Source organism: Lysinibacillus sp. FSL P2-0066, from assembly GCF_037969495.1.
Taxonomy (GTDB): Bacteria; Bacillota; Bacilli; order Bacillales_A; family Planococcaceae; genus Lysinibacillus; species Lysinibacillus boronitolerans.
Window position 1 is genome coordinate 1,794,974 of sequence record NZ_CP150202.1, and the last position, 56,270, is coordinate 1,851,243.

General features: G+C 40.2%; 66 protein-coding genes (1 of these 66 cut by a window edge). 53 read left to right on the plus strand and 13 right to left on the minus strand.

Translation table 11 applies throughout. The annotated features are described in order from the left end of the window. The 5 genes in view from nagA to ptsP are tightly spaced (at most 59 nt apart) and all read left to right on the plus strand, a layout consistent with a single transcriptional unit that may run on beyond the window. A protein-coding gene (gene nagA / locus MKZ14_RS08630; protein WP_333004453.1) for an N-acetylglucosamine-6-phosphate deacetylase crosses the window boundary here: on the plus strand, positions 1 to 105 show its end. It extends 1,062 nt beyond the left edge of the window; only the last 105 of its 1,167 coding nucleotides appear in the window; its start codon lies off the left edge, out of view; it ends in the stop codon at positions 103 to 105. Positions 106 to 164: 59 nt separating this feature from the next. Next, a complete protein-coding gene (locus tag MKZ14_RS08635) occupies positions 165 to 875 on the plus strand; it encodes an SIS domain-containing protein (RefSeq protein ID WP_036081376.1) in 711 nt (236 codons plus the stop codon). A 20-nt stretch (positions 876 to 895) separates the two neighbouring features. Continuing rightward, positions 896 to 1,600: a glucosamine-6-phosphate deaminase gene (locus tag MKZ14_RS08640; protein ID WP_081977536.1), complete on the plus strand. Its 705-nt coding sequence runs from the start codon at positions 896 to 898 to the stop codon at positions 1,598 to 1,600. Beyond that, the gene (locus MKZ14_RS08645; protein WP_333004455.1) at positions 1,597 to 1,863 is read left to right on the plus strand and encodes an HPr family phosphocarrier protein; all 267 of its coding nucleotides are present in this window, start codon (positions 1,597 to 1,599) and stop codon (positions 1,861 to 1,863) included. Before MKZ14_RS08640 ends, MKZ14_RS08645 begins: the two co-directional genes overlap by 4 nt. Then, entirely contained in the window at positions 1,860 to 3,572 is a 1,713-nt protein-coding gene (gene ptsP / locus MKZ14_RS08650) for a phosphoenolpyruvate--protein phosphotransferase (RefSeq protein WP_036081373.1), read from the plus strand. The genes MKZ14_RS08645 and ptsP overlap by 4 nt, the downstream gene beginning before the upstream one ends. A gap of 44 nt (positions 3,573 to 3,616) precedes the next feature. On the opposite strand, the gene MKZ14_RS08655 is transcribed toward ptsP, so the two are convergent. Then, positions 3,617 to 4,282, minus strand: a complete 666-nt coding sequence (locus MKZ14_RS08655) for an HAD family hydrolase (RefSeq protein ID WP_036081370.1) — start codon at positions 4,280 to 4,282, stop codon at positions 3,617 to 3,619. A gap of 71 nt (positions 4,283 to 4,353) precedes the next feature. Further along, positions 4,354 to 5,121, minus strand: coding sequence for a sporulation protein (locus MKZ14_RS08660; RefSeq protein WP_312124851.1), 768 nt, complete (start codon positions 5,119 to 5,121; stop codon positions 4,354 to 4,356). Positions 5,122 to 5,232: 111 nt separating this feature from the next. On the opposite strand from MKZ14_RS08660, the gene MKZ14_RS08665 reads away from it, so the two are divergent. The 3 genes from MKZ14_RS08665 to MKZ14_RS08675 all read left to right on the plus strand — a co-directional run bounded on the left by MKZ14_RS08665 (position 5,233) and on the right by MKZ14_RS08675 (position 7,260). Continuing rightward, positions 5,233 to 6,087, plus strand: a complete 855-nt coding sequence (locus MKZ14_RS08665) for a LysR family transcriptional regulator (RefSeq protein ID WP_312124853.1) — start codon at positions 5,233 to 5,235, stop codon at positions 6,085 to 6,087. 76 nt (positions 6,088 to 6,163) lie between these two features. Beyond that, a complete protein-coding gene (locus tag MKZ14_RS08670) occupies positions 6,164 to 6,898 on the plus strand; it encodes a sulfite exporter TauE/SafE family protein (protein ID WP_339280804.1) in 735 nt (244 codons plus the stop codon). A 41-nt stretch (positions 6,899 to 6,939) separates the two neighbouring features. Further along, positions 6,940 to 7,260 (plus strand): YnfA family protein, encoded by a 321-nt coding sequence (locus MKZ14_RS08675; RefSeq protein WP_281114643.1) that lies wholly within the window; start codon positions 6,940 to 6,942, stop codon positions 7,258 to 7,260. Positions 7,261 to 7,304: 44 nt separating this feature from the next. Here the strand turns inward: MKZ14_RS08675 and MKZ14_RS08680 are convergent, their stop codons facing one another. The 3 genes from MKZ14_RS08680 to MKZ14_RS08690 form a co-directional block, all read right to left on the minus strand. After that, positions 7,305 to 8,069, minus strand: a complete 765-nt coding sequence (locus MKZ14_RS08680) for a methyltransferase domain-containing protein (RefSeq protein ID WP_339280805.1) — start codon at positions 8,067 to 8,069, stop codon at positions 7,305 to 7,307. 208 nt (positions 8,070 to 8,277) lie between these two features. Then, positions 8,278 to 9,654 carry a Na+/H+ antiporter NhaC gene (nhaC, locus tag MKZ14_RS08685; RefSeq protein WP_339280806.1) on the minus strand — a complete coding sequence of 459 codons (1,377 nt, stop codon included), beginning with the start codon at positions 9,652 to 9,654 and terminating at the stop codon, positions 8,278 to 8,280. Positions 9,655 to 10,209: 555 nt separating this feature from the next. Beyond that, complete coding sequence (locus tag MKZ14_RS08690) at positions 10,210 to 10,407, minus strand: hypothetical protein (RefSeq protein WP_238542977.1); 198 nt, start codon at positions 10,405 to 10,407, stop codon at positions 10,210 to 10,212. Between the two features lie 334 nt (positions 10,408 to 10,741). On the opposite strand from MKZ14_RS08690, the gene MKZ14_RS08695 reads away from it, so the two are divergent. The 6 genes from MKZ14_RS08695 to MKZ14_RS08720 all read left to right on the plus strand — a co-directional run bounded on the left by MKZ14_RS08695 (position 10,742) and on the right by MKZ14_RS08720 (position 16,529). Then, positions 10,742 to 11,362: a DUF47 family protein gene (locus tag MKZ14_RS08695; protein ID WP_036081351.1), complete on the plus strand. Its 621-nt coding sequence runs from the start codon at positions 10,742 to 10,744 to the stop codon at positions 11,360 to 11,362. Positions 11,363 to 11,377: 15 nt separating this feature from the next. Continuing rightward, positions 11,378 to 12,394, plus strand: a complete 1,017-nt coding sequence (locus MKZ14_RS08700) for an inorganic phosphate transporter (RefSeq protein ID WP_016994628.1) — start codon at positions 11,378 to 11,380, stop codon at positions 12,392 to 12,394. Between the two features lie 690 nt (positions 12,395 to 13,084). Further along, on the plus strand, positions 13,085 to 13,783 hold the full coding sequence (locus tag MKZ14_RS08705) for a response regulator transcription factor (RefSeq protein ID WP_016994627.1): 699 nt from the start codon (positions 13,085 to 13,087) through the stop codon (positions 13,781 to 13,783). After that, positions 13,780 to 15,228: a HAMP domain-containing sensor histidine kinase gene (locus MKZ14_RS08710; RefSeq protein ID WP_339280807.1), complete on the plus strand. Its 1,449-nt coding sequence runs from the start codon at positions 13,780 to 13,782 to the stop codon at positions 15,226 to 15,228. The genes MKZ14_RS08705 and MKZ14_RS08710 overlap by 4 nt, the downstream gene beginning before the upstream one ends. Continuing rightward, the gene (locus MKZ14_RS08715; RefSeq protein WP_339280808.1) at positions 15,228 to 16,298 is read left to right on the plus strand and encodes a sigma-E factor regulatory protein RseB domain-containing protein; all 1,071 of its coding nucleotides are present in this window, start codon (positions 15,228 to 15,230) and stop codon (positions 16,296 to 16,298) included. Before MKZ14_RS08710 ends, MKZ14_RS08715 begins: the two co-directional genes overlap by 1 nt. 9 nt (positions 16,299 to 16,307) lie before the next feature. Next, complete coding sequence (locus tag MKZ14_RS08720; protein WP_016994620.1) at positions 16,308 to 16,529, plus strand: hypothetical protein; 222 nt, start codon at positions 16,308 to 16,310, stop codon at positions 16,527 to 16,529. A gap of 270 nt (positions 16,530 to 16,799) precedes the next feature. On the opposite strand, the gene MKZ14_RS08725 is transcribed toward MKZ14_RS08720, so the two are convergent. Next, a complete protein-coding gene (locus tag MKZ14_RS08725; RefSeq protein ID WP_312124874.1) occupies positions 16,800 to 17,153 on the minus strand; it encodes a DUF4260 domain-containing protein in 354 nt (117 codons plus the stop codon). Continuing rightward, a complete protein-coding gene (locus MKZ14_RS08730) occupies positions 17,154 to 17,579 on the minus strand; it encodes a MerR family transcriptional regulator (protein WP_312124876.1) in 426 nt (141 codons plus the stop codon). A gap of 122 nt (positions 17,580 to 17,701) precedes the next feature. Between MKZ14_RS08730 and MKZ14_RS08735 the strand changes: the two genes are divergently transcribed. The 3 genes from MKZ14_RS08735 (at position 17,702) to MKZ14_RS08745 (ending at position 21,061) form a co-directional block, all read left to right on the plus strand. Continuing rightward, complete coding sequence (locus MKZ14_RS08735) at positions 17,702 to 18,208, plus strand: sigma-70 family RNA polymerase sigma factor (protein WP_016994614.1); 507 nt, start codon at positions 17,702 to 17,704, stop codon at positions 18,206 to 18,208. Continuing rightward, positions 18,201 to 19,391, plus strand: a complete 1,191-nt coding sequence (locus MKZ14_RS08740) for a hypothetical protein (RefSeq protein ID WP_339280809.1) — start codon at positions 18,201 to 18,203, stop codon at positions 19,389 to 19,391. The genes MKZ14_RS08735 and MKZ14_RS08740 overlap by 8 nt, the downstream gene beginning before the upstream one ends. 221 nt (positions 19,392 to 19,612) lie before the next feature. Further along, complete coding sequence (locus MKZ14_RS08745) at positions 19,613 to 21,061, plus strand: tetratricopeptide repeat-containing diguanylate cyclase (protein WP_036081333.1); 1,449 nt, start codon at positions 19,613 to 19,615, stop codon at positions 21,059 to 21,061. 51 nt (positions 21,062 to 21,112) lie between these two features. On the opposite strand, the gene MKZ14_RS08750 is transcribed toward MKZ14_RS08745, so the two are convergent. Further along, complete coding sequence (locus MKZ14_RS08750) at positions 21,113 to 21,661, minus strand: GNAT family N-acetyltransferase (protein ID WP_333004478.1); 549 nt, start codon at positions 21,659 to 21,661, stop codon at positions 21,113 to 21,115. Between the two features lie 165 nt (positions 21,662 to 21,826). Here MKZ14_RS08750 and MKZ14_RS08755 point away from each other — a divergent pair, with 165 nt between their 5' ends. The 9 genes from MKZ14_RS08755 to MKZ14_RS08795 all read left to right on the plus strand — a co-directional run bounded on the left by MKZ14_RS08755 (position 21,827) and on the right by MKZ14_RS08795 (position 29,983). Next, positions 21,827 to 22,297, plus strand: coding sequence for a DUF2975 domain-containing protein (locus MKZ14_RS08755; RefSeq protein WP_339280810.1), 471 nt, complete (start codon positions 21,827 to 21,829; stop codon positions 22,295 to 22,297). Between the two features lie 10 nt (positions 22,298 to 22,307). Then, entirely contained in the window at positions 22,308 to 22,529 is a 222-nt protein-coding gene (locus MKZ14_RS08760; RefSeq protein ID WP_004229042.1) for a helix-turn-helix transcriptional regulator, read from the plus strand. 118 nt (positions 22,530 to 22,647) lie between these two features. Continuing rightward, entirely contained in the window at positions 22,648 to 23,298 is a 651-nt protein-coding gene (locus MKZ14_RS08765; protein ID WP_103117875.1) for a TetR/AcrR family transcriptional regulator, read from the plus strand. A gap of 56 nt (positions 23,299 to 23,354) precedes the next feature. Next, the gene (locus MKZ14_RS08770; protein ID WP_339280811.1) at positions 23,355 to 25,673 is read left to right on the plus strand and encodes an ABC transporter permease; all 2,319 of its coding nucleotides are present in this window, start codon (positions 23,355 to 23,357) and stop codon (positions 25,671 to 25,673) included. A gap of 5 nt (positions 25,674 to 25,678) precedes the next feature. Continuing rightward, on the plus strand, positions 25,679 to 26,434 hold the full coding sequence (locus MKZ14_RS08775) for an ABC transporter ATP-binding protein (protein ID WP_333004485.1): 756 nt from the start codon (positions 25,679 to 25,681) through the stop codon (positions 26,432 to 26,434). Between the two features lie 104 nt (positions 26,435 to 26,538). After that, positions 26,539 to 27,057, plus strand: a complete 519-nt coding sequence (locus MKZ14_RS08780; RefSeq protein WP_339280812.1) for a sigma-70 family RNA polymerase sigma factor — start codon at positions 26,539 to 26,541, stop codon at positions 27,055 to 27,057. Beyond that, on the plus strand, positions 27,044 to 27,706 hold the full coding sequence (locus tag MKZ14_RS08785; RefSeq protein ID WP_339280813.1) for a TIGR04104 family putative zinc finger protein: 663 nt from the start codon (positions 27,044 to 27,046) through the stop codon (positions 27,704 to 27,706). The genes MKZ14_RS08780 and MKZ14_RS08785 overlap by 14 nt, the downstream gene beginning before the upstream one ends. A gap of 141 nt (positions 27,707 to 27,847) precedes the next feature. After that, entirely contained in the window at positions 27,848 to 28,399 is a 552-nt protein-coding gene (locus MKZ14_RS08790) for a biotin transporter BioY (protein ID WP_016994603.1), read from the plus strand. Between the two features lie 18 nt (positions 28,400 to 28,417). Then, positions 28,418 to 29,983 carry an amidohydrolase gene (locus tag MKZ14_RS08795; RefSeq protein ID WP_339280814.1) on the plus strand — a complete coding sequence of 522 codons (1,566 nt, stop codon included), beginning with the start codon at positions 28,418 to 28,420 and terminating at the stop codon, positions 29,981 to 29,983. A 34-nt stretch (positions 29,984 to 30,017) separates the two neighbouring features. Here the strand turns inward: MKZ14_RS08795 and MKZ14_RS08800 are convergent, their stop codons facing one another. Continuing rightward, positions 30,018 to 30,227 (minus strand): hypothetical protein, encoded by a 210-nt coding sequence (locus MKZ14_RS08800; protein ID WP_016994601.1) that lies wholly within the window; start codon positions 30,225 to 30,227, stop codon positions 30,018 to 30,020. A gap of 47 nt (positions 30,228 to 30,274) precedes the next feature. Here MKZ14_RS08800 and MKZ14_RS08805 point away from each other — a divergent pair, with 47 nt between their 5' ends. From MKZ14_RS08805 to MKZ14_RS08920, 24 genes are all read left to right on the plus strand, one after another. Then, the gene (locus MKZ14_RS08805) at positions 30,275 to 30,418 is read left to right on the plus strand and encodes a hypothetical protein (RefSeq protein ID WP_016994600.1); all 144 of its coding nucleotides are present in this window, start codon (positions 30,275 to 30,277) and stop codon (positions 30,416 to 30,418) included. 21 nt (positions 30,419 to 30,439) lie between these two features. After that, on the plus strand, positions 30,440 to 32,209 hold the full coding sequence (locus tag MKZ14_RS08810) for a glycerophosphodiester phosphodiesterase (RefSeq protein WP_115673991.1): 1,770 nt from the start codon (positions 30,440 to 30,442) through the stop codon (positions 32,207 to 32,209). 216 nt (positions 32,210 to 32,425) lie between these two features. Continuing rightward, positions 32,426 to 33,376 carry a stalk domain-containing protein gene (locus tag MKZ14_RS08815; RefSeq protein ID WP_036081307.1) on the plus strand — a complete coding sequence of 317 codons (951 nt, stop codon included), beginning with the start codon at positions 32,426 to 32,428 and terminating at the stop codon, positions 33,374 to 33,376. A gap of 319 nt (positions 33,377 to 33,695) precedes the next feature. Continuing rightward, a complete protein-coding gene (locus MKZ14_RS08820) occupies positions 33,696 to 34,487 on the plus strand; it encodes a DeoR/GlpR family DNA-binding transcription regulator (RefSeq protein ID WP_339280815.1) in 792 nt (263 codons plus the stop codon). A 13-nt stretch (positions 34,488 to 34,500) separates the two neighbouring features. Beyond that, positions 34,501 to 35,766: an aminotransferase class III-fold pyridoxal phosphate-dependent enzyme gene (locus MKZ14_RS08825; protein WP_339280816.1), complete on the plus strand. Its 1,266-nt coding sequence runs from the start codon at positions 34,501 to 34,503 to the stop codon at positions 35,764 to 35,766. Between the two features lie 43 nt (positions 35,767 to 35,809). Continuing rightward, positions 35,810 to 36,829, plus strand: coding sequence for a phosphotransferase (locus MKZ14_RS08830; RefSeq protein ID WP_339280817.1), 1,020 nt, complete (start codon positions 35,810 to 35,812; stop codon positions 36,827 to 36,829). A 25-nt stretch (positions 36,830 to 36,854) separates the two neighbouring features. Further along, positions 36,855 to 38,264: an ethanolamine permease gene (gene eat, locus MKZ14_RS08835; protein WP_036081296.1), complete on the plus strand. Its 1,410-nt coding sequence runs from the start codon at positions 36,855 to 36,857 to the stop codon at positions 38,262 to 38,264. A 20-nt stretch (positions 38,265 to 38,284) separates the two neighbouring features. Continuing rightward, positions 38,285 to 39,028: an HAD-IA family hydrolase gene (locus MKZ14_RS08840; protein ID WP_339280818.1), complete on the plus strand. Its 744-nt coding sequence runs from the start codon at positions 38,285 to 38,287 to the stop codon at positions 39,026 to 39,028. Positions 39,029 to 39,032: 4 nt separating this feature from the next. Further along, complete coding sequence (locus tag MKZ14_RS08845; protein WP_258859287.1) at positions 39,033 to 39,323, plus strand: hypothetical protein; 291 nt, start codon at positions 39,033 to 39,035, stop codon at positions 39,321 to 39,323. A 15-nt stretch (positions 39,324 to 39,338) separates the two neighbouring features. Next, positions 39,339 to 40,820, plus strand: a complete 1,482-nt coding sequence (locus MKZ14_RS08850) for an aldehyde dehydrogenase family protein (RefSeq protein ID WP_339280819.1) — start codon at positions 39,339 to 39,341, stop codon at positions 40,818 to 40,820. A 14-nt stretch (positions 40,821 to 40,834) separates the two neighbouring features. Continuing rightward, complete coding sequence (locus MKZ14_RS08855) at positions 40,835 to 41,116, plus strand: BMC domain-containing protein (RefSeq protein WP_004229005.1); 282 nt, start codon at positions 40,835 to 40,837, stop codon at positions 41,114 to 41,116. Positions 41,117 to 41,132: 16 nt separating this feature from the next. Next, complete coding sequence (gene pduL / locus MKZ14_RS08860) at positions 41,133 to 41,747, plus strand: phosphate propanoyltransferase (RefSeq protein ID WP_339280820.1); 615 nt, start codon at positions 41,133 to 41,135, stop codon at positions 41,745 to 41,747. A gap of 5 nt (positions 41,748 to 41,752) precedes the next feature. Then, entirely contained in the window at positions 41,753 to 42,373 is a 621-nt protein-coding gene (locus MKZ14_RS08865; protein WP_339280821.1) for a hypothetical protein, read from the plus strand. Positions 42,374 to 42,388: 15 nt separating this feature from the next. Further along, entirely contained in the window at positions 42,389 to 42,679 is a 291-nt protein-coding gene (locus MKZ14_RS08870; protein WP_339280822.1) for a BMC domain-containing protein, read from the plus strand. A gap of 30 nt (positions 42,680 to 42,709) precedes the next feature. After that, entirely contained in the window at positions 42,710 to 43,480 is a 771-nt protein-coding gene (gene fabG, locus MKZ14_RS08875; RefSeq protein ID WP_036081287.1) for a 3-oxoacyl-ACP reductase FabG, read from the plus strand. Positions 43,481 to 43,498: 18 nt separating this feature from the next. Then, complete coding sequence (locus MKZ14_RS08880; protein ID WP_326141473.1) at positions 43,499 to 43,774, plus strand: BMC domain-containing protein; 276 nt, start codon at positions 43,499 to 43,501, stop codon at positions 43,772 to 43,774. A gap of 16 nt (positions 43,775 to 43,790) precedes the next feature. Beyond that, on the plus strand, positions 43,791 to 44,633 hold the full coding sequence (locus MKZ14_RS08885) for a phosphate propanoyltransferase (protein ID WP_339280823.1): 843 nt from the start codon (positions 43,791 to 43,793) through the stop codon (positions 44,631 to 44,633). Between the two features lie 6 nt (positions 44,634 to 44,639). Beyond that, a complete protein-coding gene (locus MKZ14_RS08890; RefSeq protein ID WP_036081281.1) occupies positions 44,640 to 44,909 on the plus strand; it encodes a EutN/CcmL family microcompartment protein in 270 nt (89 codons plus the stop codon). After that, complete coding sequence (locus MKZ14_RS08895; RefSeq protein ID WP_339281012.1) at positions 44,899 to 45,291, plus strand: BMC domain-containing protein; 393 nt, start codon at positions 44,899 to 44,901, stop codon at positions 45,289 to 45,291. The genes MKZ14_RS08890 and MKZ14_RS08895 overlap by 11 nt, the downstream gene beginning before the upstream one ends. A gap of 47 nt (positions 45,292 to 45,338) precedes the next feature. Continuing rightward, a complete protein-coding gene (mdh, locus tag MKZ14_RS08900; RefSeq protein WP_036081278.1) occupies positions 45,339 to 46,277 on the plus strand; it encodes a malate dehydrogenase in 939 nt (312 codons plus the stop codon). 171 nt (positions 46,278 to 46,448) lie between these two features. Then, positions 46,449 to 46,982 (plus strand): cysteine hydrolase family protein, encoded by a 534-nt coding sequence (locus tag MKZ14_RS08905; RefSeq protein WP_339280824.1) that lies wholly within the window; start codon positions 46,449 to 46,451, stop codon positions 46,980 to 46,982. Further along, on the plus strand, positions 46,972 to 47,517 hold the full coding sequence (locus MKZ14_RS08910; RefSeq protein ID WP_339280825.1) for a GNAT family N-acetyltransferase: 546 nt from the start codon (positions 46,972 to 46,974) through the stop codon (positions 47,515 to 47,517). Before MKZ14_RS08905 ends, MKZ14_RS08910 begins: the two co-directional genes overlap by 11 nt. A gap of 25 nt (positions 47,518 to 47,542) precedes the next feature. Beyond that, a complete protein-coding gene (locus MKZ14_RS08915; RefSeq protein ID WP_333004520.1) occupies positions 47,543 to 48,412 on the plus strand; it encodes a DMT family transporter in 870 nt (289 codons plus the stop codon). A 638-nt stretch (positions 48,413 to 49,050) separates the two neighbouring features. Then, the gene (locus MKZ14_RS08920) at positions 49,051 to 49,473 is read left to right on the plus strand and encodes a hypothetical protein (RefSeq protein WP_333004522.1); all 423 of its coding nucleotides are present in this window, start codon (positions 49,051 to 49,053) and stop codon (positions 49,471 to 49,473) included. 36 nt (positions 49,474 to 49,509) lie between these two features. On the opposite strand, the gene MKZ14_RS08925 is transcribed toward MKZ14_RS08920, so the two are convergent. Together MKZ14_RS08925 and MKZ14_RS08930 are read right to left on the minus strand one after the other, a co-directional pair. Then, a complete protein-coding gene (locus MKZ14_RS08925; RefSeq protein ID WP_333004524.1) occupies positions 49,510 to 50,583 on the minus strand; it encodes a hypothetical protein in 1,074 nt (357 codons plus the stop codon). Further along, positions 50,576 to 51,130 (minus strand): sigma-70 family RNA polymerase sigma factor, encoded by a 555-nt coding sequence (locus tag MKZ14_RS08930; protein ID WP_333004526.1) that lies wholly within the window; start codon positions 51,128 to 51,130, stop codon positions 50,576 to 50,578. Before MKZ14_RS08930 ends, MKZ14_RS08925 begins: the two co-directional genes overlap by 8 nt. Positions 51,131 to 51,293: 163 nt before the next feature. On the opposite strand from MKZ14_RS08930, the gene MKZ14_RS08935 reads away from it, so the two are divergent. The 3 genes from MKZ14_RS08935 (at position 51,294) to MKZ14_RS08945 (ending at position 53,642) form a co-directional block, all read left to right on the plus strand. Continuing rightward, positions 51,294 to 51,851, plus strand: coding sequence for a GNAT family protein (locus MKZ14_RS08935; protein ID WP_016995133.1), 558 nt, complete (start codon positions 51,294 to 51,296; stop codon positions 51,849 to 51,851). A 176-nt stretch (positions 51,852 to 52,027) separates the two neighbouring features. Next, positions 52,028 to 52,627: a hypothetical protein gene (locus MKZ14_RS08940; RefSeq protein WP_333004530.1), complete on the plus strand. Its 600-nt coding sequence runs from the start codon at positions 52,028 to 52,030 to the stop codon at positions 52,625 to 52,627. 31 nt (positions 52,628 to 52,658) lie between these two features. Next, on the plus strand, positions 52,659 to 53,642 hold the full coding sequence (locus MKZ14_RS08945; protein ID WP_333004533.1) for a hypothetical protein: 984 nt from the start codon (positions 52,659 to 52,661) through the stop codon (positions 53,640 to 53,642). Positions 53,643 to 53,795: 153 nt separating this feature from the next. On the opposite strand, the gene fumC is transcribed toward MKZ14_RS08945, so the two are convergent. Next, positions 53,796 to 55,187 (minus strand): class II fumarate hydratase, encoded by a 1,392-nt coding sequence (gene fumC, locus MKZ14_RS08950; RefSeq protein WP_333004535.1) that lies wholly within the window; start codon positions 55,185 to 55,187, stop codon positions 53,796 to 53,798. A gap of 280 nt (positions 55,188 to 55,467) precedes the next feature. Next, positions 55,468 to 55,683 carry a hypothetical protein gene (locus MKZ14_RS08955; RefSeq protein ID WP_312130176.1) on the minus strand — a complete coding sequence of 72 codons (216 nt, stop codon included), beginning with the start codon at positions 55,681 to 55,683 and terminating at the stop codon, positions 55,468 to 55,470. Between the last annotated feature and the right edge of the window lie 587 nt (positions 55,684 to 56,270).

A 56,270-nucleotide genomic window follows, 5' to 3' on the forward strand; every position in this document is an offset into this window, starting at 1 on the left:
TATGATGCGGACGCGGTAATTTTAGATGAACATTTAAAGCTCCATCAAACGATTAAGGCGGGCAAGGTCCTATATGATGCAATGCAAGCTGACAATTGTCACTAATATGCAGAAGGTATACAAACATCTAGCATGAAACGATGGAAATGAAAAGGTGATAGAACATGAATACCTATTTTCAACAAGTAAATCGATATTTAACAATGGTGGCACAGCAGGAAAGCAATCAACTTATGCATATTGCCAAGCAAATTGTTAAACGTCTCACAAAGGGAGGCATTATCCAGCTCTTTGGCTCTGGTCATTCCATGCTATTAGCACAGGAATGTTACTACCGGGCAGGTGGCTTAGTGCCTGTTAAACCGATACACATAGAATCGTTAATGCTACATCAGGGTGCACGGCAATCCTCACAAAATGAAAAAAAACAGGCTTTTTTAGCCTCCTATAAGGATCAGCTGCAATTTGATGACCAAGATGTTTGTATCATCATTTCAACCTCTGCCAATAATCCAGCCCCCATTGATATGGCTATCTATGCAAAGGAAGCGGGCGCTTTGACCATATCACTGCAGTCGCTGGAATATCAGCACCAGCCATCGCGCCATCCGTCAGGCAAGCGTTTAGAGCAAGTAGTAGATGAAGTAATGAATACGCATGTGCCATTAGGCGATGGTGTGCTAACCGTTGACCAATTGCAATATGCCCCTGTATCAACGGTGCTAGGTGCGACTTTATTAAATGCTTTGTTCGCTCAAATCATTGAGCTGATGCATGCACAGGGTGCTAGTGTACCAGTGTTTGGTAGCAGTAATTTAGGGGAAAATAATAACGATGCGCTCATTAATCAATATGGTCAGCGTATTCATTTCTAGGGTACAAAGGAGGATGCGTGGTGAAAGTAAAAAGATTTTCCGCAATGGATGATTTATATACACATGCAGTAGCGACCATCTTGGAAGCCAAAAATAATGGCGCCACAACGTTTGGATTAGCTACTGGTGGAACAATGGAACCGCTATATGCTAAAATCTGTCAAACAGATGTTGATTTTTCACATTGTATTAGCTTTAATTTGGATGAGTATGTTGGTCTTGAGGCAACTCATAAACAAAGCTATGCCTATTATATGAATAAACATTTATTTAACCAAAAGCCATTTCTAGCATCGTATTTACCAGATGGATTAGCAGTAGATCCTCTAGTGGAAACAGCTCGCTATGAAGGATTATTGCAACAATATCCCTTAGATTTCCAGCTGCTAGGTATCGGTCAAAATGGTCATATCGGCTTCAATGAGCCTGGTACGCCATTTGCTTCTTTAACACATCTCGTGACACTTGAAGAATCTACTCGTCAAGCTAACGCGCGTTTCTTTTCTTCCATCGACGAAGTGCCAACACAGGCATACACGATGGGTATTCAATCGATTATGCGTGCAAAATGCATTTTGTTACTTGCAGTGGGAGAAGCTAAGCGTGAGGTGTTAGAGCGCTTGCTGTCTTCTGATTATACAGAAGATGTACCAGCAACTGCTTTATCCAAACATCCAAATGTGATTGTTTTAACAGACTTACAAGAAGAGGAGAATAAATTATGAAAACACAACAATTTACAGTAGTCGATCCTTTAGGTATTCATGCAAGACCTGCGAGCCAGCTTGTGGCAAAAGCAACACCGTTTGCTTCATCTATTGAAATACGTACAGAAGAAAAAGCAGCTAATTTGAAATCCATCTTAGGTGTGATGGGCTTAGCCTTAAAGCAAGGTTCCCAATTTACACTTGTAGTAGAGGGGGAAGACGAAGAGCAAGCATTAGTAGCATTAACGACACTCATCACAGAAATGGGGCTTGCACAATGATACAACTCACTGGTATTGCCGCTTCAGACGGCATTGCCATTGCGAAAGCATATCGTTTCGTCCAACCAGATTTAACATTCGCTAAAACTACTGTTCATGATATCGAGGCAGAGCAGCAGCGTTTAGCAGCCGCTCTTGCCAAAGCAGAGCAAGAGCTGGTTGTCATTCGACAGCAAACATTAGAAAAATTTAGTGCAGAAGAAGCCGCGATTTTTGAGGCACATTTATTAGTGGTTCATGATCCCGAATTAATTGGGCCCATCAATCAAAAAATTGCAGACGAAGCGGTAAATGCGGAGTATGCCTTGCATGAAGTATCCTCTATGTTTGTGGCATTATTTGAAGGTATGGATGACGAATACATGAGTGCCCGTGCATCAGATATTAAAGATGTGACAAATCGCATATTAGCACATTTACTCGGTGTACATATTCCAAATCCAAGCAATATCAACGAACAGGTAATTATCGTAGCGAATGATTTGACACCTTCAGAGACAGCCCAATTAGATCGCAACTATGTTCTCGGTTTTATTACCGATATTGGTGGGCGGACATCCCATTCGGCCATTATGGCTCGTAGCTTAGAAATTCCAGCTGTAGTAGGGGTAGGGGCTGCTACGACAACAATTCAGGATGGCGATACTATAATTGTTGACGGTTTGACGGGTCTAGTCCTAGTAAATCCAAGTGCCGATGTGATTGCAGACTACCAGGAAAAGGCTCAAAAGTATCGTGCACAGCAGGCGGAATGGTCTACTTTAGTCAATGAGCAAACCGTATCTAAAGATGGCGTGCATGTTGAGCTAGCGGCTAATATTGGATCGCCAAATGATTTGGATGGTGTAGTGCGTCATGGGGCAGAGGGAATTGGCTTGTATCGAACAGAGTTTTTATATATGGGCCGAGAAAATTTGCCATCTGAGGAAGAACAGTTTACAGCGTATAAAACAGTCTTGGAAGGAATGCAGGGCAAGCCAGTTGTTATTCGAACACTCGATATCGGTGGCGACAAGCACCTGCCATATTTACCTTTGCAAGAAGAAATGAATCCATTCCTTGGTCACCGTGCCATTCGTCTATGTCTAGACCAGCAGGAGCTATTCCGCACACAACTGCGTGCACTACTGCGAGCATCTGTCTATGGGAACTTAAAAATTATGTTCCCCATGATAGCGACCATTCAAGAATTCTGTGAGGCGAAAGCCATTTTGCTTCAGGAAAAGGAAAAGCTGATAGCTGGCGGTATTGCAGTAGGCTCATCCATAGAGGTTGGGATGATGGTTGAAATTCCCTCGACAGCCGTAATGGCAGATATTTTTGCAAAAGAAGTGGATTTCTTCTCCATTGGCACAAATGATTTAATTCAATATACAATGGCGGCAGATCGGATGAATGAAAAAGTTTCCTATTTGTATCAACCATATAACCCAGCCATTTTACGCTTAATTCAAATGGTCATTAAAGCTGCCCATCAGGAACAGAAATGGGTAGGAATGTGTGGAGAAATGGCTGGCGATGAGCTTGCTGTTCCACTATTGCTAGGCTTAGGCTTAGATGAGTTCTCCATGAGTGCTACGTCTATTTTAAAAACGAGGGCCTTGCTAAAGCAATTATCTGTCCCAGAGATGCAGGCTTTAGCAACAGAGGCATTACAGTTAGCGACAGCTGAAGAAGTGCTGGAAAAAGTGAAGCAAGCTGTGAAATAGGATAGAACAAAAACCCATCTACCAACAAGTAGATGGGTTTTTTATTATTGGCTGAAAGAGTCAATGAATAGCGGTATTTCTAATAAATCCTCCACGATGGCATCCGCTTCAACACGTTGCCATTGTTTATCCTTTTTCCAAATGCCTTTCATGCCAACATGTTGAGCACCTTTGACATCATTCACCGGATGGTCGCCGATAAAAACACATTCATGAGGAAGTACATTCAGCTTTTCGATTGCATTTAAAAACAGTTGAGGATGGGGTTTTTTCATTCCTGCCCATTCAGAAACTAAAATGACATCAAAATAATGTTCAATTGCTAATGCCTTTATTGTGTCCATCTGAAATTGCCCATAGCCATTCGTAATGATGCCTAAAGCCAACTGATCCCTTTTCAATTGTTCTAGCATAGGGATAAGGTTAGGAAAAGGGACACAGCTATGTTTAAATTCGTTGAGATAATCTTGAAGAAGTTCTTCCCACGTAATATGAACAAAATGAAATTCTTCTACTAATTGCTGGTAGACGCAATCCTTCCAAACGTAGCCTCGCTTATCTAGTTGGATAAAGCGAGTTCTATACTGTTCTTTTGAAATACTACCGAATACCGACTTTAATCGCTCATATTGCTGCTCAATGAAGAGTTCGATAGATGCATCTCTATTTAATAATGTTCCGTCTAAATCAAATAATGCTGCTTTCATCACATCTTTTTCACCTTCCGATTTGATCATAAAAAAAGTAGCTGAAGTTAGGCTTCAACTACTTTTTTAGTTCATTAGGCATGTTTTGAAATGATTTGCTGAAGCTTTGCTTGCAGTGTCGGTAGATCATGCATTGTAACCGTTGTGCGAACATAGCTTTCATCCATATCTAATGCTTCAGCAAAAAAGCTACCAATGCCTTTTACTTTGCGATCAATTTGCATTAAAATCTCTGCAGAATGGTTGGATTGAGAAAGGAAAACTAATTCAAGCTCATCTAAATGGCCTCTATATTGTCCAGTTGGTACAAATTCAAATTCCTGAACAAATGGATAGTAGCCACGGAAGCGTGAAGGAGCTTGTTCACATTCTGCTTCACGTAAACGGAAACCTAATCCACGAATCGCATCTAATATATGTCCTGCTAGTGCTGTTGGCTCGACACGAATATAATCCTTATCACTCGGATCGACCGCATTTTTAATATCAAGGCCCGTTTGAATCCATACCTGTGTTTTACCTGCACTAATCGGTGTTTCAAATGGTAATGTTAATGAAATAGGGAAGATTTTTTCCTCGCCCGCACCCAGTGTGAAAGGCTCTGTTACTTTCACCTTCTGCAGTGCGGCAACCTCTGTATGTTTGTGATCATTCGACTCACGGATATAGGTCGTATTGACGGATAGGTAAATCGTGTCGACCTGTTGCTCCACTTGACCGCCTCGCACAACGATTTCCCCCTGCATGACCTCTCCAGCGCGATAACTATCCTTCTCTAATCTTGTATCCACTGTCGCTGAACCTATACCAATACTTGCTAATGCTTTATGAAAAAAAGACATCTTTCATTCCTCCTACTGACATCGTTAGCTATACATACGCTTATGTTAAAAAAAGGTTTCAAGACTTACAAATTTTTCGCTATACTAGTTGAAAACGAAAGAGGGATGGCGATGGAAACAGAGTGGCTACGCACATTTATAGTGGCAGCACAAACCGAAAATTTTCGAGAAACAGCTGAAAAACGATTTATTACACAATCAACCGTTACAAAGCATATCCAGCATTTAGAAAGGGCATTGCAAACCCCCTTATTTGATCGACAGAGCAAACAAGTGACGTTAAATCGGCAGGGGGCTTATTTTAGTCAGCAGGCACAAAAAATCCTGTCCGCTTTAGATGAAGGGCTACATCAAATGGATTCCTTTGTAAAAGGCTACACCGCTAAACTTACGCTTGGCGTTGCTCCACAAATTGCGAACTCAACATTACCTGCCATCCTCAGAGCATTCCAGTGCCGAAAGCCAACTACTCAAGTAGTAATAGAACTTTTAAAATCCAATGAAATCGGGGAAGCAGTGTTTACTGGAGTAATTGATATTGGCTTATCCAAATTAACCTCAACACGTGAGCTTCACACGGTGATGCTCGCACAGGAACCATTGCATTTAATTGCTCCTATTGCTAAAAAGGAATTGGATGCTTTCACCCTTTTACAGCAGGAAACGCTTCTTACACATGAGTATGCGCCCTATTGGGAGGACGTACAACAGGTGCTTCAGCAGTTTGCAAGCCATCAAACAATGCATATTAATCAAACAGAGGTGATTAAGCATTTCGTCAAACATGGTCTTGGTATTGCCTTGTTGCCTAAGAGTGTGATAGAAGCTGATTGTCAGCAACATCTTCTACATAGCTATTCGTTAAAAGAATTTTCCCATATTGTATCGGATACTTATTTGCTTACAAAGTATGTCTCGGCAGAATATGATGATTTTTTAGAAGCGTGTAATAGCGTGTATGGGTGAAGCAGCTTTCTGCACGGTTTATTCATAATGTACCTTTATACTATTTTAGTATAAAGGATAGATAGAGGGTGTTGATATGTATAGTATGTTGTCCACCATTAGTCAGTTTATTAGTGAGCCGATTACGCAATTTGTACAGGGCTATGAGCATTCTGCTTTGATGATGGCCATTCTTCTTGGCTTGATAGGCGCCTTTGCTCCATGTCAGTTAACGGGTAATATGAGTGCCATTACATTTTACGGCAATCGAACACTACAAAAGAGCAGTAATTGGCAAGAAATTATGTTTTTTATTGGGGGGAAAGTGGTTGTTTTTAGTGTGCTTGGGTTTTGTGCTTGGCTTTTTGGACAATCATTTGAAACAAAGATGACCGTTTATTTTCCAATCTTTCGTCAGGCTATTGGACCGATGATGCTGGTAACAGGGCTGGTGCTAATCGGTTTATTCAAATTAACCTTTCTACAACGCTTCACATCGCTGCTGCCGCCTGTAGTAAAAGAGGGGAAATTTGGCTCGTTCTTAATGGGTGCTAGTTTTTCTATTTCCTTTTGTCCCACTATGTTTGTTCTATTTTTTGTATGGTTAATGCCCCTTGTGGCGAGCACTTCCTATGGGTTGCTTCTACCTAGTATTTTTGGCGTAGCGACCGCTGTACCGCTCATCATCATGCTTCTGTTGATCTATGTCTTTGATGCCAAGCGTATTATCCTACGAAAAAGTATGAAAATGGGAAGAGCTATTCAACTAACAGCAGGTATCCTATTAATTTTAATCGGAATAACGGACACCATTACATATTGGAGTATGTAAGACATGTATAATAGAGTGAAAATGAGAAAGAGAGATACAGTATGATCGCTATATTATTATTTATTCTTGCGGGAATTGGTGAAATAGGTGGGGGCTATTTAATTTGGCTTTGGTTACGAGAGGGTAAACCTTTTTATTGGGGCATTATGGGCGGTATTGCACTTGCTCTGTACGGCGTTGTTGCAACATTCCAGTCCTTCCCTACCTTTGGCAGAGTTTATGCAGCCTATGGTGGGGTATTCATCGTGTTGTCTATTTTATGGGGGTGGGGCATTGATGGCAAAAAGCCCGATCATTTAGACTTTATTGGCGCAGGGATATGCTTAATAGGCGTCATTGTAATATTGCTGCCTCGCTCTTAGCATTGAAAAAAGGTTACTACAACAGAATAGTAACCTTTTGTAATCTATTTTTTACGAGCAATAAAGCGCAGACGATAATAATCAATGACCCATTCATTCTGTTGGAAACAAGTTGGCTTTAATAATTCCTCACATGTCGCATAAACCTGCTCTTTCTCATCAACCTTTAAGTGCTGTAGAAGATTTTCACTAAACATGACCAACCAGTTGCGAAGCCCATCCTTCCCTTGAAGTGGTGTAGGGCGTTTATAGAGTGTGATATTCTCGACCTGAAAGCCTGCATTCTCTAATTTTGATTGATATTCCTCGATGCTTGGAAAATACCAAGGGAAATAGTGGTCGATATAGGGAAATTGTAAAGATTCCATACTTTTTTGCAGGGCCCAAACGATAGATGCAATATTGCCTTGTCCACCCATTTCTGCAACAAAGCGTCCACCGTTCTTCAGTGCACCATAGACATTTTCAATAACTACATCAGGCTCCTTCATCCAATGAAGTGCGGCATTGGAGAAAACGGCATCAAAGTGCTGAGAAAAGTGCATCGCTGTAGCTTCCATCGTTTGAAAGGTAATGGCAGGATATTTTTGCTGAGCAGCTAAAATCATCGTAGCCGACGCATCTACTCCGAGCACAGAAGCTCCAAGTGCTGATATGTCATTAGCCAAATCTCCTGTACCACAACCCACATCTAAAATATGTTCATTTTTTTGCGGCGCTAGTAGATCGACCAAGCTTGTACCCAATTTTGAAACGAAATCATGCTTTTCATCATATAAATGAGCATTCCATTTTGTTTTTGTTGTCATCGTATTTCATCTCCTTTAGTAGAGCATAGCAAAGGAGGCCATCCATCAGAAATGCGAAAAATCATGAATTTTGATTCCAAATTGGAATGATAGGTTTCTTCACAACAGAGCTTTACAGGCAAATGATTTGCAAAAATTTCGCAACCAAAAAAATTTTGAGTAAAATAAAAAAGGTAGCTAAAGTTTTTTCAGCTACCTTTTGCTATGGTTAAAGCTTCGTTAATGTTTTGCCACTCCACCCAAACAAGATCGTTAGAATCGGACCAAGTAAACAGAAGAAGGTGAATGGTAGGTAATCCAGTGTGGAAATACCGAGGACACTTGTGATAAAAATACCACAAACACTCCAAGGCACAAGAGGATTGACGACCGTACCTGCATCCTCCATGACGCGTGAAAGGTTTTTTGGTGCAAGACCAACCTTTGCAAATTGTGCCTTAAAGGCCTCACCTGTTAACAGAATGGATAAATATTGCTCACCGATCAATGTATTGACACCAATGCCCGTAATGGCAGCACCTGTAATAACAGAGCCAGCACTTTTAAATAAGCTTTCGACCTTCGCTAAAATGCTTTGAATAATGCCTAGTGTGAATAAAAGACCACCCATTGTTAAGGCAAGTAAGACAAGCGCGATTGTAAATAGCATACTATTCATCCCACCACGAGTGAGCAAGGCGTCTACTTCTTTATTACCAGTTTGAGAGACATAGCCATCAAACAGAATCTTGAAGACATCTGCAGGGGGAAGTGGGTCAAGTAGAGCGCCAAGCCCTACGCCAATAATGGACACAACAGCTAAGGTAATGACTGCAGGTGCCTTGTAAAAAGTCATGATAACGAGAACAGCAATTGGCAATAATGTATACCAATGAATAAGTCCTGTAGACAGTAAACCCTCTTTAAATTGCTCCACTGTCTCAAAGGATGTAGCAGCTCCTGTTGGCGAGATAATAGCATAGAGCACAAAGGAGATAAGAAAAGCAGGGATGGTTGTCCAGCCCATATTTTTAATATGCTCAAAAAGATCTACACCAACTGTACCAGAAGCAAGATTGGTTGTATCGGATAATGGTGACATTTTATCACCAAAGAAGGCGCCAGAAACAATCGCTCCAGCTGTAATCGTTAGCGAAATATCCATGGCACCGGCAATCCCCATAAATGCCACACCAACCGTCGCGACAGTTGTTAGCGAGCTTCCAATTGAAATACCAACGATACTACAAATTAAAAATACGATAGCAAAGAAAAAGTTTGGCGAAACAGTTAAAAAGCCATAATAGATAAGCGTTGGGATCGTTCCACCCATAATCCAGCTCGAAATTAAAATACCAATAAAGAAGAAAATAAAAACGGCGCCAAGTCCAGCACTAGCACCAGCAATCATACCACCTTCAAGATCGCGAAAGGGCACTTTTTTCAGTAATCCATACGCGAGTAAAATGGCAATTACAAGAAAAATCGGGATATGCGGTGTAGCCTTTAAATAGCCAATACTATAAGCCATTGTGGCAATAATTAAAATAGTGATAAAGCCTGCCTCAAGAAATCGAGGGTTACTCTTTGCTTCTATTCGAAACATGTGAATCCTCCTAATAAATACTTCTGCGCTTCAATGCGGTGAAGCCCAAAAGTATTATAGCACGCTAATATTTTTTGTCAATTGACTGAAAATTGGCGGTCTCAATGAAAGAAATCATCCCAGGCATTTTTTCAAAATCAATAAACAGGTCATGACAAAGCCCATCGAAAAACCATATAGAAAATGAACTTCTCCTAAAACTAAAACATGATTAATGCCGCTAAAGTTGAGGTGAAATTAATAGCTTTCGCATTACCAGTAGCTTGAAGAAAATCATCGCCTATCATTAATAGAATAAAAAATGAACCCGTTCCTGGTCCAAAAAAAGCCTATAGCCACAAATGCACCTATATAGGCTAAATTTTGGCTGTACTAGGTACACGCTCTTGATATTGCTGTCCCCAATCTTTTTTAAACATTGTATAAGCAGCTACAAGGACGAGCATAACAAGCTTAAGTGGTTTTAAATAGCAGGGGATACAAGATGGATGGTAAAGGCTCCGAGAAAAGACCCCACAAAGATAAAGGGGACGATTTTTCCGATTTTCTTGCTATCTACTTTACCTGCACGCCATTACTAATGGTATTGGCCAGTTTATTTGTGGCAAATGGCTGTACTTGAGGTAAACCAACAGCCATTAATGTAGGTAAGGAGATAAGTCCACCGCCAGTAGTAATACTATTGTGAGTGAAAGTAAATCCATATCCATTAATATGCTCCCATCTTTCATCATCGCGTACTGTGAAAGTCAAAAAATAACAATGAAATTCCAGCATTTTCATGTAAATTTCGTTTACAATTCCTTAACATTTCACAAGGTAAACAAATCAGCAAAAAAAAGTTTATTTCAAGTATTTTTATAAAAATAAAAGAAAAAATGGTCATTTTTAAAGAAAAAATAGTGATTTTTAATATTTGATTTCCAACGTTTACAACTTGGGAAATAGCTTAAAAATAAATGTGGCAAATTTTATATTACAGTTTTGTAAAATCAACATCTGAGTGTTTAAAATTTTGTAGAATTGTGTAAATGTTTTGTTATGATGGTTCAGAAATCGACAATATTTTTTCAACAGGAGGAACAGGATGTTCAACTCAAATAAGCAAGATCCATTTTTTCAGTCATTATTAAAAATCGCGAAAAACGTGAATGAGGGTATTTATTATGCTCATAATGCTCGTATTCAAGATATAGATGCGCTCAAAGAAATTGCAGATACAATGAAGCAATACGAAACAAGTGGCGATAAATTAATCCATGAACTAATCGTTATGCTGAATAAATCCTTTATGACGCCAATTGAACGTGAAGATATTTTAGCATTAGCAAACAAACTAGATGATGTAATTGATGGAATGGAAGGCTGTATTGCGCACTTCAATATGTACAACCTAACAGAAGTAACAGAACCAATGCGCCAATTCCTCACATATATTGCGAAAAGCACGGACGAAATGGTACAAGCCATGGAACTGTTAAATAGTAAAAAGCTTGTGGAAATGCGTAAACATGCTATTCAAATTAAGGACAATGAACGTGAATGTGATGAAATTTTCCGTTCTTCAATGAAGCAATTATTCATCCAAGAAAAAGACCCAATGCGTTTGATTGTTTTCAAGGATATTTATGAGCAATTTGAAGACATTGCAGACTGCTGTCAAACAGTAGCAAACACAATTGAAACAATAATTATGCGTAATGCATAAGATGGAGTGTACGAAATGGATACGATCTTATTAATCACCATATTAGTCGTTATTTTCGCACTTGTGTTCGACTTTATTAACGGCTTCCATGATACAGCAAATGCGATTGCTACTTCTGTATCAACCCGTGCCTTAAAGCCACGTACAGCAGTTTACATGGCAGCGGTTATGAACTTCGTCGGAGCCATTACATTCGTTGGAGTAGCCAAAGCCTTAACAAAAGATATTGTGGACCCATTTTCTTTAAATGCCTTTGATGGCGATATTACAGGCTCTGTTGTTATTTTAGCAGCCTTATTATCTGCGATTACATGGAATTTATTAACGTGGTATTTTGGAATTCCATCGAGTTCTTCTCATACATTGATTGGATCTGTTGCAGGAGCAGCTATTGCTGCAGCAGGATTTGATATTTTGAACTATGCTGGATTTATTAAAATTCTTCAAGCACTTATTTTTTCACCATTACTAGCGTTCGCAGCTGGTTTCCTGATGATGACATTATTAAAGATCATCTTCAAAGATATGAATTTATATCGCACGAATAAAGGCTTCCGTACAATGCAAATTGGGACAGCAGCCTTACAATCCTTTACACACGGGACAAATGATGCGCAGAAAGCGATGGGGATTATTACCCTTGCGCTAATCGCGGGTGGCCTACACCAAGGAGATGATATTCCTTTCTGGGTACGTTTTGCTGCAGCAACTGCGATGGGTCTTGGTACATCTGTCGGTGGGTATAAAATCATCAAAACCGTTGGCGGAAAAATTATGAAAATCCGCCCCGTAAATGGGGTAGCGGCAGACTTAGCTTCTGCATCGATTATCTTTGGTGCCACATTAATCCATTTACCAGTTTCTACAACACATGTTATTTCTTCATCCATCATGGGTGTCGGAACAGCTCACCGTGTTAAAGGCGTTAAATGGGGGATGGCACGTAAAATCGTCACAACATGGGTCATCACGATGCCAATCTCTGCTGTCATGGCGGCATTGATTTACTATATTCTAAGTTTATTTTTCTAGTTCGCTAAGGAATGCACAATCACAGTGCATTCCTTTTTTTGTGCTGGAAAACGGATGCGGGTGATAGAATCGGCAAAAGTGTCGGATAGCCCGGTTAAAGTAGTGGATAGGAGCGGAAAGTGGCGGAAAGCCCGGACAGTAGCGGATAAAACCGGCAAAGTGGCGGATAGCCCAGTTAAAGTAGTGGATAGGAGCGGCAAAGTGGCGGATAGCGCGGACAGTAGCGGATAGCCCAGTTAAAGTAGCGGATAAAACCGGCAAAGTGGCGGATAGCTCAGTTAAAGTAGCGGATAGAACCGGCAAAAAGGCGGATAGTCTGGACAGTAGCGGATAAAACCGGCAAAGTGGCGGAAAGCCCGGTTAAAGTAGTGGATAGGAGCGGCAAAGTGTCGGATAGCGCGGACAGTAGCGGATAAAACCGGCAAAGTGGCGGATAGCTCAGTTAAAGTAGCGGATAGAACCGGCAAAATGGCGGAAAGCCTGGACAGTAGCGGATAGAACCGGCAAAGTGTCGGAAAGCCCCACAAAAGTGGCGGATAGCTCAGGCAGGAAGAAAAACTGCTTCGATGAAATCGGTAGCCTCCGCCCCCTTGTGTAAAGTGCGGATTCGCTCTAAGGTAATTATAAAGAAAGTGTAAAGTTCGGAGAAAATCGTTTTTTCCGTAGTAAGGTGAATGCAGGAGGAAAATGATGAAGGAAAAGTTACTACTGATTGAGGATGATACAGCGATTGGGCGTATTGTGAAGGATACGCTGGAGCAGGAGGGCTATTGTGTAACATGGGCTACTACGGGCCTTGAGGGATTGGCAGATTTTCAAACGCAACCTTTCGATTTAGTGCTGGTGGATTGGATGCTGCCAGAAATGGATGGATTAACGGTTTGTCAAAATATCCGTTGGGAGAGTGATGTGCCGATCCTAATGATGAGTGCTCGCAAGGAAGATGCGGATAAGGTGGAGGGCTTGCAGGGGGCAGACGATTATATCGCTAAACCATTTAGCTTAGAAGAATTAAAGGCACGAGTTGCCTCTCATCTTAGACGCTGGCGACGCTACCATAAGCAAGACGTGATAGAAGAGCATACTGCCTATGCGAATGGATTAACAATAGATTGGCAACGACAAATAGTATGTGTTTATCAGCAAGAAATTGCATTAACTCAAAAGGAGTTTGCTCTTGTTAGGCTGCTAGCTAAAAATCCGAGTCAAACCTTTACAAAAGAGGAACTGTATCAGCATATTTGGCAGCAAGCAACGTTAGAGGACACTCATACTGTCACAGTTCATATTAAGGCACTACGAGAAAAGCTCAAGGATTCTGTGAAAAACCCAAATTTTATTCAAACCGTGTGGGGTAAGGGCTACCGTTTTATTGGTGAACCATTATGAAAATAAAAGCGTGGTTACTAATCATGTTTTTTATTGTAATGGTATTACCCATAGTAGGAGCTTATAGCCTTTATGTGTGGATTAATGCTTATTACCAAGATAAAAATGTGGCGGAGTTCTTTGACAAGTGGACAGAGCTAAATCAGGTAAAAGATGTCGTTGACAATCCAATGCTTTATCAAAAAAATGCCAATCTTAAAGAGGTTGAGGATCTTACCAATGAGCAGCTGGCGATTACCCTCTATACGAAATCTGGCTATGTTTTATATTCCTCCAACCCTTTGCTAACGGGCTATGTAGGGAAAGAGCGCATGTTAAATGGTTTATATGATTTACAGCAAGCATACAACGCCTTTACATACAAGGAGCCTGTATATCTAAAAGGTGATTTGCTTGGCATCTATGAAATTCAATTAATACGAACAGATTGGGTAAAGGGTGTAGAAAAGCGTTCATGGCTTGTCATCGCAAGCACGATCCTGTTGTTTCTTATCATTTACTTAACTGTCATCTTGTTGCTTCATCGGAAACTGAATCGGCCATTACGTGAACTGATGCAGCAAATGCGTCATTTTGCGAAAGGTCAGCATGTTAAATCAAATCTAAGCGTAAGAAAAGATGAGATTGGGGCACTCGCCAAAACATTTGAGGCGATGCAGGATGAAATTGAAAAGACTCGGGCTTCTTTAAAAACGGAACAACAGCAAAAAGAAATGATGATTGCAAGTATTTCCCATGATTTGAAAACGCCCCTTACAGCCATCCAAGCCTATGCGGAATCTTTACAAACTAAAGGCTTAACAGAACAACAGAAGGCAGAATATCAGCAGGTCATCGTTACGAAGGCAGATCGGATGAAGCATATGCTAGAGGATTTAATGATGTTTACATTACTTCAATCAACAAACTATACATTAGAGCTCATTGCTGTGGATGGAGAAGAATTTTTTGACATGGCCTTGTCTGACTATGAACCCTTATGTGAAGAACAAGGATTTACATTAAAAGTATGCTGTGCCGTGGATGGGCTCTATGCTGTGCATCCTAAACAACTTCAGCGTGTCATTGATAATTTATTGAGCAACGCCTGGCGTTATGGGGAAAAGGGGACAACAATCGGCTTAGCGGCAGTCAATGCTGGAAATAATCCCGAATGGGGCTTTGATTTCTTGAAGTCTGCTTTAACCAAGCAAGAGGGAATGTATATAATTGTGCAAAATCACGGAAGAGGCATACCACAGCAGGACATTGTAAAATTATTCGAGCCAATGTATCAAGCAGATTATGCGAGATCAAAGGCTGGTGAACGAGGAACAGGACTAGGCTTAAATATTACAAAACAAATTATTGAAAAACATGGTGGCACTGTCGAACTGCTTTCTAGAGAGAGCATTGGAACAGCGGTAATTTGCTGGCTACCACCTTCTAAAGGAGTAAATGAATGATGAATTGGAAAAGATCTTGCCGAGCAGCAGGCTTAATTGCTGTAATGACATTTAGCTTAGTGGGCTGTAATTCAGAGGCATCTTATACACCTCAGGAAATTATCGACCAAGCCCTTCAAGAATCCAAGGAGCCACTCACTTATTATGGCGAGTATACGTTAGACATGGGAGAGCTAGGTGGCAAAGCTCAAGTGAAGGAATGGGTAAAGGATAGCAATAGACGGATAGAAATGATAGGTGATAATGGTGAACATGTTATCACAGTCAAAAATGATGCTAAAGTGATTAGCTATGATGTCACGGAAAAGACAGCCTACACAATAGATTATTCACAACATGAATTAGACGGCTTGCAATCACCGAAAGATCAGGTACAGCTTATTTTTAATATGGTTAAGGATACCCATGATATTAAAATAGCGGGAGAAGAGAAGGTTGCAGGTAGAGATACGTATAAAATCGTGGCAAAGACGAAGAAAACGGAATCGTTATTTGGAGATATCGAAGCATGGATTGACAAAAAAACTTGGCTGACATTAAAAATGAAGACAGATAGTGCAGGGAATCATATGATCACTGAATATTCTAAGATTAATTTTGGTGAAAAAATAGATGATCAACAATTTGCGCTAGATCTACCAAAGGATGTAACGATTCAGGAAATTAGCGGCCAGGACACTTCAGAATCTATTTCATTGGAGGACGTCAAGCAGCAGCTTGAAAAGTTTTTATTAGTGCCAGAAGTAAATGGTCTTACGTTAGATAACATATCCATGGTCAAAGGGATAGAGGAACGACCAGAATACTCTTTCGATTATGTTTTAGATGGAGAGTTAGCTTTTTTTGTCACAATTTTTAAAGCAGATGCGAGTGTTGCAGATATTGGCCCCATTCTAAATGAAAAAGAAATAGATATTCGAGGACAAAAAGGCACTGTTATGGATAGTGAAAATTTCCGCTCCCTTGCTTGGCAAGAAAACGGCTACCAATATAGTATGGTTGGGCAAAATCCAGAATTAACAGTTGAGGATCTTTTAAGCTATGCGCAACAAATGACCGTTGTACAATGAGGTGATACTATGAAAAAAGCGCAAGGACTAAAATGTCTGGCATTATTTTTATTTACCACTATTTTTTTATATGGGGTAGGGGAAACATATGAGGTGTCTTGGCTACAATTTCACTTTACGGGACAATATCAGGACGCAGGCTTTTATTTCAGTTTTACATCCCTTATTCCAATATTGATTGGACTATTAATGGTGGGTCTATATGAATCAATGTTAAAAAGATTCATCTAAATAATTAGGAGCAGGATCCGAGTGGAGGAGCCTGCTTTTTTTATGGTAGAAATATAATAAAGAGGATACTAATAGGAGGTTTTTGCAAACATACTAGCAATTAGTGTCCTGCCTGTTTCATAGAAAGCAAGAACAGCTAGCTTAAAGAGAGCAACTCCATATTCCGATGATAAATAATGGTAATCCCACCCCAAGAGGGCATTTAATTAGGAAATTTTTCTAACCCATTTCTACTAAAAATCGCAGTGTTAAATGGCTAGCCATCTTTCATTACGCAATCCGCTGTAAATGTGTCTTCTTAAAAGCATCCTCATATTTTAAACCATAGCCAAGTGCGCGATCTAAGAAAATATGCGCGAGCCAAATCAGGGCAGCCATCAGAAGTATTGGTGTAGTCGTTAGTAAACCAATCGCCATTATCATGGCAGGTAGCACAAAGCTATGCCCCATATTATAGAAAAGAGCGCCTATTTTTGTATTGATGAGATAGCCAACCATTGTGATGTCTGGGAGCAATAAAAATACAATAAAATATAGCCATGAAAAATTTAGATGACCATAGAAAAAAACAGTGATGACGAAAGCAAGGATATATTCGATTGAGATGATTTTACGTAGTGACATTTAACCACGACCTTCCAGTAAATTTTGATACATATCCTCAATGAGTGAGGCAATTTTTTCTTGATTTTCTTCATACTGTCCGTCAGCCATTAACGTTTTAGTCAGTTGTAACGAATGAAGCGCATGCTGATAGAATCGAAGTTGCTGCTCAATCTGGGCAATCTTTGTGGAAAATAGCTGTACCGTTTCTTCATTACATGCTGTTGAAATAGGCTTTTGTTCGAGTGTCAGTAAATGTTTAATTTCTTGGAGCGTAAAGCCTAGCTGACGTAAAACGATAATAAATTTCATTGTATGTTCACACATGGCATCATACACACGGTAGCCATTGTCTTGTTTTTGCGGCTGTAAGAGCCCCTCTTTTTCATAGTAGCGAACGGTATCGGTTGTTAATTGAAATTTCTCGGCGAATTGTTTAATTTTCATGTAAGTACCTCCTAAATTCATCCTAACATTGGAGCATGCTCCAAGGTCAAGGTGCTTGAGAAAAAAAGTAAAAAAATGAAACGCTCAATCAGTGGCAGTCGTTTATAGTGTAAGAAGGGGAGGTGGACGGCATACTTGAGGAAATGATCGAAGAACATGCAGCGCATTTATTACGTCTCGCCTATTTTTATGTGAAGAACCGACAAACCGCAGAGGATATTGTGCAAGAGGTCTTTATTAAATTTTCTCAGCGTGGCTATGAAGAACGTGGGCAGTTGCGTGCGTATTTATCCACGCTAACGATTAATCAAAGCAAGGATTATTTAAAAAGCTGGCATTATAAGAAATTACTATTACAAGAAAAAATATTTCCTGTTCAGGGGAATAGACAGCGAGATGAGCTGGTGGCAGCAGAGGAACGGTCTCAAATTGGGGCAGCTATTTTAAAGCTTTCACTTACCTATCGGGAGCCCATTATCCTTTATTATTTTGAAGAAATGAAGATTCGTGATATTGCCCAGCTACTTGGCATTGCAGAGAATACGGTGAAAACAAGACTGAAGCGGGCAAGAGAAGCATTAAAGCCTCATCTGAAGCAGGAGGAATGGGAGGTGCTTAGACATGAATGAGATACAGAAGGAATTACTCAAAGTCGCTGGTGATATGACAGCAAGCAAAGAACGCGTCAAAAAACATGTACTACAACAGTCTATCAATAGAAGGAAGCCTTTGCGTTTCACCCTATTAACCGTCGTGCTGACACTTTGTGTGGTGGGGTTTATGATGGTGCAGCTTCTTACGAACGAAACAGAGCAAACATCCTCACTATTTCATGAAAGACAGCTTGAGCATTTCGAACGTCTTAATCAGCTAATGTGGCCAGGGAAAGAGCAGGAATTTTATAAAGAGGAAGCCTATCTATCGTATGAGAAGCTCGTTGCCGCCTACTATTTTGCGAAATCAGTAGGGATTGATTATTCTAAGGCAGAGCTAGAGGCGGAGAGAAAGAAGCAGGTAGAACAGTTGGAAATGCTTTATCAAGCATCTGAATACGAAGCACTATTTCGGGGATTAGCACCGAAACAGTATGTTGAAACATATCTCGAGCCCCTTCTGCCGATGTATACAACGCGAACAAAGCTATATGCTCTCTATAAAGAAAAATATCCAACTTTTTATGCTTACCAAGAAGTAGCCAATATTGATGCTAAACGATATTTCCAAGCGCATTATACTGAGCAGGCAACAGCCTTTCAAAAGGAGCATAACATTGTAATACGTACCAGTTCACATGGCTCTTCAATGGTCGGAACAGTTGCAAAGGTTGAAGCGAATGTTTTCTTATTTATTGAAGGGGTGATTCCTGAGGACCTTGACCATATGGCAGAAGAACAGCTTGCTGAAAAATATGAACAGGCCGATTGGTATCCTGTGCTGGATGATTTTCCTGTCAAGCAGGGGGATTATATTACGTTAACTTCTATGGGAACAGGCAGTACGGAGGAAAACGGGGTCGTAAGAAAATATGGTTTATTATCGAAACTGGAAAAACTAGAGCCAACCATTACTCAAAAGCTTGAGCTAGAAAATGACAAAGAGGTCGCTCAGTTTTTACAGGATATCCCTTGGCAGCCCGCAAATTATATGAAAAGACCACCCGAATATTCATTTGAAGTAGAAGGCGTCCGTATTGAAATGTGGAAGGGCTATGGCGGTTCAATTTATCTCCAAAAGGCTGGTAGCGGAGAAATTCACCTTAGTGCCAACAGAGCGAAGGAATTAATAGCCATCCTAGGCATAGAAGAATCTTAACAAGTCTCTTGAAAGAGGCTTGTTTTTTGTTTAGGGGAAAATTATAGTGAAAGTACCATGTTAAAATAACCTTTAATTGAATGTAGGAAAAAATACACACTGATTTTCGTTATTAGGCTGAATTACTTAATGTCGAAAAAATAAATGAGTCCAAAGAATTGTAATATTTTAAGGTCAAAGGTAGTATTAAAGAAGTAAGGATGAAGAAAAGGAGGGGCGGTATGAACGCACAAGAATTTGAAGAACTATGGATTACGCTTAATGAGCTATATAATGCGGATCGTTTTTTAGAATATATAGAAATAAGTAGTGCCGCAATTGAAAGTGCCATTAAGCTTGAAATGTATGATAAGGCTATCCTTCTATTACGTTATAGCTGTGCCAGTTATTTTCAAACGGGTGATTTACAGCTTTCTATAAGTGTCCTTGAACAATATCGTGAGTTAACATTTCAACATGGCAACGATATTGATTTAATTCAATATTACAATTTAGCAGCCATTTATTGGGGAACATTTGGTCATTTAAAGAAATCAGAAGAGTTGATGTTGAAAGGCTTAAAAATTGCTGAAGCAATCCAGCACGTGGAGAGCATGGGGAAAATCTATAATAACCTAAGCGACCTTGAAATATCCATGGGAAGCTATCGGACAGCTAAGGAATTTGCCTTAAAGAGTTTATATTATGCGAATGCGTTTGAAATGAAGCATAAAGAGCCTTATACAGGGATTATCCATCCGAAGACAAACCTAGCTGTTGCACTTATTTGGCTTGAAGAATTTGAAGAAGCCAATACGATATTACAAGAATTAATGGCAACCATTCATCATCCACCCTATTCGAAAGTACAACTTGAGGTACTCAATGCCTATGCCTTCCTGTGTGAAAGACAGGGACGTATAAGTGAGGCCATTGATTTATATCAAAAGACAAAGCATTATGCTTTACAAAACAATGACCTTTCTCTACTTCAACTAATTTATAATTCTTTAGTGAAGCTAATTGAGGAGCAAGGCAATAAAATTGTATTATGTGCGATACAAAAGGAATATATAAATATTTTATTAGAAATCCAGCGTGAAAACTATTCACATGTATTGTTTGAAATGGAATATAACGATCATAAGAAGCAGTTTGAAAAAAATGCCTATATTGATCCTCTGACGAATATTTACAATCGTCGCTATTTTGATGAACAGGCCAAAAAGATGGTCGAGAAGGCGGCTGAAAAACATCAGCAATTGGCCTTGATGATGGTGGATTTAGACCATTTTAAAGAAATCAATGACATGAATGGTCATTTATTTGGCGATGATGCTTTGACGAATACAGCCAAAACCTTACAGGACTATTTTCAGCCCTTTGAGTCCATTGTTGCCCGTTTTGGGGGGGATGAATTCATTGTGTTGAGTCAAGTAAAGGAAGGTGAATCAGTGCAAACATTGGCTGACAACCTGTATCAAACCTTAACGGCACTATCACTGACAGTGAATAATCAAACGGTTCAGTTGGAATTTAGTATTGGTGTCAGTACGAATGATCATGGCAAAATTCAGAAAGTAGAGGAGCTTATCCAGCATGCGGATGAAGCGCTCTATAAGTCAAAGCGTAATGGCCGCAACCAAATTACGCACTATAATCATTATTGCGATGTGGGAAATGGTATTTAAAAGAGAGAGAGGCATATCTACGCGGAAAGTGCCTCTTTCGTAAACGTGTTGCTAGTGTGATGGATTAAGCAAGCCATACAACACAATATCTTCAAAAGTCCCGTTTTTATAAATATGATCCTTTAAGGTTCCCTCATAATGCATGCCACATTTCTCCATAATTTTCCCAGAGGCGGGATTAGATTGGAAATACCGGGCATAGATACGATGATACTGTTTCTCCTGAAAGGCGAATTCAATCATCGCTTGAGCAGCTTCTGTACCGTAGCCATTACTCCAATAAGGCTCTCCAATCCAATAAGCGATTTCTCCTCTTTGATGTTGGGATTGATTTGACAGTCCTATCGCTCCATATAATTGTCCACTTTGTTTGTCTGTTATCGCGAATTCGTAACTTCGATTTTCCTCAAAGTTTTGTTGATGCGTGGAAATCCATGATAATGCACATTCTAATGTATAAGGATAAGGTAAACTCAATGTGCTTTTATAGATCGCATAATTGTTACATAAAACACTTACTTCTTGTGCATCTGCTTCTGTAAAAAGTCGAAGTATTAAACGAGGTGTTTCTATCGTCTTTTCGGCTGGCGAATAAATCATCGAATACCCCCTTTTTAATGGTAGGATTGATTATAGCACAATAAAAAGTAAAGTAAACCAAATAATGGGTGTTATAGTGCATCTTGAATTGGAATAAAAATTTATTGAAAAACGATAAATTATGTGATAAATTAAACAGGAGAATAAATAAAAGAGGTGCGTAAGATGAAACGAGAAACGCTCTTTTTAAAGATAGCTGTTTTTCTAATAGGTATACCCGTTCTTGCCTTATGTGTATGGGTGGTGCCTCGTGTTGCATTGGATACAGTGGAGCATTCTCCCATTCTAACCATTGTTGCTTTAATTGGCGTCTATGCAACGGCTATTGCATATTTTGTTGCGCTATTTACGACGATCAAACTATTGAGCTATATTGACCGAAACATTGCATTTTCAGAGCTGTCAGTGAAGGCTTTAATTAAGATCAAATATTGTGCAATTATAATTAGTAGTGTTTACGTGGTTGGCATGCCACTGATCTACTATGCTGCGGAAGTAGACGATGCCCCAGGTCTTATCCTTATCGGAATGGTCATTATTTTTGCTTCCTTTGTCGTGGCAGTCTTTGCTGCTGTACTGCAAAAGCTTCTAAAAAATGCCATCGATATCAAATCAGAAAATGATCTAACGGTTTGAGGTGAATACTATGGCAATGATCATTAACATTGATGTAATGCTGGCGAAACGAAAAATGAGTGTAACAGAGCTTTCAGAAAAAGTTGGCATCACGATGGCGAACCTTTCGATTTTAAAAAACGGCAAGGCCAAAGCCATCCGCTTTTCAACATTAGAGGCTATTTGTGAGGCATTGGATTGCCAGCCTGGCGATATTTTGGAATATCGGAAGAACGAGGAACTACAAAAATAAGGATCTGCATAAAGCAGATTCTTTTTTTGTAGAAATTATTGCCAACAGAAGTAGTCCTATGCTAGGATAAAGAAAAGATATATCGACAGGCAGTCGGTCAATTATAAGGAGTTGTCTTATGAGAGAAATAAAAAAAGCGGAAGAACGCAGAAATGAAATATTAGATGCAGCGGATGAATTATTTACACAGAAGGGGTTTGATGGTACGAGTACGAGTAATATTTTGGAGAAAGTAGGCATTGCTCGAGGCACACTCTATTATCATTTTAAATCGAAGGAAGATATTATGGATGCACTCATTGAGCGTTATACAAGCACAATGCTAGCAAAGGCGAAAACCGTTGCAGCAGACAAGACTATAGCTGTAAATGAGCGGATATTGCGCGTTGTCATGGCATTGAATATGCAAAATGAACAGGGTGGACAGGAAATGATGGAGCATGTTCATAGGCCGCAAAATGCCTTGATGCACCGTAAAATACAGCAAGTGGTCATCAATCAAGTACCACCAATCCTTACTGCCATTATTCGAGAGGGCATTGAGCAAGGTATTTACCAAACGCCTTATCCCTATGAGTGTATGGAAATGATTATCGCTTATACCAATACGGTATTCGATGATGATCTCGTCTTGATGACAGATGAGGAACGTGCTGCTCGTATTCCGGCATTGATTTTTAATATTGAACGAATGCTAGGGGTGGAAAGTGGTAGCTTATTGTATATGATGCAAATGTTTGGAAATAAAGGAGAAGGCAGTCCGAACTAAATATTTTAGGTCTTGTTAGATTTGATGGCGATTAACAATATACAAAGAGGTGACTTATGTATTGGAAAATTGTTCGAAATGATATGGCAAATAGCAAGCTAATTACAGGTATGACCATGCTATTTGTGGCGGTAGCAGCTTTACTTGTCACACTATCAGCAATACTTATTGTCCATTTGACAAGTGCAATTGACACATTGATGAAACAAGCAGAAACGTCTCATTTTCTTCAGATGCATGCAGGGGAAATTGATCAAGTGCGGCTTACTGAATTTGCAGAGCAAAATAAATATGTAGATGAATTTCAAATGAATGAATTTCTAAATGTGGAGGGCTCGAAGATCAATATTGCGGGTACCACTTTGGCACACAGTGTGCAGGACAATGGTTTCAGCACACAAAGTGAGAATTTTGATTATTTACTTGACCTTGATGGTCATGTGATTGAAGTGTCCAATGGTGATATTTATGTTCCTGTAAGCTATTGGAAAGATGGCATTGCCGACTTGGGTGATACCGTAATCGTTCATGATCAAATCTTTACAATAGCTGGATTTCTAAGGGATTCACAGATGAACTCTATGCTGGCTTCCTCCAAACGCTTTCTTGTCAGTGAACAAGATTTTGCAGCAATCCAGGAAGCAGGCACGATTGAATATTTAATTGAGTTTCGTTTGAAAGATTTGAAGGATTTAAAGAATTTTGAAGAAGCCTATATAAGTGCGGGTTTGGAAGCAAACGGACCGACCATTACCTACCAACTTTTTCAAATGCTGAATGCCATATCAGATGGGCTTATGATTGCTGTGATCTTACTCATTAGTCTCCTTGTAGTCGCTATTGCTTTTATGTGTATTCGATTTACATTGCTCACTAAAATTGAAGAGGATTATCGAGAAATCGGTGTGATGAAAGCAATCGGCCTACGGGTGGCAGATATTCAGAAAATGTATCTAGCCAAATATGGTGTTATAGCTGTGATCGGCTGTATGCTCGGTTTTGCCTGTTCCTTCTTCCTTCGAGATATTCTATTAGAAAATATCCGTCTGTTCATGGGAGAAACGGACAATGTTTCACTCATTTGGTTGTTCACGGCTCTGGGGTTGTTGCTCGTATTTATGATGATAATGGGCTATGTACAATCGGTACTGAAACAGTTTCGCAAGCTATCAGCCACGCAGGCTATTCGCTTCGGCACAATGCAAGGAAAAGCGCAACATGCAAAATTATTGAACCTTAGCGCCAATAAAAGGCTACCGATTAATCTTTTCCTTGGCATGAAGGATGTGCTATCACGAAAAACACTTTATGCGACAATGCTCGCAGTATTAGTTTTGGCAACATTTATTATCATCGTCCCACAAAACTTACACAACACGATTGCAGCTAAAAGCTTTATTACGTATATGGGGATTGGGAATAGTGACATCCGAATTGATATCCCACAAGGCAAGCAAAATGAACAACAGGTGGCAGCGGTGATGGAGGCGCTTGAGCATGACACAGCCATTAAGAATTACACTGTTTTGACAACAAAAAAGTTCACAACAATTGCTGAGGACGGAACAGCGGAAAACCTAAAGATAGAGCTGGGTGACCATACGATCTTCCCCTTAGAATATGCTCATGGAGAGGCTCCAATTGCCCCTAATGAAGTAGCGCTTTCGGTGCTCAATGCGAGGGAGCTTCAAAAAAAGGTTGGCGATAGTTTAGCAGTGGTCATTAATGGAGAGAAGAAAAATTTGAGGGTCAGCGGGATTTATTCAGATATTACCAATGGCGGCAAGACTGCTAAGGCAGCTTTCTCTGACCAGTCTACGGATAGCATGTGGAGTGTCGTCTATAGTACGATGTCAGATCCATCTCTTGTTGCAGATAAAAGGGCGGAATATGCAAAAACCTTCTCATTTGCCAAAGTGTCAGGTATTGATGATTATATTTATCAAACTTTTGGTACAACGATTCATGCCATTGAAAAGGCAGCCCGTGCAGCACTCGTCATTGCCTTATTGCTAGGTGTGCTCGTGACATTCTTATTTATGAATATGTTGATTGCAAAGGATCAAGCGCCCATCGCGATCATGAAGGCATTAGGATTCACAAATGTCGATATAGCTACACAATATGCGGCACGTTCGATTTTTGTATTACTGCTAGCAATCTCGATGGGGACGTTGCTCGCAAACACGCTAGGTGAATATTTAACTAGTACGGTCATTGCCTCATTCGGGGCCGCTTCATTTGATTTTATGATTAATCCACTAGCAGCTTATGTTTTTTGCCCACTAGCGCTTACAAGTGTCGTACTGCTAGCCACACTATTTGGTACGTCAAGGGCAGGGCAGGTAAAAATTATTGAGCATATAAAGGAGTAGAACCTATGAATATAGTGAGTGGTGAGCAAATAGCAAAAGCGTTTCAGGTAGGCAATGAAAAGCATCCCGTTTTACTAGATGTATCAGTTACAGTCAGTCAAGGGGAGTTTATTTCCATTATGGGCCCATCAGGCTGTGGTAAATCAACACTGTTGTATGCCCTTAGCGGGATGGACAGTATTGATCAAGGTCAGGTCATCTTTGATGGAATGGATTTAACTACATTAAGTGACAAAGAGCTGGCTGATTTGCGTAGAACGAAAATGGGCTTTGTCTTTCAGCAGCCAACCTTTCTAAAGAGCTTAAATATCCTTGATAATATTCTGTTACCTGCGATGCGTGATGAGCGAAAAAATGTGAGGACATTGACAGAAAGGGCACTACAGATCATGAACAAAATGGGGATCGCAGACTTAGCAAGGCGAGATATTACACAGGTGTCTGGTGGGCAGCTTCAACGAGCAGGCATCTGCCGTGCCTTGATCAGCAACCCACAAGTGATCTTTGGAGATGAACCCACAGGCGCATTAAATTCAACGTCTGCTCAGGAAATCATGGACTTATTAGCCTCCATCAATCGTGAAGGCACAACGGTAATGCTTGTGACCCATGACCCAAAAATTGCCGCAAGAACAGAGCGTATCCTTTTTATGTCTGATGGCGCTATCGTGAATGAGCTGAGATTGCCTCGATTTACAGGCGCTGATTTAGACGATCGCATGGTCAAAGTTGTCTCTACGATGCAAAAAATAGGTATTTAGCTTGAAGAAATCCGTAATGATTTAAAAATTACGGATTTTTTTTTGATAAAATGAATCGCAATCGTTATGGCTTCCGTCAGTAGTGTAGAAAGTAGGTGAGGGCAATGATGGCTATTGAACAGATAATCGAGGAGCACGGTGATTACTTACTAAAGGTCGCCTATCTATACGTAAAAAATAAGGCGACGGCGGAGGACATCGTGCAGGATGTGTTCATCGCCTTTTATCAAAAGCAGGAACAATTTCGCAGGGAAGCATCCTTACGTACATATTTAGTGAAAATGACGGTTAATCGAAGTCACGATTATTTACGAAGTTGGAAAAGTAAACGACTGACATTGTTTGAAAAAATCATGGGACGCACAACAGCTATGACACCTGAAAAGGAGATGCTAGAGAAAACTGTAAAAAAAGAGCTGGTGGAGGCATTGTTTACATTATCAGTTGCCTATCGAGAGGTCTTGATACTGTATTATTTCGAGGAGATGTCGACAGTGGAAATTGCACAGCTTGTTCACTGTCCAGAAGCAACGATTCGCACAAGATTACAGCGAGCTCGTAAACAATTAGCAACAGCAATGGGTGACTTTGATTGGGAGGTGCTACGCCATGAATCAATTTAAAGAGGATGTATTAAAGGAGCTACAAGATGTCAAGCTCACACAGCAGCGCAAACAAGTAATTGCGGAAAAAGCACGACGAAAAGTTCAATGCAAAGCGGGTGGTCAATGGACTTATCGTATCGTGTTCGCTACCTTTACTATTTTTGTTATTGGTTTTAGCTATATCTTGACACAACAGAAGGGGCAACAGAGTCCAGGCCATCAGGCGGCTAGCCTGCAGTCAGATACTTGGCATTGGTGGTCACTTTTTAATTCGGATTATGTAAGAGGCTTTATCTTACTGAGCATCTTTATAGGGGCGACATTTATTGTCAAACGCTATCTAATGAAAAAGGGGTATGGTTTACCTGTTTGTATTGAATGTGGGGAGAGTTGGTCTGAGAAGGATGCTCGTAAATTATATCGCAAAAATAGTGGAATTGTGTGCCCTCATTGTGGACAAAAACAATACCGCACAAAAAAATCCATGCAAATCAGTGGTGTAATGACGATGCCAGTGCCGCTACTGATTATGTTGCAGCATGTTTTCCATCATTTTGTTATCGGTCTCATTTTCTTTTTAGTGGGCATGTTCTTTTACCATTATCAAATTGCGCCATATGTGTTTAAGCTACAAGAGAAAGATCCCATGAATGAACCTTTATGGTAATGATTTCGGCAGGAAATTGCTAGGCTAATCTAGCAATTTCTTTTTTTATTCTAAAATAGATTGACAATGGTTTTCATTTGCTTTATCTTTGTGTTAACTTATTTTTATTATTAGTTAACGCACAAGGGGAGGCTTTTTACATTGAAAAAAGGAAGTACATATCAATATGTGTTAGCAGCATTTGGGGCAGCGATAATCGCGGTTTTAGCACAGGTAACAATTCCACTACCACTTATCCCGATTACAGGTCAAACGTTAGCGGTTGGCATCATCGTGACGATTTTAGGGACAAGATTAGGCACGTTATCTGTTCTATTATATATTTTACTAGGCGCAGTAGGTTTACCTGTATTTAGTGGTATGTCAGGTGGACTTGGGATTTTAGTTGGTCCAACAGGTGGATATATTGTAGGCTTCCTTGCCACAGCCATTATTATGGGCTTATACTTAGATAAATTTGGTATTACATTTGCTCAAGCTATTATTGCGAATATCATTGGGATGTTCGTTACGTTAGTGTTTGGAACAGTGTGGTTAAAAATTGTAGCAGATTATACATGGACAGCTGCCTTTATGGGTGGTGTTGCACCATTTATCGTGGTTGGTATTGTCAAAGCGGTACTTGCAGCATGGATTGGTGTGATTGTTCGACGTCGCTTAGAAAGAGCGCACTTAATTGAAGCAATAGCATAGGACATAGGAGGAATTGTTTTGGCAACATTATGGACAGGTGGTAAGATTTACACGATGGCTCAGGTTGGTGAAACAGTGGATGCAGTCCTTGTTGAAGATGGAAAAATTGTGGCGACAGGCTCAGCGGAGAGCTTGTCGCCACTAGCTGCTTCTATCCAACATTTAGAGGGCAATATCATGTATCCAGGCTTTGTCGACAGTCATTTACATATTATTGGCTACGGAGAAAAGCTCAAGCATCTTGATGTATCGGCGGTTACAAGTAAAGAGGCGTTACTTGTGAAACTTCAGGAGCGAATGGCTGAGGCGTCAGCACATGAATGGGTCATTGCGATTGGACTAAATGAAAACCAATTTGAGGAGCCCATTTTCCCGACCTTAGCGGAGCTAGATGCCCTTGGAGATGCTCATTTAATCATTAAACGGAGCTGTCATCATTTGATCCTAGCCAATTCCAAGGCACTCGCTTTTGCAGGAATTACAAACAGGACTCCTTCGCCAGAGGGGGGTGTCATTGACAAAGTAGATGGTCAGCTCACAGGGATCCTAAAGGATGCCGCATTGTATTTAATTGTTAACCATATGCCACATATTACACCTGCGTATATTGAGGATGCACTGACAAAGGCGGTGACCTCATTGCAATCCTATGGCTTAGTAGGGGGACATTCAGAGGATTTGAGCTATTATGGACCGCCAAGCCAGCCGATTCAGGCTTATCGCAAAATAGTAGAGGCACAGCAATCCTTTAAGGTGCATTTATTACAGCATCATACAGTCTTTGAAGAGGTTGCGAAGATGGATTTAGCTTCCTCACCATTTTTGGCGTTTGGTGCGATGAAAATTTTTATTGATGGAGCCTTTGGAGGTCGTACGGCTGCACTACGTCTGCCTTACTGTGATGATCCAGACAATGCAGGGATGCTTATTCATACAACCGAGCAATTAGCAAGCTATGTTCAGCTGGCACGTCAATATGGACAAACCGTTGCCGTGCATGCCATTGGCGATTTAGCAATAGACACGATTTTAGACGTTTTTGCGGCATATCCTCCTCAGGAAGGTCAGCTTGATCGGGTGATACACTGTAGCTTAGTTGATGAGGAGCTATTAGCTAAGCTAGCTGCATTACCAGTGGCAGTGGATATGCAGCCGCAGTTTGTACAGGGGGAATACCAAGCAGAGCTATCGAGACTTGGAGAGGAGCGCGCACAGGGCTTACATCCTTTAAAGTCGCTTCTTGACAGAGGGCTGATTGTCGCAGGCGGCAGTGATGCGCCGATTGAAGTGCCAAACCCGTTGCATGGTATTTATGCGGCTGTCACTAGAAGAAATTTTGGGGAGTCACATGATGGCTATAACCCGCATGAGAAAATTTCTAGATTTGAGGCAGTCCGTTTGTACACAGTAGGGGCTGCTGAAATCATTGGACAGCAATTGATGCGTGGCAAAATTGCAGCAGGCTTTGCAGCAGACTTTACGATTTTACAAGAGGACGTTTTTACGGTAGAGATGGAGCAGCTTCCACACATTCAAGTCGCATGCACGGTTGTGAATGGTCAGATAGTATATGAAAATCGCTGAGAAGGTTATCCTTCCCAGCGATTTTTTTATGGGACTATTGTTTGTCAGCTAGTTGTTTTACTTGTTGTTCTAAGGTCGACACACGTTTTGATAAGTCCTCTACTTGCTGTTGCATGGTTGGTGGAGGAGACACAGGGGCAGTGGATTTCATTTTTTTGATCATATGGATCATCACGAAAAAGATCGCTAGAAACATACATAAAAGAACGATTGTACTAATGATATCGCCAAGGTTGAATTTCATGTTTGCGCTCCTTTCTGTAGTGGGTATCTAGTTATATACAGGGTGGCATGCTAAAAAGTTTCAAAAAAATGGAGATTGTCACGATTAATACAAAAATTGACGCCTACTTTGGTGTAGAGGAGTGCTATTTTATTGGCTTTGAGGAATGGGCCATAGCAGTCAAAACATACGTTAGTAGTGAGCGATTTTAACAGCATGATAGGGGTGAGTATGTGCACAAGGCAGGACAAGTAATGCGACAGGCTGTCCATAATATTTATGTTTATCGATTCGATTATGTACAGGTTTTCGCATTAATTAGAATCTTTCAGTTTTTATTAATGATCCCTGTAACCTCTATCGTTTTGAAGCTCATGCTACGAGTAACAGGGTTTACACATATTACTGAGCAAAATTGGCAAAGCTTTGTGACGCATCCCTTTGTGATGATAATGATTTGTCTATTAATTTTGCTGTTTTTATTATTTGTATATTATGAGATGGGCTTTCTATTTCTCATGGCCTTTCATCAGCAACGAGGACTTCGCTACCGATTTCTTCCTTTATGGCAACAATTAAATCGCAAGGTTGTCTATTTTTTTAGTGTGCAAGTTCTCTTTCTCATCGTCTATTTAGCACTATTAATGCCACTAGCTTCCTTTATGCTACCCCTTACATTGACTCAATCCATCTCCCTACCACATTTTCTAACTGAAGAAATCATGAGTAGTCGAGCGGGTAGGCTAGCATATGCTGCGGTGGCAAGCATCATCGTGATGATAGGTATTCGAAGTATCTTAACGTTACCTATCTTTACAATCCAGCCGAACATCTCTATTTTGCGTTCTTTTAAGCAAAGCTGGCGATTTTCCAAGCGTGGTTTATTTGAACTAGTCGTGCTACTAGCTATGCTTTTAACAGGTCATCTGTTGATGATGCTTGGTATCACAGTGGTCGCTACGTTTCCGCTCTATTTAATTGAACGTTTAATGCCAAGTGCAGCCTTGGTTACGGCTGGGCTGACACTAGCCTTTTTAGAAATGGTCTTTGTGGTGCTATTTAGTTTATTACAGGCGATGTTTTCACAAGTTATGGTCGCCATTACGTATAATACGCTAGTTATAGGCAAAGTGAGCGGGACTACACATCGGAAGCGGCGCTATAAGCCATTACTATTGATCAGTGGCATTGTGTTTCTCGTATTAAGTATGATGAATATCAATTCATTAGAGAAAAGTGTCTATGCGCCAGATACCAAAATTATTGCCCACCGCGGCTATGTAGCAGGCAATGTAGAAAATACAATTAGTGGATTGGTGAGTGCAGCCAATGCGGGGGCAGATTTAATTGAAATCGACATTCAACAAACGGTGGATGGGGAATTCGTCGTCTTCCATGATCGAACATTACGAAGGTTAGCAGGTAAAAATGGTGTTATTGCGAATATGACCCTGAGCGAACTAAAAACGTTAACCATTCATCAAAATGGCTTTAGCGATAAAATTGCTTCATTAGATGATTGTATTGAAATTGCCAAAGCGTTAGATGTGGCGCTTCTAATCGAATTAAAGGTGCATGGTCAAGAAACAGAAGATGTTTTACCGAAATTAGTAGAGAAGCTACGAAAATACAAGGTGCTAGATTCCTATTATGTGCAATCCGCTGATGGACAGAAAATGACGCAATTAAAAAAATTGGTGCCGAATTTGCGAGTCGGTATTGTCTATGCACTCAATATTGGACCGATGGAGGAAAATGTTGATTTTATCGCACTGGAGGAATCCTGGGTAACGGAGCAGCTTATCGAAGAATTGAAGCAACATCCGACCGATTTATTTGTTTGGACACTCAATGACGACCGCTCCCTGCAAACTTTTATCGAAAAAAATGTCAGCGGCGTCATCACTGACCACCCCGACGTCGCCCGCGAGCTAAGAACCCAGCAAAGCGAAAACCAGTATTTCTTACAGCGCATCCTGAATCGTCTGAGATTTATCTTTTGATCGGGGGAGAATAAAATTGCGAAGAAGCGAATATCCGCGAAAGCAAAGCACCGCCATCTAGTAAATCGAATATTCAAGAGAAGTCGCTCGCAAATCGCTATCGCTCAAAATGAGGAAGCAAAGCTCTAGCCATAAAAATGGAGACAGTTTGTAACCTTTTTCGTGTGAACACGACTACTTTATTGAATTCGGGAAAATGAAGGAGATGCTTTTTGTATGAAAATGACGAAAGTCGTACCATTTGCTATGTCAGCATTATTATTAGGGGGCGCGATTGGAGCTCCAACTGCATCAGCGAACGAAGGAGAGGCTACTGTGATTAACGCAGAAACTTCGGAGCAACAAGTGCAGCCTATTTTTATTAAAGTGACAGGTACAGTTGAAAACGTAGAAGTACGTGAAAATGCCACATACTATACAGTGGTTGATGGTGACAATACAAATATTGTGATTGCCAATAAAGACTCATTGGTTTTTGACAATATGGGAAAAGAAGTCAAGCTTCAAAAAGGAGATAAGGTGTCAGCTTACTCTTATGCCAAGAAGCCAATGCTTGCGATTTATCCACCACAATACAACCCAGAAGTAATCATTGTAGAAACAAAAGAAATGGGTAGCGTGGAAGTGGATTTCTTCAATAAAGATTTAGTGGATACTGAAAATAACCTCAAGTTAAATGTTGGGGAAGACACGAAGCTAGCGAGTGCTACTGGCAAAGCTGTGAAAGTGGACGATTTAAAAGAGCAGCATTTAGTCGTGTTCTACACAATTGCAACGATGAGCATCCCTGCTCAAACACCGCCTTCAAAAGTAATTGTATTAGATACGATTGAGAAGGAAGAGCCTGTTGAAGTGGATCCAGCTCCGACCCCAGAACCAGCACCAGTGGATTCAGCGGTTCAAGAAATTATCAATAAAGACTTTTACGAAGTAGATGGGACAAAAATGGTGCCGTTACGCTTAATTGCTGAAAAGCTAGGCTTTAAAGTAGAAGTAACGCCAAAAGGTGCCATTGTTTCAAAAGGAGCCCTTTCGTATACAATTACGCGAGGTCAAAAAGAATATGGTTATAATAAAGCGCTTCGCCAATTTAAAGTAGCCCCAGCTTTATTAGAATCTGGCAAAACATATGTACCTGTTGAATTTGTAGAGGAATTAACAAAATAATCCCGTCATCCCCCTTTATGGTTTCTGCCATAAAGGGGTTTTTTCATGGAGAAAAATAGTGTTGTAGAAAAGTATTTTGAAAAAGATTTTTAAGAGCAGTTGAAGCAAATGGAAATTGGTTTTTTGTGGAGTCTTAATTCTGCACTTTGGAGAAATATGTTGCTTTAAAGAGAAAAAATCATACAGAAAATAAAATTCAGAGTATTGACAATTATTGAACTATTATTTAAAATTCAAAACAAATCCACATGAATACAGAAATAAAGTGTTGGATTTGTGGATTTTGTTGGATTTAACTTTGTGTTTGGAGTGATGATGTATGTCTCTTTCGTTTGAGGAACGTAAAAAAGTAATTTTAGATATTTTAGATTTAGAAGGAAAAGTGAAGGTAAGTGATGCAGAGCAGCTATTAAATGTATCAGGCGAGACTATACGTAGAGATATGGATCGATTGGAGAAGGAAGGGCTTCTACACAAAGTCTATGGGGGGGCTGTGAAGGCAAAGGAAAAGTATGAGAGGACCTTTGAACAGAAAACGTCACTTAACAATATAGAGAAGAGAAGGATTTGCAAGGCTGCTGCAAATATTGTGGAAGACGGAGATGTTATTTTTATCGGTCATGGTACAACAGCCTATGAAATCGTTCGTTATTTAGGTGATAAGCCCAACGTCATTGTCGTCACAAATTCGCTCCCCGTTTTATCATTAGCCGCAGAATGCTTTCAAGGGAAGGTACTCTTTGCGGGAGGAGAATATGAACATCGTCAAAAATTTATGGGTGGTCCATTAGCTGAGTTATTTTTTAATCAACTAAAGGCAAATAAAGCCTTTGTTGCTGCAGGCGGAATTTCGTTAGCAGATGGTATTACCGACTATGATATTACGGGCGCAGCGATTTCAAAGAAATTAATAGAGCGGGCAGAAAATACGATTATTTTAGCAGACCATACGAAATTTGGTGTCTCTACATTTGCGCATATTTGTCATTTAGAGGACGTTTCGATGGTGATTACAGATCAAAAGAGCTCCACACAATGGCAGGAACGATTACAGCAGAAAAAAGTGGAATTATTCATTGCAGGTGAAATGTTGGATGACGTCAATGTATAGGAAGGTGGAAACTATGGACTATTTTGCAAATAAACAGGCAACCTTACAAAAATCAATTGACTGGTGGAATCCAGGAAAAACGAAACAGTGGCAAATCGATGGTGTCGATGTCGTTATCGGGAAACGAGAGGGCTATTATTTCTACGATGTGGATGGCAAAAAATTAATGAATGCGCATCTCAATGGCGGAACATATAACCTTGGCCATCGTAATCCAGAAGTCATTGCTGCATTAGTGGAAGGAACCAATTATTTTGACATTGGTAATCATCATTTTCCATCTACTGCACGTGCACAGTTAGCTGAAAAATTAGCAGCCTGCACACCAGAAGGCTTAACATATTCTATTTTCTCTAGTGGTGGAAGTGAAGCAATTGATGTGGCTCTAAAGTGTGCGCGTTATGCTACAAAACGTAAAAAAACGATTTCCATTAAAAATGGATATCATGGACACACAGGTCTTGCGGTTTCGCTTGGCAATGAACGCTATTCAAAACCATTTTTAAGTGAGGGCAGTCCCCATGAATTTGTGCACGTACCTTTCAATGATCTGGCGGCAATGGAACGAGAGCTTGCTAGAGGGGATGTAGCTAGCGTAATTATCGAGACTATTCCTGCGACGTATGGTTTCCCCTTGCCAGCTGCTAATTACTTGGCGGATGTCAAGTCACTTTGTGAACGATACGGGGCACTATATATTGCAGATGAGGTGCAAACGGGCTTGATGAGAACAGGTAAGCTGTGGGGAATTGAGCATTATGGCGTGAAACCAGATATTCTGGTGACAGCAAAGGGTCTAAGTGGCGGTATCTATCCAATTGCAGCTACAGTGGTCAATGAACGAGCAGGTGGCTGGATGGAAGAAGATGGACTAGCCCATATTTCTACATTTGGTGGAGCAGAGCTTGGTTGTGTAGTGGCGAGGAAAGTATTAGAAATCTCCCAACGTCCTGAAGTAGTAAAGAATGTAGAATATGTTGCTCGTTATCTACGAAGTGGCTTAGAGCGTATTCAACAACAATATCCTGATTTCTTTGTGGGCATTCGTCAGCTTGGCGTTGTCATGGGCCTAGAGTTTAATCATCCTGAAGGGGCTAAATATGTGATGAGCTCCTTGTACAAACATGGTGTATGGGCCATTTATTCAATGCTGGATACACGTGTGTTGCAATTTAAGCCAGGGCTATTATGTGATAAAGCGTACTGTGATGAATTGCTTGAAAAATGTGAGGCTGGCATTAAAGAGGCAGCACAGCTTGTAAAATTTGCACGCTATTAAAGGGAAGAAAGCTTGTCAATTTAGTAAACAGGGGGTTTTCTAGATGGGTCAAATGGATTTCATAGATTTAGAATTGGTCCTTTCCAACTTTCATCAGGCAGCAAATGATGCGTTAAAGGAGTTTAGTTGTTTACTAGAAGCATCGTGTAAAATGATTGATTATTCCGAAAATGCGACGTATCTCGTAGAAGATGGGCAGGGCAAAAAATATATTCTGAGGATTAGCCGTCCAAATTACCATAAAAAAGAGGAAATCGAAGCGGAGATTGCCTGGTTAAACTCGCTCCATGAGCAATCTCCTATTGATGTATCATTACCGATGCGAGCAGATGACGGTGACTACGTACATGCTCATTCGTATAATGACACGATCTATTATAGCACATTATTTACATTTTTGGAGGGCACTGCTCCTGATGAGAATAATGAAGATGACTTAATTCAGCAATTTGAAACATTAGGCGAAATTACAGCCATGTTCCATCAATATACAATCGAGCAGCATGATTATTACCAAGCCTTTCAGCGCATGACATGGGACTATGACACGATTCTAGGTCAATCTCCTAAATGGGCGAGATGGCAGGATGGACTTGGAATGACCCCTGCACGAATCGCTTTATATGAGGAAGCATCACATATCATTCAAAAGAAGCTTGAGGCATTTGGAAAAGATAAAACACGATTTGGCCTTATCCATGCGGATCTACGCTTAGCTAATTTACTCATCGATGGTGATGAAATTAAAGTGATTGATTTTGATGATTGTGGTTTTGGGTGGTTTTTATATGATTTAGCCACATCAGTGAGCTTTATTGAGCATATGTCGTATCTTGAGGAATTGATCGCTTCATGGGTTAAGGGCTATAGCAAAATTCGATTATTAACAGACGAAGAAAAAGAGATGATCCCAACTTTTATATTAATGAGAAGACTACAGCTTATTTCATGGATTGGTAGTCGTGATAATGATACCACGCGCTTACTTGGTGAAAATTACACCCTTCAAAGTGATGCATTAGTGAAAGCCTATGTAGAAAAGTATCAAGACCGTAACAACTAAATAACGATAAAAGGTGGCGAATAACATGTCTTCGAAAAAGGATGAAATCATCGTATTAAAGAAAGCCCTTACACCCATCCATTTATGGACAATTGGCGTCGGCATTGTGATTTCTGGTAACTACTTTGGCTGGAATTTTGGTTTAAGTCAATCTGGTTTTTTAGGAATGCTCATTGCCACATTATTTATGGCGATTATGTATTTAACGATGACCTTAGGTATTTCTGAATTATCGACGATGTTACCTTATGCAGGAGGCCCTTATTCCTTTGCTCGTCGGGCGATGGGTCGTTATATCGGTTTTATTACAGGAGTTGGTGTCGTGCTGCAATATGTCATTGCCGCACCAATTATTGCAATCGGTATTGGGGGCTATATCAGCTTTTTGTTTCCAGCCGTACCGACAGTGGTGGCAGCTGCCTTTATGTATGCGCTGTTCATGGGGGTTCATATTATTGGCATTAAAGAATATGCCACGATCGAAATGGTGCTTGTTTTTATCGCTTTAGGCTTACTAGTCTTAATGTATTTCGTTGGTTTACCGCAAATTAATGTGGGCCATTTATTCCCTGAGAATGGCGATCTTATACCAGGTGGATTTAAAGGGATTTGGTCAGCATTGCCCTATGCGATGTGGCTATTCCTAGCAATCGAGATGTTGCCTATGTTATCAGAGGAGACGAGAGATGTGCAGAAGGACATGCCAAAGGGGTTAATTTCAGGTATGGTGACCTTGCTGATTTTATCCATTTTGACAACAACTGTTGCCATCGGGCTAGCGGGAATCGATGTCATGACGGTTGCTGAAGATCCGCTGCCAGCAGCGATTGCCGCTGTTTTTGGAAATACGTATTGGTTGGCGCAGATCTTAGCATCTGTAGGCTTAGTAGGACTAATCGCAAGCTTTTCTGGTGTGATTTTGGCTTACTCTCGTCAGGTCTATGCTTTATCACGTGCAGGCTATTTGCCAAGCATATTATCGAAGATGCATAAAAAGCGTCAGACACCCTATATGGCCATTATTTTGCCAGGCTTTATCGGGCTAGTGTTAGTCATTTTATTTAATCCAGATGATTTAATTTTAATTTCAACATTTGGGGCACTAGTATCCTATATTACGATGAATTTATCGGTGCTGATTTTGCGTAAAAAAGAACCTCATTTAGTGCGTACCTTTAAGACACCACTGTATCCATTTACGCCTATTGTCTCACTTGTGCTAGCCGTCATTGCTATCTTTGCGAGCTTCTTTGCGAATTTGACTTTTTTCATCGTTTGTTTGGCTGTTTTTGCTGTGGCAACGATCTATTATTGGGTGTGGGCAAGACACCATATTAACGAGGATGCACCAGAGGAACGCTTTGCGAAGGATGCTGCTACGGTGCAGGTAGAGGTGCAAGCACCAGTATCGCCAATAGAGGCTATACGAGAATAAATAAAGGGATGGGTTTTCCTATGACAAAAGTGGAATGGGTCATTTTTGATAAGGATGGAACAATCATTGAAATGGATTCTTTATGGATTGCCTGGGCCAAAAATTTATATGCTAATTTAACTGAAAATTCAGACTTAGGAATCTGTTTTTCCTTACAAACTTTTTTAAAAAACATAGGGGTTAATGACAATGGAACAACGATTGACCCAACGAGTCCTCTAGCCATTGGAAGTATACAAGAAGCTGAGACGATCGTGGCATTTTTACTCTATCAGCAGGGAATCCCCTGGAGCAAAGGGGTAACACTTGCGAGAGCAGCTTCCAACTTGGCCACATCACAGCAGGAAAATAGCAAGGTACAGGCATTACCAGGTATTCGTAATCTCTTAATCACCTTAAAAAATAAAGGGATGAAATTAGGAGTGATTACAGCTGATCAAACGGCACGAGCCAAATCACATTTACAACAGCTAGAGTTATTAGCTTTGTTTGAATTCGTTCTAGGAAGTGACCAAGCTACATCCAGTAAGCCCTTTCCAGACTTAGCATATGTGGCAAAGGAACAATTTCAAGTATCACTTGAGAAAGCCGTGATGATTGGCGATTCGAATGCAGATATGCTCTTTGCTAAAAATGCTGGCATGTGCTTTTCAATTGGCATCATTCCTAAAGCCACATACCCGAAGGATTATTTACCTGATGCAACCACAATTATTGAAGCGTATGACGAATCTGTTCTTACCATGCTAATTGAAAGGGAGTGAGCATATGGACAATCAGCTAATTGCCAAGATTACAGAATTGGTATTGGAAAAACTAACGCAAGTCTCTCAGCCTGAACAAGCTTCTAAAACGTTATCAAACGAAGAGTTACAGGAATGGCAATCATTTCGATTAATAAAAGAAAATCATCATCAGATGCAGCAATCAACTGCCCCTGCTTATGAGGCATTATCTACGCATGAATTACAGCATTGGCAAAGCCTGCACCAGCAATCATCAGGCACTGCCTCTGTAGCCAATGCGACCGACTTAATTGCGTTAAAAAAATTTACATGACGGGAGGTTCGTCATATGGTGAGAGACCAAGATTTGGTTTCGATACAAGAGGCAAGGGACGGAATAGCAGCCGCTTCGATTGCGCAAAAGAGGTATGCCAGCTTTACGCAAGAGCAGGTCGATCGAATTGTTGAGGCCATTGCCCAAGCTGCGTATAAACAGGCAGAAAACCTTGCCGTTTTAGCCGTTACAGAAACAAAGATGGGGATTATTGAACATAAAAAAATAAAAAATGAGTTGGCTTCCCAAGGTGTTTATGAAGCCATTCGCCATGAGAAGACAATTGGCATTATACATGAGGATAGGGTAGCAAAACAGGTGGAAATCGCTTATCCATTTGGTGTCATTGCGGCAGTTACACCTGTCACGAACCCGACTGCAACAGCCATTTTTAAAACGTTAATTGCCTTAAAGGCGCAAAATGCCATTGTTTTTAGTCCTCATCCAACAGCAGTCAACTGCACCATTGAGGCATTGAAAATTTGTCAGCAGGCAGCCGTTCATGCAGGAGCACCAGAGGGACTTATTCAATGGATTAGCCATCCAACGATAAAAGGTACAGAGGAACTAATGCATCATCGCGATGTACAGCTCATTTTAGCAACTGGTGGAGCAGGGCTTGTCAAAGCTGCCTATAGCTCAGGGAAACCAGCCTATGGCGTTGGCCCTGGGAATGTTCCTGTCTATATTGATCGCACAGCAAATGTGAACGAGGCGATAAAGCAAATTATCGATAGTAAATCATTTGATAATAGTACGATCTGTGCCACAGAACAAGCTATTGTCGTGCATCAGGAGGTAAAAACACAGGTGATGGCAGCTTTAGCAGAAAATGGAGCTATCCTTCTAAGTGGGCAGGACAAGGAAAAATTAGCAAAGGTGATTTCACCAGTAGCTCGTACATTAAATAGCCACATTGTCGGGAAGCCAGCAACCGTAATTGCCCAAATGGCCAATATCGATGTCCCTCGACATACACGCGTATTAGTGGCGGAGGAACATGAGATTGGGAAGGAGTATCCATTTTCCATGGAAAAGCTTTCTCCCATCCTAGGTCTTTATACGGCTCGTTCGCAGGAAGAAGCCGTAGAGATTTGCCGTTGCTTGCTTGATGTTGGAGGGAGAGGACATAGTCTGGCTATTCATGCACAGGACGAACATTTTGTTAAGGAGTTTGCCGCTCAAATGCCCGTGTCCAGAATATTAGTCAATACTTTAGCTTCTGTTGGGGCTGCGGGCGGTACGACAAGTTTAACGCCTTCCTTTACATTGGGCTGTGGGGCATATGGGGGAAATATTACGAGTGATAATATTTCTGCACATCATTTATTAAATAAAAAAAGAGTGGCCTATGGTGTGAAGGCACTAACAATCCCACCCCCACGACATCCACAAAATATACAGGCTCCATCAATGCAAGCAATTGAAGGGGTGGCTATTGACAGCTTAACGATTGAAAAGATTGTAGAGGAAGTACTCACAAAGCTAAGTAATTAGAGGAGGAAAAGGAAATGAGCGTAGAGATAAATGGAGCTTTAGGCATGATTGAAACAAGAGGCTTAATCGGATCAATTGAGGCGGCAGATGCCATGGTGAAGGCAGCAAACGTCAATATTGTAGGGAAAGTACATGTTGGTGGCGGCATTGTGACGGTGCTGGTGACAGGTGATGTCGGGGCAGTCAAGGCAGCGACGGATGCAGGCTCTGAGGCCGCACGTCGAGTAGGTGAGCTATTATCGGTACATGTTATTCCACGCCCTCATTCGGAATTATACGCAATTTTACCAAAGTAAAAAGTGAGGGATTGTGATGACAAACAATCAAATACATGCCACAGAAGCCACCAATCAAAGTATCCCGATTGCGATTTCTGCCCGTCATTGTCATGTTAATGAGGAGGATTTCTATTATTTATTTGGTAGAGACGCAGCGTTACAGAAATGGAAGGAGCTTTCCCAGCCAGGTCAATTTGCCTCACAGCATGTTCTAACGATAAGGGGACCCAAAGGCCAAATTGACAAGGTTCGGGTTTTAGGCCCATTTCGCACTGCAACTCAAATTGAAATCAGTCAAACGGATGCCATCAAGCTTGGCGTAACACCACCGATTCGTATGTCAGGCGACTTAGAAAAATCTGAATCGATCACATTGATTGGGCCACATGGAACTCGCCATAAAAAGCAAGGATTGATTATTGCACAAGCACATATCCACATGGCTGTAACCGATGCTGCTGTGTTCAATGTCCAAGATAAGGAAATCGTGACGGTTGAAATCTGTGGGGATGGACGTCAGCTACGGTTAATGAATGTGGCCATACGCGTCTCCCCAGCATTCGTTCTTGAGATGCATGTAGATACAGATGAAGCGAATGCCGCCGCTCTTCAACAGCATTCAATTGGCAAGCTTATCAAAATGGAGTGACACGTATGGATATAAAAGAATTACAGAGAATCATCGAAGAAGTAGTCACATCGATGATGGATACGAAGCATAAAAGAGTTTTGCTTGTCCATTCGCATACGGCCATTTCTAAGAAACAGGTGGACGTATTACAAAGCTATTGCCATGTCGAGGAGTGGCAGGCAAATGATACCACCAGTCACACTCAGCTATTCTACGATGCTATTGTTTTTCTCGAAGTGGATCAAGCATTTATCGTCAGCAGTGCCCAAGGCTTGCCTACTACACCGGCAGCCTTGTACCTGTCTGAATTGCTGGTTAGCAATCAAACAGCAATTTTAATTCCTAATGAAAAATTATCTGCTGTTGTCACAGCAAAGGAACCAAATCCTTACATGAAAATGTTGCTGCATCATATAGAGCGCTTAAAGGAGTTTGGCTGTGACATTCAGTTATTTGCACAGCTTATTCGATTTATAAAGCAGCAACAGGAACCTACTCATTCGGGTATAGTGGCAAACTATGTAACAGCAGAGATGCTTCAATCGTACAAGGGACAACAGCTGACACTGCCTGCCCATACAAAACTTACACCACTAGCACAAGAAATGGTTCAGGAAAAAGGGATGACGATACAAAGATATTAGCAGGAGTGTTGTTACATGATGAAATCGATTGGTATTGTGGAGACAAGAGGACTTGCGATTTCAATACAGATCGCAGATGCTATGCTCAAAGCAGCGGATATTCGAATACTTCGACAAGAAACCATCGATTTGGCTCTCGTAACCATTGCCATTGAAGGGGACACAGCGGCCATTCAGGAAGCGATAGCTATTGGCATACAACTAGCTAAAGCAGCCAACCAATGGATTGCCTCTTCGACTATTTTACGGCCAGATTTTGCGGTGAATGAATTAGTAACAGAAATTGCGAAAAAGCCAAGTACTTAAAATGAATAAAAGGAAAGGTGGAGGAACGAGTTGAAGGTCGATTTAACGGGGAAGGTTGTCATAGTTACTGGTGGTAGTAAGGGAATTGGCAAGGGGATTGCTACCGTATTTGCGGAACAGGGCGCACATGTGGTGATTGCGGCAAGAGGTATGGAAGCTGCCACAGATTTAGCAAATCAATTACAAGCGCAAGGCTTCTCAGCTTCTGCTGCCACTGTTGATGTTGAAAACTATGAATCTGTTGAGCACATGGCTACGGAGGTTGCTAGCTCTTTTGGTTCCATCGATATTTTATGTGCCAATGCTGGTATTTTTCCCTCTATGAAACTAGAGGACATGACCACTGACCATTGGGATCAGGTATTAAATGTCAATGCCAGAGGAACAATGTTTGCTGTCAAAGCTTGCGTGCCCCATTTAAAGAAAGCGAATGCTGGCAGGGTCATTATTACCTCGTCGATCACGGGTCCAGTGACTGGCTATGCTGGATGGACGCATTATGCCGCAAGTAAGGCAGCTCAATTAGGATTTATGCGAACTGCGGCTCTTGAATTAGCACCCTATCATATTACGGTCAATGCTGTGTTGCCAGGAAATATTGCAACAGAAGGCTTAGATGGGCTTGGTGAAACCTATCTACAGAAGATGGCGAAGGCGATTCCTTTTGGCAGCCTTGGTCGTGTGGAGGATATAGCGTATGCTGCATTGTTCCTTAGTAGCAAGGAGGCAGGCTTTATTACGGGTCAATCGATCATTATTGATGGTGGCCAAACATTACCTGAAGATGCAGAGGCATTTTAAGAGAAGGAGGGATACAAGATGAATTTAGGCGCATTAGGAATGATTGAAACAAAGGGCTTAGTGGGCTCTATTGAAGCGGCCGATGCGATGGTCAAGGCTGCCAATGTCAATATTGTTGGTAAAGTCCATGTGGGTGGCGGTATTGTCACTGTACTTGTTCGTGGAGATGTCGGAGCTGTGAAAGCTGCAACAGATGCAGGGGCAGCAGCTGCACAACGTGTTGGAGAGCTATTATCTGTACATGTGATTCCGCGACCACATGCTGAATTGGAAGCGATTCTAAAAGTGCAATAATGAATGAGGTGGCTATATGAATGAACAAGCGGTAATGCAAATGGTCAATGATGTCATAGCCGAATTAGTACCTAAAAAACAAGCAGCTCCTACACTTAATGAAATCCCTATAGGTATCTCTGCAAGGCATATTCATTTACAACAAGAGCATGTCGAGCAGCTGTTTGGCAAGGGTGCTTCACTAAGTGTAAAAAAAATGTTAGCTCAACCCGGTCAGTTTGCAGCACATGAAACGCTACAGGTGGTGGGACCAAAAGGAAGCATCCAAAATGTACGTGTATTAGGTCCAGCTCGCAACTTTACACAAATTGAAATTAGTTATACAGATGCCATTGCCCTCGGAATTCAACCACCTTTGCGTGAATCGGGAGAAATTGCTGGCTCAGCTAACTGTATACTGGTAGGACCCAGGGGAAGTTTGATTTTACAAGAGGGCGTCATTATAGCACAAGCACATATTCATATGGCACCTGCTGATGCACAGCGGTTAGGGGTTCAAAACGGTCAATACGTCTCCGTTAGGGTGCAAGGTCGACGTCCTATTACCTTTGAGCAAGTGAAAATTCGTGTGGCTGATCACTATCAATTAGAAATGCATATTGATACAGATGAAGCAAACGCAGGCTTCATCCAACAGGGCGAAACAGGTACAATTATAGCAGGCAAGATGGCAGGAGAGCCGTTCAATAACATCGACAGTCCTCCAATTGAAATTAACCACAGGTTTATAACGGCAAATGATGTAAGCCGTTATCAAGGTGAGACAGTGATAGTTCCTAAAGAGGCAAGGTTGACGGCACTGGCGAAGGAGGCCGTGGAAAAATTAGAAATTGACCTTCAGTTTCACGAAAAAGGATGAGGATGTATGCGGATAGGAACAGTGGTCGGAAATATCTGGGCAACACGTAAAGAGGAAGGGCTACAGGGATTGAAATTACTCATTATCCAGCCAATAAAGCTGGATGGTCAACTGAGTGATGAACAAATTGTTGCTGCAGATCGTATAGGTGCAGGTGTTGGGGATAACGTCATTTTAACAATGGGCAGTGCTGCCGTACGAAGTTTTTCTACGACCAGTATTTGTCCAATTGATGCCATTGTTGTTGGCATTATTGATGGCAAAGATGAATCGTGAGGTGAGCACAGTGACAGAAGCGATAGGAATGATCGAAACGTATGGCTTGATTGGCTCCATTGAGGCGGCGGACGCCATGCTAAAAGCAGCCAATGTCCAATTAGTGAAACAGGAGCTAGTAGACGGTGGTATCGTAACCATTATTGTTGAGGGAGATGTTGGGGCAGTACAGGCTGCGGTTGATGCTGGCAAAGCGGCAGCAATGCGAACGAGCAAGCTACTAAGCACACATGTAATACCACGAGCAGCCAATGAAGTATTCACAGCGATTATTGATGAAACACAGCCGACAAAAGCGAAGGAGGCAGCAGCCAAAAAAACAAGCACTCGCCAGAAGCCTCAACAAACAAAGCTTGTAGAGGATGAGCAGGCAGATAAGTAGTCGTGGATCTTTAGCAATGAATCTATGTCGTTAGGAGGGGGAGGCAGATGAGCTTTAGGCGACCGAAAATCGTTATCATTGGCGCTGGACATACAGGTGCAACCGTCGCGTTAATGGTCGCACAGAAACAGATCGGGGATATTGTGCTAATCGATTTACCAGACTTCGAAAGTGCTGCGAAAGGGAAGGCATTAGATATTCTCCAAGCGGGACCAATAGAAAGATTTAACGTACAGGTGACGGCTACTTCAAACTATCAGGAAATCGCTCATGCTGATATTGTGGTTATCACGGCAGGTATTGCAAGAAAGCCTGGCATGACACGACAGGATTTAATTCATACAAATGCGGCAATCGTCCGCACGGTAAGCGAACAGATCAAACGTTATGCACCAACTAGCTATGTTATCGTCTTAAGTAACCCTGTCGATGCCATGACCTATGTTTGTCTGGAAGCAACGGGTTTTCCAAAAAATCGCGTCATGGGACAATCAGGTGTGTTAGATACAGCGCGCTTTAATACCTTTATCGCACAGGCACTTCAGCTCGCTGTCGAGGATATATCAAGCTTCGTCTTGGGTGGACATGGCGATGAAATGGTGCCACTCGTTCGCTATACGTATGTCGGAGGAATACCATTAGAAAAATTAATGCCACAAGCACAGATTGAGCAACTAGTGGAGCGAACGCGAAAAGGCGGAGGCGAAATTGTCGCCCTACTTGGCAATGGCAGTGCTTACTATGCCCCAGCTGCCGCCATTGTCCAAATGATTGAAGCGATTGTGAAGGATCAACGGAAAGTAATGCCCATCATTACGTATTTACAGGGCGAATATCAAGTAAACAACGCATGTATCGGTGTCCCCGTTGTTTTAGGGGGAGATGGTATTGAAAGTGTAATTGAATTGCATTTAAACGAAGAGGAACAGCAAGCATTTAATCATTCGGTTCACCAAGTTTATCAAACATTAGCCTATATCAAATGATGCAAGCGCATGACACCATCTAATAGTGGCATGTATTAGATGGTACTGTACATAGTTGAGGCACCTTACGATGTTGTAAAGGTGCTTTTTGTTGTGCAAAATTTTCTTTTAATGGAAGATCGTTTTCTGTACAATTAAAAAAGTTACTACTGATGCTCAAAGGAGGATTCGATGAAACAAGCACTCATCATTATCGATATACAGGAGGCTTTCTTTCTAGATAGCCAGCAAAATCTTTGGAACAGTGAAGCTATTATCAAAAATATTAATGCCTCCATTACATGGGCACGACGCAACGAAGTACCCGTTATTTTTATTCAGCATACAGACGCAGATGATGTTGATTTTGCATTAGGTCAACCAGGCTGGGAACTGTATCATGGATTACTTAGACAGGCGGAGGATCAGGTGATTCAAAAAACAACGTGGGACGCTTTCTATCAAACGGAGCTGGCAGCTTATTTACAAGCGCATCACATCGACCAATTGCTTTTCGCTGGTGCTCAAACAGAGTTTTGTCTTGATACAACAATCCCTAGTGCTTTTAGTCATGGCTACCATCATAATATTTTAATAGAAGATGCACATAGCACCTTAGATAGTAATGTACTGGCAGCACCACAAATTATTCGACATCACGAATCCATTTGGCATAATCGTTTTGTGCGGATTCAGTCAATTGGAGGATTCCAACATGCTGATTGATCAGAAAGAGCTTCAGATAAAAGAGCTATCCTATACAATTCGCTGTGCTCGACGCGAAGATGCCCAAGCCTTATCAGATTTACGCTTGCAATTAGACGGTGAAACGGAAAACTTCGATCGTGAACAGGGGGAGGCATTCATAGATCGAGCAGGCTTTGAGCAGCTTATTCAACAGGATAGCGAAAGTCCAAAAAATTTATGTTTAGTAGCCGCTGTCGCTGATCGGGTCGTTGGATTTTCAAGATGTGAGGGCTCTCCACTCAAAAGGCTTGCTCATAAAGTAACCTTTGGTGTTGGTGTCAGTAAAGAGTTTTGGGGCTATGGCATAGGAAAAGCCTTGCTGCAAGAATCCATTGATTGGGCAGATGCCAATGGTGTTCGCAAAATAGCACTAGAAGTGTTAGAAACCAATGAGAAAGCGATACAGCTCTATAAAAAAATGGGCTTTTTAGTGGAAGGCATTCTGAAAAATGATAAATGCCTTGCAGATGGCTTGTTCTATCACACGATCATTATGGGAAGATGGCAGGAATAGCATCGTAGAAGGAATATAAAACAGCATGACAAATTTTATGTATATTTTTTGTTTAATTGTCTGGGGTCTTAATTTTATTGCAGTTAAGATTCAAGGAACGCCAGTCAGTTTAGAATTATCTTTAACCTATCGTTTAGTCATGACAGCCCTTTTATTTTTCATCCTTGCTTGGTTCTTGAAACCACAGGGTAAACCACAACAGGGCGACGTGCCTTTTATCATCGTTTTTGGCGTTTGTAATTTTGCATTCAGCTATTTAGCGCTGTATTATGCGACGATATGGAGCTCGGCTGCTATTGTCACATTAATTTTTTCATTAAAAGTCATATTAACACCTATCGCTCTACGGATATTTCTCAAGGAGCCATTGCCTCGTCGTGTTTTAATTGGCGGTATTTTAGGTGTCATCGGCGTGGGGGTGCTGATTTATCCATCTTTACATAATATCGAGTTAAAAGGAGTGTTAATTGCCTTCGTAGGGACTGTCCTGACAGCCATCGGGGATGCAAGCTCTGCCAGAAATGCCAAGCAGCAGATAAACCCCGTTTATGCGAATGCCATTGGCTTTACAGTGGGTAGTGCAGTCATGTGTGTCATTGTTTGGCTACAGGGGCAAACAGTCGTGATACCCAAATCCATTACCTTCCTATCGGCTCTCTTGTATTTAACGCTTATCGCCTCCTTTCTCGCATGGTTATTTTACTTAAAACTAGTCGAACGAATTGGTGGGGCAAAAAGTGGCTATATGGTTGCGTTATTCCCCGTGATTGGCGGTATCACTTCAGTTGTCATTGGCGAATCAACACTCAGTATTTATTTAATTCTAGGCTGTCTTTTTAGCTGTATTGGAGCTGCGATTGCCTTAGGCTTTAAAATTAAGCCTATTTTACGATGAACGAAAACCCCTTTCCCTTCATAAACTAGAGAAGAACGCTTGAAAAGGGTGAGGGACAAAATGTCATTCGTTCCATTGAATGCAATGGGTATCAGGAGAGAAAAAGATGAGGATCACTGGGACATTGATCGCTGGGAAAATGATGGTGGCAGAAGCTTAGAGGCGTAAGGGAGACAGAAATTTGTCTCCCTTTAAATATTTTTGAAACCTTTTGATCGAATGCTCGTATGATAAGTAGATAAGTTTTCATTGTTAGCTATAAAAAAAGGGAGAAATGATTTTTTTGAACCATTGAACAAAACGATTACTATTCATTATTTACGTGATTGTCATTGCGGATGCGTATTATACAACGCTCTATATTGAACCAAAAACACCGCCGCAACACCAAACCATCAAAGCAACAGCCATCACGGTAGACCAACTACGGTAGCAAGCCTCACAAAAGGAAGCGGACAACCCGTCGTTTGAAGCCTTTTTCCTTCAAGCAATTTCTTCAAAGCATGGCCCAGGAAATGGTGATGCAAGAAAATTTCGTAGAAGCACGAACGCAAAAGCGTGTCTATTTACACTATCAACAGCTACGTTGCTGACACCCTGTACATTTACAGGGTTTTTTTAATAGGAGGAGTAAAAACATGAGTATGGCAACCTATATAGGCTTCAATTTTCCAGTTAAAATACAGGATGACTATACAGAAAATGAAGTTGACATAAATTATTTTTTCTCAGTAAAAGAGAATCGCCAAATTGTACAGGCAAAGCATTTTACAACACCCTATGTATATGAAATCGAAACAAAGGGAGAGCCCATTTGGCAAATGCATAACGAAAATAAAATGTATTCCCCCCATAACTATGAAAAAGCCAAAAGAACTTTTCACCATGTATGTGACTTTCTAAAAAAATTCCTTCCCAAAGGAGATTATTGCGAAATCTACATTTGCTGGATAGGAGGAGAAGGAGAGGAACATGAGAAAAAACTGGCACTTTTGTTAGATCAACTTTCAGTAGAAGAGGTAGATATAGTTGAGAAATGTTTGCTGATGTTAAGAAACTAATACCTTCATTAAAGTAAAAGATTGAAGCAATAAGCCTCAATCTTTTTTCTGTTTGCTAGGAAGCTGATAACCCTCTAAGTCTGGAATGAATTCTTGAGGGTCAATCGATATATTCACTTCAAGCTTTTCTGGATGAACATAACTTGTCAGCTCACCATGTTGGTCATATGTTTCACTTTTAATGAGAATGCCAGTATCTTTATCCACCCAAAAACGAAACGCTTCTGTCGTCCCTTTTAACTTTTCATTATTTGTCACCGCTTCATCCATTTTCCCAGCTAATACGATTGTATTATGACCTAACAACGCTTCATTTTGTTTTTCAATCTCCCAATGCCCCATATTTCTTAAATAACTAGCAGCTTTCTCATAAGCGAACAACGACATACTTGAACTTCCAAATGAAGGTCTTTCTCTCAATTTATTATATGAAATAGGCGGATATTTCAAGTCAATACTAAAAGCTTGCTCAGGAGTAACTATGTCTCGTTTTGATTTCTGTTTCGTTTCACTAACTGTATAAACTTTTTGTCCATTAAGTGCTGTATATTTTAACCAGCTCTTTCTGTTGTTATAAAAGTACTCCTGTGTATCGTTCTTGATTCCCGTCGTGTTATCATCTAAAGCGATTATCTTTTCATAGCCTCCAACTTCTTTTTTTGTACTTACTTTATAAGTAACACCCAATGTTCTAGTGGAACCGTCTTGAGAAATTCTATGTTCTTCAAATTTTCCAGCTGCTGAGTGAAAATAATCGATCGAATTTAATAATTTACTCACGACATCCTCTTTCGTCATATCCTCATAAAATTCTTCTTGGATCGGGGGATGATAAAGAGTAGTTTCCATTGTAGGTTCTTGTGAACGGTCTCCCTTAGCAACTGGTTGTTCTGTCAGCTCCGTGACCATAAAATAGCTAGCCCCTATAAGAAAAAAAACAATGACAGCTATAGGTAACAAATGATTGAAAATGGATTGAAATTGGGGCTGCTTCTTGTGACCTTTTCGAAGCCTCTGCCTTACTTTTTCTTTCTGTTTCTCATTAAAATGAATGTCCTTGAATGCCGTGTCATCCAATGCCTTGCCTATATTTTTAAACATATCATTCATTCATCTTGCACCCCTCCATTGATTTTTTGAGCAAAAGGCGAGCCCTATGAAGTCGAGACTTAATGGTTTGTAAACGCAAATCTAACAAATCAGCTATTTGGTTATAGGGCAGCTCTTCATAATAATATAAAATAATGAGTTCTCGGTAACGTATTGGTAGAGCAAGAATCTTTTCAGAAAGCAATCGTTTTTCCTCCTGTCCGACTAATTCCAACTCAGGGGATTCAATTGTACTCTTAATTTTTGAGAAAAATTCTGTCAGCACAATATTTCGATAAGACCAGCTTTTTAATCTATCTTTACATAGATTGACAGTAATTCGATATAACCATGTTTTATAGGAAGATTCATTCCTGAAATTATCTAAATGCTCATAGCACTTTATAAATACTTCTTGCGCAATATCTTCCGAAAGCTGCTTGTGCTTCATATACGTAAAGGCAAGACGTGCTATGTCATCTCCATATGCCTTCATCAACCATTCAAGCCTCTCCTCCTTACTACATTCACTGCTAACTTCTATTGATGATCTCGCATGTTCAAGCATCCTCCACACCCTTTCAATTATTAGACGGAGTTGGTGCTATTTGGTTGTAATCAATTTACTATAATAACAATGGATTTGTAATAGCAGTAAAAGAGAGTATGAGAGATTCTTGTGTTATGATTCAATAGTAAAATGCTAATAAATGGTGAAAAAGGGGAGTAGTATGCATACACAATTCGAATTTACTGTTTTTCCTCAATTGGAAACAGATCGCTTTATTTTACGAAAAGGAAAAATGGATGACCGCCAAGATATTTTGAGACTTTATTCTAATGAAAATGTAGTGAAGTACCTGCCATTACCATTGTTTGCTTCAGTTGAAGATGCTATTGATGAAATCAATTGGTATGAGAAAATTTTCAAAGAACAAAAAGGCTTAAGATGGGTAATCGAAGAAATTCAGACCAACAAAGTGATTGGCACATGTGGCTATTTGAATTATGAAAAAGAGCATAATCGTATAGAAATTGGTTATGATTTAAACCCTGATTATTGGGGGAAGGGTGTGATGCAAGAGGCTTTAAACGCGATTATCCATTTTGCCTTTACATCCATGGGAATCAATAAAATCGAAGCAAAAATAGAACCAGAAAACACAGCATCTATCAAACTAGTAGAGAAATTAAATTTTTCTCAAGAGGGTCTTTTGAGGCAACATGAATTTGAAAAAGGGAAGTATGTAGATCTCGCTATCTTTTCCCTATTGAAAAGTGAATTTTAGGAGGTTAGGAAAGTCGCACTCATCATGAGGGTGGCTTTTTATTTTGCTATTACTGCGAGATACATAGAGAATCAGCCATGTTAAACGTAACTATTTAATGGAAAATATTATAAAAATTAACTAGTGTAAGGTATTATTATAATAAATGGCTAACCTTCTAAAGAGGAGTGAGAGAGATGAAGCTCGTAAATGTTGTATTGACAGGACTATTGATAAGTGGATTGTTAATAGGTTGTACCGAGGAAGAAGAAACGAAAGGGGAACAGGTAAAAACAGAAGAAACAACAATCAAACAAGTAGCAGCAGTAAACCCTTCGAAAATTTGGAATGATGTATCAACCCCTGAAGACTTCAATAACTATGAGATTGAACCAACGTTGGAAGCATGGATTGCCTATCATGCCCAAGATATTAACAAAACAACAGATGTTGACGAATATTATCTAAGGGCAGATCGTCTCACGAAGGAAATGCTATATTTTAGGGTTCAAGGGGAAGACCTTCAAAAGGATTTTGAAAATTTAAATGTACTGCAGATTTTGATGGGACATCTGGATTATGTGATATCGGTAGAAAAACAACAAGGTCTTGATACAGCTGAGTTCTATGGAGAATTAACTAAATGTTTCAAGTATTTTACTGAATTACTTCACGATCTCAACGTAATCATCAATAACGATGGCAAGGGTGAAACATATGGGCTCACACACCAATTAGACGGGAGCAAGGTGGACGAACTCGAAAAACTTCTTTATACAGAGGCCGGTAAGGAGTAAAAGTAAAATAGATTTATCAGGGGGGATATTTTTGAGTAATAAACAACTAATTCCTACAAATCAAGTTAAAGAAGAGTTTGAAGCTATTTTATTAGAACATGCTAGTATTGCGCATTGTGAGATTAATTTAAAAAACGGCACGATCAAAAATATACAACGATTAGACACCCGCTATGACGAGTTTGCTTTGGATATTATGAATAATGAATTTTGTTTTAGTCTAAAAGAAAAAAATAACATAAACTTTTATAGAATTAATCTTGAAACATTTAATCAAATACATGCTATCACATTAAATTTAAATAATTATTTTTCTTCTGAAGAAATTAAGGATGAAAGCTATTATTCCAAGTTAATTTATCTTAATCCTCAATATTTATTGTATTTTATTACGAAAAGAGAAATTAACTATGGACATCCCTTTTATCAATGTATTTTTTTAGTAAACACTTCAACAGGAGAGATAAAACGATTAAATCCATTACTTCCAAACGGAGATAATTTACTTAGATTAGATACTTCCAAAAACATCTATCTAAGCAATCATAATCACTTATTACTATTAAAAACCGGGAGAATAAGACCCTTTGAGAAACAAGCAATGTATAATGGAGTAGATATTGAAAATCCTTATCATGACCACCTAGAATCGATTTACTTAATGGAGATTTCATCTTTAATTAACCAACAAAATTTTAATAATGCGACATTACTATCTTTACTAAATTATTCAGGTGCTTCTGAAAACTTACGATATGAGAACAATGTTCTGTCATACGTAGTATCTGATTTTATTAACAATACTAAAGAGTTAATAAAACATGATTTGTTAGACGGGGATGTTTCAAAATTTCAAGATGACCAATTAATACGAGATTATTTAAATTATGATTTTGAAATATTACCAAACTACTATCATTATATCTCTAAATTATCTAAACAAGAAAAAAGTAATACATATAATTTGATTGACGATGAATTGTCGTTTAATTTAAAGCTGAATGAGATAAGCTGAGAGAATTTTAACTTGTTATAAGCATCTGTAATGGAGGATGGATTATTAGGAAGCTATTTGGCATGAATGCGATTTTTTGCTTTCTTAAAGATATTTCCCATAAACAAAAAAGATTGAAGCACATTAGCCTCAATCTTTTTATGGTCGCTTTCATTATTTTACGTTGGGATAAATCATTGTTGCTGGGTCTACATATTCATCGAACTGTTCTTCTGTAAGTAAGCCACTTGCGATGGCTGCTGCCTTTAAGGTCGTGCCTTCTTTGTGGGCCTGTTTTGCGATTTTTGCTGCGTTTTCATAGCCAATATATGGGTTTAACGCTGTTACAAGCATTAATGAATTTTGTAAATTATGATCGAGTACTTCTTTGTTTGGCTCAATGCCTACTGCACAATGGTCGTTAAATGATTTCATTGTATCCGCTAATAGGCGAGTTGATTGCAAGAAGTTGTAAATGATGACTGGTTTAAAGACGTTTAATTCAAAGTTACCTTGAGAAGCGGCGAAGGCAATCGTTGCGTCATTTCCAACTACTTGTGTGACAACCATTGTCATTGCTTCACTTTGAGTAGGGTTTACTTTACCTGGCATAATGGAAGAGCCTGGTTCGTTTTCTGGGATCGTAATTTCACCAATACCTGAACGAGGGCCACTTGCTAGCCAGCGAACGTCATTGGCAATTTTCATTAAATCAGCCGCTAAAGCCTTTAATGCACCGTGTGCTACAACTGCTTCATCATGACTTGTTAGGGCATGGAATTTATTTGTAGCTGATGTAAATTGTTTGCCTGTTAGCTCACTAATTTCCTCAGCCACACGATCACCAAATTCAGGGTGAGCATTGATTCCTGTACCGACCGCTGTTCCACCAATTGCAAGCTCCTTCATATAGTCAATATTTTGGATAATCATATGCTCTGATTTTGAGAGCATGGCTCCCCAGCCGCTAATTTCTTGACCTAATGTGAGAGGTGTCGCGTCCTGTAAATGCGTACGACCAATTTTAATAATGTCCTTAAATTGAGCTGCTTTATCTTCCAAAGTTGCCTTTAGTAAACGTAGTCTTGGTAATAAATAATCTTCCACTTTTAAAACAGCCGCAATATGCAATGCTGTTGGGAATGTATCATTTGAGCTTTGTGATTTATTGACATCATCATTTGGATGAATACGGTCCGCTTCACCAGCATCCTCTAATAGTTGATTCGCACGGTGAGCAATGACCTCATTCACATTCATATTGGATTGTGTACCACTACCAGTTTGCCAAACCACAAGAGGAAATTGATCGTCCCATTGACCATTTAAAATTTCATCTGCAGCCTGCACGATGGCATTTGCTTTAATATCAGAAAGTTTGCCTAGTTTATTATTCGCAATCGCCGCACTTTTCTTTAGGATTGTCATAGCTTGCACAAGCTCGATTGGCATTTGTTCTGTACCAATTTGGAAATTTTCTTTACTGCGCTGTGTTTGCGCGCCCCAAATTTTATTAGCAGGTACTTTAATTTCACCCATAGTGTCTTTTTCAATACGATAATCCATGTCAAAACAGCTCCTTTAGTATGTAAAATTTTCCTCATGTACAGATAAAAACGGATACTCTTAGTCTGATGTAAGAATATCCGTTTGATACATGCTTATTCAAAAAAGAGGGGGATTCTGAATGAAGCAATTTGGAGAAAGAAATAATCTATTGATAATGATAATTGTTATCAATTAAAAAGTCAACGGATATGCTTGAAGAAATTTAAGGTGAGAATGATTCGCAATCCTTGCCTATTTTATTCCCGAAATTTAATGGAATAAACCATGTTTTAGTCGACTATCTCTTTTTCTTTCCAAGCTCTTTAAGTGGCTGCTTTTTAGGGATTTTTTCGAACAATATCTTCACATGAAAATTGTTGTCATCAATTTGAAGTACCTCCAACACCTTTGCCTTGCGCCCTTTAATGCGAATATCCTCTTCCACAGTAGGTAACTTGACGAGCAATTGACTTAAAACGGACGTCTTGTTTTCATAATAATGAGTCACAAACATCGCGATTCTCCTTCTGACTTTTGATTGTTACTCAATTTATGAGCGGAGGATAATAGTTAGAACTTTGGAGATGGTGGAAGACGCTGAAGAGTGATGAAAAATGTTAAAGGTGAACATCAAGTGAGGGAATCCGCGCTCAAGAAGGATTTCTAAGTGATCAAAAAGGTAGACAACCCGCTCAGAAAGGAAGTCTAAGTGATCAAAAAGGTAGACAATCCGCTCAGAAAGGAAGTCTAAGTGATCAAAAAGGTAGACAACCCGCTCAGAAAGGAAGTCTAGGTGATCATAAAGAGAGAAAACCCGCTCAGAAAGGAACCCTAGGTGATCATAATAGAGAGGCAACCCTTTCCAGAAAAAAATCCAAGGTAATCATGGAATGAGGGGCAACTTGCTTATTTAAGAGAATTGATCAGCAAGCCACTGCGAAATAAAATTGCAAGGGAAAACACTACTGCATGTTGCAGGGAAATCATTCACTTAATCAGTTAGAGAGGAGGTCAATGTCAGCTTATTTTATAAGAAAATCAAAAATATGACATGATTTTACCTTTGGAAATTGCAACTTTCGACATGTTTTTTATTTATTT

Excerpts from the sequence above, each read along its gene's own strand:
- MKZ14_RS08815 (WP_036081307.1), top strand. The coding sequence starts at position 32,426 with ATGAAAATGACGAAAGTCGTACCATTTGCTATGTCAGCATTATTATTA.
- MKZ14_RS08665 (WP_312124853.1), top strand. The coding sequence starts at position 5,233 with ATGGAAACAGAGTGGCTACGCACATTTATAGTGGCAGCACAAACCGAA.
- MKZ14_RS08785 (WP_339280813.1), top strand. The coding sequence starts at position 27,044 with ATGAATCAATTTAAAGAGGATGTATTAAAGGAGCTACAAGATGTCAAG.
- MKZ14_RS08670 (WP_339280804.1), top strand. The coding sequence starts at position 6,164 with ATGTATAGTATGTTGTCCACCATTAGTCAGTTTATTAGTGAGCCGATT.
- MKZ14_RS08910 (WP_339280825.1), top strand. The coding sequence starts at position 46,972 with ATGCTGATTGATCAGAAAGAGCTTCAGATAAAAGAGCTATCCTATACA.
- MKZ14_RS08935 (WP_016995133.1), top strand. The coding sequence starts at position 51,294 with ATGCATACACAATTCGAATTTACTGTTTTTCCTCAATTGGAAACAGAT.
- MKZ14_RS08895 (WP_339281012.1), top strand. The coding sequence starts at position 44,899 with ATGAATCGTGAGGTGAGCACAGTGACAGAAGCGATAGGAATGATCGAA.
- MKZ14_RS08820 (WP_339280815.1), top strand. The coding sequence starts at position 33,696 with ATGTCTCTTTCGTTTGAGGAACGTAAAAAAGTAATTTTAGATATTTTA.
- MKZ14_RS08925 (WP_333004524.1), bottom strand. The coding sequence starts at position 50,583 with ATGAATGATATGTTTAAAAATATAGGCAAGGCATTGGATGACACGGCA.
- MKZ14_RS08695 (WP_036081351.1), top strand. The coding sequence starts at position 10,742 with ATGTTCAACTCAAATAAGCAAGATCCATTTTTTCAGTCATTATTAAAA.
- MKZ14_RS08940 (WP_333004530.1), top strand. The coding sequence starts at position 52,028 with ATGAAGCTCGTAAATGTTGTATTGACAGGACTATTGATAAGTGGATTG.
- MKZ14_RS08870 (WP_339280822.1), top strand. The coding sequence starts at position 42,389 with ATGATGAAATCGATTGGTATTGTGGAGACAAGAGGACTTGCGATTTCA.
- MKZ14_RS08915 (WP_333004520.1), top strand. The coding sequence starts at position 47,543 with ATGACAAATTTTATGTATATTTTTTGTTTAATTGTCTGGGGTCTTAAT.
- MKZ14_RS08725 (WP_312124874.1), bottom strand. The coding sequence starts at position 17,153 with ATGTCACTACGTAAAATCATCTCAATCGAATATATCCTTGCTTTCGTC.
- MKZ14_RS08730 (WP_312124876.1), bottom strand. The coding sequence starts at position 17,579 with ATGAAAATTAAACAATTCGCCGAGAAATTTCAATTAACAACCGATACC.
- MKZ14_RS08805 (WP_016994600.1), top strand. The coding sequence starts at position 30,275 with ATGCTAAAAAGTTTCAAAAAAATGGAGATTGTCACGATTAATACAAAA.
- MKZ14_RS08710 (WP_339280807.1), top strand. The coding sequence starts at position 13,780 with ATGAAAATAAAAGCGTGGTTACTAATCATGTTTTTTATTGTAATGGTA.
- MKZ14_RS08755 (WP_339280810.1), top strand. The coding sequence starts at position 21,827 with ATGAAACGAGAAACGCTCTTTTTAAAGATAGCTGTTTTTCTAATAGGT.
- MKZ14_RS08920 (WP_333004522.1), top strand. The coding sequence starts at position 49,051 with ATGAGTATGGCAACCTATATAGGCTTCAATTTTCCAGTTAAAATACAG.
- MKZ14_RS08645 (WP_333004455.1), top strand. The coding sequence starts at position 1,597 with ATGAAAACACAACAATTTACAGTAGTCGATCCTTTAGGTATTCATGCA.
- ptsP (WP_036081373.1), top strand. The coding sequence starts at position 1,860 with ATGATACAACTCACTGGTATTGCCGCTTCAGACGGCATTGCCATTGCG.
- MKZ14_RS08660 (WP_312124851.1), bottom strand. The coding sequence starts at position 5,121 with ATGTCTTTTTTTCATAAAGCATTAGCAAGTATTGGTATAGGTTCAGCG.
- MKZ14_RS08930 (WP_333004526.1), bottom strand. The coding sequence starts at position 51,130 with ATGCTTGAACATGCGAGATCATCAATAGAAGTTAGCAGTGAATGTAGT.
- MKZ14_RS08770 (WP_339280811.1), top strand. The coding sequence starts at position 23,355 with ATGTATTGGAAAATTGTTCGAAATGATATGGCAAATAGCAAGCTAATT.
- MKZ14_RS08880 (WP_326141473.1), top strand. The coding sequence starts at position 43,499 with ATGAATTTAGGCGCATTAGGAATGATTGAAACAAAGGGCTTAGTGGGC.
- MKZ14_RS08635 (WP_036081376.1), top strand. The coding sequence starts at position 165 with ATGAATACCTATTTTCAACAAGTAAATCGATATTTAACAATGGTGGCA.
- MKZ14_RS08905 (WP_339280824.1), top strand. The coding sequence starts at position 46,449 with ATGAAACAAGCACTCATCATTATCGATATACAGGAGGCTTTCTTTCTA.
- MKZ14_RS08715 (WP_339280808.1), top strand. The coding sequence starts at position 15,228 with ATGAATTGGAAAAGATCTTGCCGAGCAGCAGGCTTAATTGCTGTAATG.
- MKZ14_RS08750 (WP_333004478.1), bottom strand. The coding sequence starts at position 21,661 with ATGATTTATTCGCCAGCCGAAAAGACGATAGAAACACCTCGTTTAATA.
- MKZ14_RS08850 (WP_339280819.1), top strand. The coding sequence starts at position 39,339 with ATGGTGAGAGACCAAGATTTGGTTTCGATACAAGAGGCAAGGGACGGA.
- MKZ14_RS08745 (WP_036081333.1), top strand. The coding sequence starts at position 19,613 with ATGAACGCACAAGAATTTGAAGAACTATGGATTACGCTTAATGAGCTA.
- MKZ14_RS08865 (WP_339280821.1), top strand. The coding sequence starts at position 41,753 with ATGGATATAAAAGAATTACAGAGAATCATCGAAGAAGTAGTCACATCG.
- MKZ14_RS08830 (WP_339280817.1), top strand. The coding sequence starts at position 35,810 with ATGGGTCAAATGGATTTCATAGATTTAGAATTGGTCCTTTCCAACTTT.
- MKZ14_RS08765 (WP_103117875.1), top strand. The coding sequence starts at position 22,648 with ATGAGAGAAATAAAAAAAGCGGAAGAACGCAGAAATGAAATATTAGAT.
- mdh (WP_036081278.1), top strand. The coding sequence starts at position 45,339 with ATGAGCTTTAGGCGACCGAAAATCGTTATCATTGGCGCTGGACATACA.
- eat (WP_036081296.1), top strand. The coding sequence starts at position 36,855 with ATGTCTTCGAAAAAGGATGAAATCATCGTATTAAAGAAAGCCCTTACA.
- fumC (WP_333004535.1), bottom strand. The coding sequence starts at position 55,187 with ATGGATTATCGTATTGAAAAAGACACTATGGGTGAAATTAAAGTACCT.
- MKZ14_RS08955 (WP_312130176.1), bottom strand. The coding sequence starts at position 55,683 with ATGTTTGTGACTCATTATTATGAAAACAAGACGTCCGTTTTAAGTCAA.
- MKZ14_RS08700 (WP_016994628.1), top strand. The coding sequence starts at position 11,378 with ATGGATACGATCTTATTAATCACCATATTAGTCGTTATTTTCGCACTT.
- MKZ14_RS08855 (WP_004229005.1), top strand. The coding sequence starts at position 40,835 with ATGAGCGTAGAGATAAATGGAGCTTTAGGCATGATTGAAACAAGAGGC.
- MKZ14_RS08720 (WP_016994620.1), top strand. The coding sequence starts at position 16,308 with ATGAAAAAAGCGCAAGGACTAAAATGTCTGGCATTATTTTTATTTACC.
- MKZ14_RS08775 (WP_333004485.1), top strand. The coding sequence starts at position 25,679 with ATGAATATAGTGAGTGGTGAGCAAATAGCAAAAGCGTTTCAGGTAGGC.
- MKZ14_RS08740 (WP_339280809.1), top strand. The coding sequence starts at position 18,201 with ATGAATGAGATACAGAAGGAATTACTCAAAGTCGCTGGTGATATGACA.
- MKZ14_RS08890 (WP_036081281.1), top strand. The coding sequence starts at position 44,640 with ATGCGGATAGGAACAGTGGTCGGAAATATCTGGGCAACACGTAAAGAG.
- MKZ14_RS08705 (WP_016994627.1), top strand. The coding sequence starts at position 13,085 with ATGAAGGAAAAGTTACTACTGATTGAGGATGATACAGCGATTGGGCGT.
- MKZ14_RS08845 (WP_258859287.1), top strand. The coding sequence starts at position 39,033 with ATGGACAATCAGCTAATTGCCAAGATTACAGAATTGGTATTGGAAAAA.
- MKZ14_RS08840 (WP_339280818.1), top strand. The coding sequence starts at position 38,285 with ATGACAAAAGTGGAATGGGTCATTTTTGATAAGGATGGAACAATCATT.
- MKZ14_RS08675 (WP_281114643.1), top strand. The coding sequence starts at position 6,940 with ATGATCGCTATATTATTATTTATTCTTGCGGGAATTGGTGAAATAGGT.
- pduL (WP_339280820.1), top strand. The coding sequence starts at position 41,133 with ATGACAAACAATCAAATACATGCCACAGAAGCCACCAATCAAAGTATC.
- MKZ14_RS08680 (WP_339280805.1), bottom strand. The coding sequence starts at position 8,069 with ATGACAACAAAAACAAAATGGAATGCTCATTTATATGATGAAAAGCAT.
- MKZ14_RS08760 (WP_004229042.1), top strand. The coding sequence starts at position 22,308 with ATGGCAATGATCATTAACATTGATGTAATGCTGGCGAAACGAAAAATG.
- nhaC (WP_339280806.1), bottom strand. The coding sequence starts at position 9,654 with ATGTTTCGAATAGAAGCAAAGAGTAACCCTCGATTTCTTGAGGCAGGC.
- MKZ14_RS08780 (WP_339280812.1), top strand. The coding sequence starts at position 26,539 with ATGATGGCTATTGAACAGATAATCGAGGAGCACGGTGATTACTTACTA.
- MKZ14_RS08885 (WP_339280823.1), top strand. The coding sequence starts at position 43,791 with ATGAATGAACAAGCGGTAATGCAAATGGTCAATGATGTCATAGCCGAA.
- MKZ14_RS08825 (WP_339280816.1), top strand. The coding sequence starts at position 34,501 with ATGGACTATTTTGCAAATAAACAGGCAACCTTACAAAAATCAATTGAC.
- MKZ14_RS08800 (WP_016994601.1), bottom strand. The coding sequence starts at position 30,227 with ATGAAATTCAACCTTGGCGATATCATTAGTACAATCGTTCTTTTATGT.